This is a genomic window from Phenylobacterium sp. (genome assembly GCF_041913825.1).
Classification (GTDB): Bacteria; Pseudomonadota; Alphaproteobacteria; order Caulobacterales; family Caulobacteraceae; genus Phenylobacterium.
In genome coordinates this window covers 108,922-163,663 of sequence record NZ_JAYSEO010000010.1, presented here as the reverse complement: position 1 = coordinate 163,663, position 54,742 = coordinate 108,922, and the positions used below count along the sequence as shown (strand labels likewise).

At 70.5% G+C, this 54,742-nt stretch carries 55 protein-coding genes and 1 tRNA gene (2 of these 56 running past the window's edge); 42 read left to right on the top strand and 14 right to left on the bottom strand.

The features are described from left to right. Positions 1-261 carry the beginning of a transcriptional regulator GcvA gene (gene gcvA, locus ACE3Q8_RS10545; protein WP_374470238.1) on the bottom strand. The gene continues 696 nt to the left of window position 1, outside the view, so only the first 261 of its 957 coding nucleotides appear in the window; its start codon is at positions 259-261; its stop codon lies off the left edge, out of view. 176 nt (positions 262-437) lie between these two features. Between gcvA and cobA the strand changes: the two genes are divergently transcribed. From cobA to ACE3Q8_RS10515, 6 genes are read left to right on the top strand one after another with little or no spacing between them, the layout of a single operon-like run. After that, a complete protein-coding gene (cobA, locus tag ACE3Q8_RS10540; RefSeq protein ID WP_374470237.1) occupies positions 438-1,268 on the top strand; it encodes a uroporphyrinogen-III C-methyltransferase in 831 nt (276 codons plus the stop codon). Then, positions 1,265-1,624 carry a DUF2849 domain-containing protein gene (locus ACE3Q8_RS10535; protein WP_374470236.1) on the top strand — a complete coding sequence of 120 codons (360 nt, stop codon included), beginning with the start codon at positions 1,265-1,267 and terminating at the stop codon, positions 1,622-1,624. Before cobA ends, ACE3Q8_RS10535 begins: the two co-directional genes overlap by 4 nt. 10 nt (positions 1,625-1,634) lie before the next feature. After that, positions 1,635-3,290, top strand: a complete 1,656-nt coding sequence (locus ACE3Q8_RS10530; RefSeq protein ID WP_374470235.1) for a nitrite/sulfite reductase — start codon at positions 1,635-1,637, stop codon at positions 3,288-3,290. After that, the gene (locus ACE3Q8_RS10525; protein ID WP_374470234.1) at positions 3,274-3,777 is read left to right on the top strand and encodes a DUF934 domain-containing protein; all 504 of its coding nucleotides are present in this window, start codon (positions 3,274-3,276) and stop codon (positions 3,775-3,777) included. The genes ACE3Q8_RS10530 and ACE3Q8_RS10525 overlap by 17 nt, the downstream gene beginning before the upstream one ends. Then, a complete protein-coding gene (locus ACE3Q8_RS10520; RefSeq protein ID WP_374470233.1) occupies positions 3,777-4,523 on the top strand; it encodes a phosphoadenylyl-sulfate reductase in 747 nt (248 codons plus the stop codon). Before ACE3Q8_RS10525 ends, ACE3Q8_RS10520 begins: the two co-directional genes overlap by 1 nt. A gap of 28 nt (positions 4,524-4,551) precedes the next feature. Next, positions 4,552-5,370, top strand: a complete 819-nt coding sequence (locus ACE3Q8_RS10515) for a ferredoxin--NADP reductase (RefSeq protein ID WP_374470232.1) — start codon at positions 4,552-4,554, stop codon at positions 5,368-5,370. On the opposite strand, the gene ACE3Q8_RS10510 is transcribed toward ACE3Q8_RS10515, so the two are convergent. Together ACE3Q8_RS10510 and ACE3Q8_RS10505 are read right to left on the bottom strand one after the other, a co-directional pair. Next, complete coding sequence (locus ACE3Q8_RS10510) at positions 5,371-5,847, bottom strand: AAA family ATPase (RefSeq protein ID WP_374470268.1); 477 nt, start codon at positions 5,845-5,847, stop codon at positions 5,371-5,373. 52 nt (positions 5,848-5,899) lie between these two features. Next, the gene (locus ACE3Q8_RS10505; RefSeq protein ID WP_374470231.1) at positions 5,900-6,379 is read right to left on the bottom strand and encodes a 3D domain-containing protein; all 480 of its coding nucleotides are present in this window, start codon (positions 6,377-6,379) and stop codon (positions 5,900-5,902) included. A 186-nt stretch (positions 6,380-6,565) separates the two neighbouring features. Between ACE3Q8_RS10505 and ACE3Q8_RS10500 the strand changes: the two genes are divergently transcribed. From ACE3Q8_RS10500 to folD, 4 genes are read left to right on the top strand one after another with little or no spacing between them, the layout of a single operon-like run. Further along, complete coding sequence (locus tag ACE3Q8_RS10500) at positions 6,566-7,162, top strand: glutathione S-transferase family protein (RefSeq protein WP_374470230.1); 597 nt, start codon at positions 6,566-6,568, stop codon at positions 7,160-7,162. 39 nt (positions 7,163-7,201) lie between these two features. After that, a complete protein-coding gene (locus ACE3Q8_RS10495) occupies positions 7,202-8,209 on the top strand; it encodes a S1/P1 Nuclease (protein WP_374470229.1) in 1,008 nt (335 codons plus the stop codon). Continuing rightward, positions 8,209-8,685, top strand: coding sequence for an NUDIX domain-containing protein (locus tag ACE3Q8_RS10490; RefSeq protein WP_374470228.1), 477 nt, complete (start codon positions 8,209-8,211; stop codon positions 8,683-8,685). Before ACE3Q8_RS10495 ends, ACE3Q8_RS10490 begins: the two co-directional genes overlap by 1 nt. 26 nt (positions 8,686-8,711) lie before the next feature. Continuing rightward, the gene (gene folD, locus ACE3Q8_RS10485; RefSeq protein WP_374470227.1) at positions 8,712-9,611 is read left to right on the top strand and encodes a bifunctional methylenetetrahydrofolate dehydrogenase/methenyltetrahydrofolate cyclohydrolase FolD; all 900 of its coding nucleotides are present in this window, start codon (positions 8,712-8,714) and stop codon (positions 9,609-9,611) included. Here the strand turns inward: folD and ACE3Q8_RS10480 are convergent. The 4 genes from ACE3Q8_RS10480 to ACE3Q8_RS10465 are packed head-to-tail and all read right to left on the bottom strand — an operon-like array spanning position 9,608 to position 13,138. Next, complete coding sequence (locus ACE3Q8_RS10480) at positions 9,608-10,243, bottom strand: ABC-type transport auxiliary lipoprotein family protein (RefSeq protein ID WP_374470226.1); 636 nt, start codon at positions 10,241-10,243, stop codon at positions 9,608-9,610. The two genes, folD and ACE3Q8_RS10480, sit on opposite strands and share 4 nt — an antisense overlap. Then, entirely contained in the window at positions 10,240-11,178 is a 939-nt protein-coding gene (locus ACE3Q8_RS10475) for an MlaD family protein (protein WP_374470225.1), read from the bottom strand. The genes ACE3Q8_RS10480 and ACE3Q8_RS10475 overlap by 4 nt, the downstream gene beginning before the upstream one ends. Further along, positions 11,178-12,005, bottom strand: a complete 828-nt coding sequence (locus ACE3Q8_RS10470; RefSeq protein ID WP_374470267.1) for an ABC transporter ATP-binding protein — start codon at positions 12,003-12,005, stop codon at positions 11,178-11,180. Before ACE3Q8_RS10470 ends, ACE3Q8_RS10475 begins: the two co-directional genes overlap by 1 nt. A gap of 5 nt (positions 12,006-12,010) precedes the next feature. Next, on the bottom strand, positions 12,011-13,138 hold the full coding sequence (locus ACE3Q8_RS10465; protein WP_374470224.1) for an MlaE family lipid ABC transporter permease subunit: 1,128 nt from the start codon (positions 13,136-13,138) through the stop codon (positions 12,011-12,013). A 239-nt stretch (positions 13,139-13,377) separates the two neighbouring features. On the opposite strand from ACE3Q8_RS10465, the gene ACE3Q8_RS10460 reads away from it, so the two are divergent. Genes ACE3Q8_RS10460 through ACE3Q8_RS10435 form a run of 6 tightly spaced genes read left to right on the top strand, consistent with a single transcriptional unit; the run spans position 13,378 to position 16,796 of the window. After that, positions 13,378-13,701, top strand: coding sequence for a hypothetical protein (locus ACE3Q8_RS10460; protein WP_374470223.1), 324 nt, complete (start codon positions 13,378-13,380; stop codon positions 13,699-13,701). 40 nt (positions 13,702-13,741) lie between these two features. Next, complete coding sequence (locus tag ACE3Q8_RS10455) at positions 13,742-14,263, top strand: YdcF family protein (protein WP_374470222.1); 522 nt, start codon at positions 13,742-13,744, stop codon at positions 14,261-14,263. Next, a complete protein-coding gene (locus ACE3Q8_RS10450) occupies positions 14,260-14,982 on the top strand; it encodes a DUF72 domain-containing protein (protein ID WP_374470221.1) in 723 nt (240 codons plus the stop codon). The genes ACE3Q8_RS10455 and ACE3Q8_RS10450 overlap by 4 nt, the downstream gene beginning before the upstream one ends. Before the next feature lie 58 nt (positions 14,983-15,040). Further along, the gene (locus ACE3Q8_RS10445) at positions 15,041-15,604 is read left to right on the top strand and encodes a MotA/TolQ/ExbB proton channel family protein (protein ID WP_374470220.1); all 564 of its coding nucleotides are present in this window, start codon (positions 15,041-15,043) and stop codon (positions 15,602-15,604) included. A gap of 9 nt (positions 15,605-15,613) precedes the next feature. Further along, positions 15,614-15,985 (top strand): BlaI/MecI/CopY family transcriptional regulator, encoded by a 372-nt coding sequence (locus ACE3Q8_RS10440; protein WP_374470219.1) that lies wholly within the window; start codon positions 15,614-15,616, stop codon positions 15,983-15,985. Then, entirely contained in the window at positions 15,978-16,796 is an 819-nt protein-coding gene (locus ACE3Q8_RS10435; RefSeq protein WP_374470218.1) for a M56 family metallopeptidase, read from the top strand. The genes ACE3Q8_RS10440 and ACE3Q8_RS10435 overlap by 8 nt, the downstream gene beginning before the upstream one ends. Positions 16,797-16,800: 4 nt before the next feature. On the opposite strand, the gene ACE3Q8_RS10430 is transcribed toward ACE3Q8_RS10435, so the two are convergent. Then, positions 16,801-17,946 carry a mechanosensitive ion channel family protein gene (locus ACE3Q8_RS10430; RefSeq protein ID WP_374470217.1) on the bottom strand — a complete coding sequence of 382 codons (1,146 nt, stop codon included), beginning with the start codon at positions 17,944-17,946 and terminating at the stop codon, positions 16,801-16,803. A 168-nt stretch (positions 17,947-18,114) separates the two neighbouring features. Here ACE3Q8_RS10430 and ACE3Q8_RS10425 point away from each other — a divergent pair, with 168 nt between their 5' ends. Beyond that, on the top strand, positions 18,115-18,591 hold the full coding sequence (locus tag ACE3Q8_RS10425; RefSeq protein ID WP_374470216.1) for a hypothetical protein: 477 nt from the start codon (positions 18,115-18,117) through the stop codon (positions 18,589-18,591). Between the two features lie 6 nt (positions 18,592-18,597). On the opposite strand, the gene ACE3Q8_RS10420 is transcribed toward ACE3Q8_RS10425, so the two are convergent. After that, positions 18,598-19,302: a helix-turn-helix domain-containing protein gene (locus ACE3Q8_RS10420; RefSeq protein WP_374470215.1), complete on the bottom strand. Its 705-nt coding sequence runs from the start codon at positions 19,300-19,302 to the stop codon at positions 18,598-18,600. Between the two features lie 268 nt (positions 19,303-19,570). Between ACE3Q8_RS10420 and ACE3Q8_RS10415 the strand changes: the two genes are divergently transcribed. The 10 genes from ACE3Q8_RS10415 to ACE3Q8_RS10370 all read left to right on the top strand — a co-directional run bounded on the left by ACE3Q8_RS10415 (position 19,571) and on the right by ACE3Q8_RS10370 (position 36,596). Next, entirely contained in the window at positions 19,571-21,601 is a 2,031-nt protein-coding gene (locus tag ACE3Q8_RS10415) for a serine hydrolase (protein ID WP_374470214.1), read from the top strand. Between the two features lie 78 nt (positions 21,602-21,679). After that, on the top strand, positions 21,680-22,690 hold the full coding sequence (locus tag ACE3Q8_RS10410) for a dipeptide epimerase (RefSeq protein WP_374470213.1): 1,011 nt from the start codon (positions 21,680-21,682) through the stop codon (positions 22,688-22,690). Next, the gene (locus tag ACE3Q8_RS10405; RefSeq protein WP_374470212.1) at positions 22,687-23,997 is read left to right on the top strand and encodes a peptide MFS transporter; all 1,311 of its coding nucleotides are present in this window, start codon (positions 22,687-22,689) and stop codon (positions 23,995-23,997) included. Before ACE3Q8_RS10410 ends, ACE3Q8_RS10405 begins: the two co-directional genes overlap by 4 nt. Before the next feature lie 179 nt (positions 23,998-24,176). After that, entirely contained in the window at positions 24,177-26,408 is a 2,232-nt protein-coding gene (locus ACE3Q8_RS10400; RefSeq protein ID WP_374470211.1) for a TonB-dependent receptor, read from the top strand. Positions 26,409-26,529: 121 nt separating this feature from the next. After that, entirely contained in the window at positions 26,530-27,573 is a 1,044-nt protein-coding gene (locus ACE3Q8_RS10395) for a DUF1611 domain-containing protein (RefSeq protein WP_374470210.1), read from the top strand. Beyond that, positions 27,570-28,685, top strand: a complete 1,116-nt coding sequence (locus ACE3Q8_RS10390) for a hypothetical protein (RefSeq protein WP_374470209.1) — start codon at positions 27,570-27,572, stop codon at positions 28,683-28,685. The genes ACE3Q8_RS10395 and ACE3Q8_RS10390 overlap by 4 nt, the downstream gene beginning before the upstream one ends. A gap of 14 nt (positions 28,686-28,699) precedes the next feature. Next, a complete protein-coding gene (locus tag ACE3Q8_RS10385) occupies positions 28,700-30,274 on the top strand; it encodes a serine hydrolase (RefSeq protein ID WP_374470208.1) in 1,575 nt (524 codons plus the stop codon). 224 nt (positions 30,275-30,498) lie between these two features. Continuing rightward, positions 30,499-31,992: a phosphoesterase gene (locus ACE3Q8_RS10380; RefSeq protein ID WP_374470207.1), complete on the top strand. Its 1,494-nt coding sequence runs from the start codon at positions 30,499-30,501 to the stop codon at positions 31,990-31,992. A gap of 138 nt (positions 31,993-32,130) precedes the next feature. Then, on the top strand, positions 32,131-33,405 hold the full coding sequence (locus ACE3Q8_RS10375) for an acyl-CoA dehydrogenase family protein (RefSeq protein ID WP_374470206.1): 1,275 nt from the start codon (positions 32,131-32,133) through the stop codon (positions 33,403-33,405). 152 nt (positions 33,406-33,557) lie between these two features. Further along, complete coding sequence (locus tag ACE3Q8_RS10370) at positions 33,558-36,596, top strand: TonB-dependent receptor domain-containing protein (RefSeq protein ID WP_374470205.1); 3,039 nt, start codon at positions 33,558-33,560, stop codon at positions 36,594-36,596. Positions 36,597-36,663: 67 nt separating this feature from the next. On the opposite strand, the gene ACE3Q8_RS10365 is transcribed toward ACE3Q8_RS10370, so the two are convergent. Then, positions 36,664-37,506 carry a hypothetical protein gene (locus ACE3Q8_RS10365; protein ID WP_374470204.1) on the bottom strand — a complete coding sequence of 281 codons (843 nt, stop codon included), beginning with the start codon at positions 37,504-37,506 and terminating at the stop codon, positions 36,664-36,666. After that, positions 37,493-37,744, bottom strand: a complete 252-nt coding sequence (locus tag ACE3Q8_RS10360; protein ID WP_374470203.1) for a hypothetical protein — start codon at positions 37,742-37,744, stop codon at positions 37,493-37,495. The genes ACE3Q8_RS10365 and ACE3Q8_RS10360 overlap by 14 nt, the downstream gene beginning before the upstream one ends. Positions 37,745-38,006: 262 nt before the next feature. On the opposite strand from ACE3Q8_RS10360, the gene ACE3Q8_RS10355 reads away from it, so the two are divergent. From ACE3Q8_RS10355 to ACE3Q8_RS10345, 3 genes are read left to right on the top strand one after another with little or no spacing between them, the layout of a single operon-like run. Next, the gene (locus ACE3Q8_RS10355) at positions 38,007-39,653 is read left to right on the top strand and encodes a GMC family oxidoreductase (RefSeq protein ID WP_374470202.1); all 1,647 of its coding nucleotides are present in this window, start codon (positions 38,007-38,009) and stop codon (positions 39,651-39,653) included. Beyond that, on the top strand, positions 39,650-40,288 hold the full coding sequence (locus tag ACE3Q8_RS10350; RefSeq protein WP_374470201.1) for a gluconate 2-dehydrogenase subunit 3 family protein: 639 nt from the start codon (positions 39,650-39,652) through the stop codon (positions 40,286-40,288). Before ACE3Q8_RS10355 ends, ACE3Q8_RS10350 begins: the two co-directional genes overlap by 4 nt. Before the next feature lie 11 nt (positions 40,289-40,299). Then, complete coding sequence (locus ACE3Q8_RS10345; protein WP_374470200.1) at positions 40,300-40,986, top strand: DUF1080 domain-containing protein; 687 nt, start codon at positions 40,300-40,302, stop codon at positions 40,984-40,986. Here ACE3Q8_RS10345 and ACE3Q8_RS10340 read toward each other — a convergent pair. Further along, positions 40,964-41,989 carry a LacI family DNA-binding transcriptional regulator gene (locus ACE3Q8_RS10340; protein WP_374470199.1) on the bottom strand — a complete coding sequence of 342 codons (1,026 nt, stop codon included), beginning with the start codon at positions 41,987-41,989 and terminating at the stop codon, positions 40,964-40,966. The two genes, ACE3Q8_RS10345 and ACE3Q8_RS10340, sit on opposite strands and share 23 nt — an antisense overlap. An 85-nt stretch (positions 41,990-42,074) precedes the next feature. Between ACE3Q8_RS10340 and ACE3Q8_RS10335 the strand changes: the two genes are divergently transcribed. From ACE3Q8_RS10335 to ACE3Q8_RS10300, 8 genes are all read left to right on the top strand, one after another. Continuing rightward, positions 42,075-43,301, top strand: a complete 1,227-nt coding sequence (locus ACE3Q8_RS10335) for an MFS transporter (protein ID WP_374470198.1) — start codon at positions 42,075-42,077, stop codon at positions 43,299-43,301. A gap of 31 nt (positions 43,302-43,332) precedes the next feature. Next, complete coding sequence (locus tag ACE3Q8_RS10330) at positions 43,333-44,277, top strand: sugar phosphate isomerase/epimerase family protein (RefSeq protein ID WP_374470197.1); 945 nt, start codon at positions 43,333-43,335, stop codon at positions 44,275-44,277. Continuing rightward, positions 44,274-45,401, top strand: a complete 1,128-nt coding sequence (locus ACE3Q8_RS10325; protein ID WP_374470196.1) for a Gfo/Idh/MocA family protein — start codon at positions 44,274-44,276, stop codon at positions 45,399-45,401. Before ACE3Q8_RS10330 ends, ACE3Q8_RS10325 begins: the two co-directional genes overlap by 4 nt. Next, positions 45,398-46,459 carry a sugar phosphate isomerase/epimerase family protein gene (locus ACE3Q8_RS10320; RefSeq protein WP_374470195.1) on the top strand — a complete coding sequence of 354 codons (1,062 nt, stop codon included), beginning with the start codon at positions 45,398-45,400 and terminating at the stop codon, positions 46,457-46,459. The genes ACE3Q8_RS10325 and ACE3Q8_RS10320 overlap by 4 nt, the downstream gene beginning before the upstream one ends. Position 46,460: 1 nt before the next feature. Next, complete coding sequence (locus ACE3Q8_RS10315; RefSeq protein ID WP_374470194.1) at positions 46,461-48,188, top strand: GMC oxidoreductase; 1,728 nt, start codon at positions 46,461-46,463, stop codon at positions 48,186-48,188. Beyond that, positions 48,188-48,754: a gluconate 2-dehydrogenase subunit 3 family protein gene (locus ACE3Q8_RS10310; RefSeq protein WP_374470193.1), complete on the top strand. Its 567-nt coding sequence runs from the start codon at positions 48,188-48,190 to the stop codon at positions 48,752-48,754. Before ACE3Q8_RS10315 ends, ACE3Q8_RS10310 begins: the two co-directional genes overlap by 1 nt. Beyond that, entirely contained in the window at positions 48,742-49,530 is a 789-nt protein-coding gene (locus tag ACE3Q8_RS10305; protein WP_374470192.1) for a DUF1080 domain-containing protein, read from the top strand. Before ACE3Q8_RS10310 ends, ACE3Q8_RS10305 begins: the two co-directional genes overlap by 13 nt. 166 nt (positions 49,531-49,696) lie before the next feature. Next, positions 49,697-50,092 (top strand): nuclear transport factor 2 family protein, encoded by a 396-nt coding sequence (locus ACE3Q8_RS10300; protein ID WP_374470191.1) that lies wholly within the window; start codon positions 49,697-49,699, stop codon positions 50,090-50,092. A gap of 221 nt (positions 50,093-50,313) precedes the next feature. On the opposite strand, the gene ACE3Q8_RS10295 is transcribed toward ACE3Q8_RS10300, so the two are convergent. After that, a tRNA-Val gene (locus ACE3Q8_RS10295) sits at positions 50,314-50,388 on the bottom strand. 61 nt (positions 50,389-50,449) lie between these two features. Next, complete coding sequence (gene gph, locus ACE3Q8_RS10290; protein ID WP_374470190.1) at positions 50,450-51,154, bottom strand: phosphoglycolate phosphatase; 705 nt, start codon at positions 51,152-51,154, stop codon at positions 50,450-50,452. Between the two features lie 115 nt (positions 51,155-51,269). Between gph and glmU the strand changes: the two genes are divergently transcribed. The 4 genes in view from glmU to ACE3Q8_RS10270 are tightly spaced (at most 13 nt apart) and all read left to right on the top strand, a layout consistent with a single transcriptional unit that may run on beyond the window. Continuing rightward, complete coding sequence (gene glmU, locus ACE3Q8_RS10285; protein WP_374470189.1) at positions 51,270-52,625, top strand: bifunctional UDP-N-acetylglucosamine diphosphorylase/glucosamine-1-phosphate N-acetyltransferase GlmU; 1,356 nt, start codon at positions 51,270-51,272, stop codon at positions 52,623-52,625. Next, positions 52,625-53,311: a ribose-5-phosphate isomerase RpiA gene (gene rpiA, locus ACE3Q8_RS10280; RefSeq protein ID WP_374470188.1), complete on the top strand. Its 687-nt coding sequence runs from the start codon at positions 52,625-52,627 to the stop codon at positions 53,309-53,311. The genes glmU and rpiA overlap by 1 nt, the downstream gene beginning before the upstream one ends. A gap of 13 nt (positions 53,312-53,324) precedes the next feature. Next, on the top strand, positions 53,325-54,710 hold the full coding sequence (gene gor / locus ACE3Q8_RS10275) for a glutathione-disulfide reductase (RefSeq protein WP_374470187.1): 1,386 nt from the start codon (positions 53,325-53,327) through the stop codon (positions 54,708-54,710). Further along, a protein-coding gene (locus ACE3Q8_RS10270) for an O-antigen ligase family protein (protein ID WP_374470186.1) crosses the window boundary here: on the top strand, positions 54,707-54,742 show its 5' portion. The gene runs 1,212 nt beyond the window's last position; 36 of the gene's 1,248 nt are visible here — the first part of the coding sequence; it begins with the start codon at positions 54,707-54,709; its stop codon lies beyond the right edge, outside the window. Before gor ends, ACE3Q8_RS10270 begins: the two co-directional genes overlap by 4 nt.

The following is a 54,742-nucleotide window of genomic DNA, read 5'->3' as shown; positions in this document are numbered from 1 at the left end:
CTCGGCCAGGCGGTCGAACGCCTCGCGCAGCGCGGGCAGGGCGGTCTGGGCCGCATCGGTGAGCAGCAGGCCCTTGGGCGTGCGCTTGAACAGCGCCGCCCCCACATAGTCCTCGAGGTTCTGGATCTGCTGGGACACCGCGCCCGGGGTCACCGACAGCTCGTCGGCGGCGCGGCTGAAGTTGAGATGCCGGGCCGCGGCTTCGAACGCGCGCAGGGCGTTCAAAGGCGGCAGGCGCCGGCGCTCGTGCGGTCGTTCCATGAGAATCTCTGACAGCCCCGACAGAAGTCTTTCGGTTGCGAATTGGCGTCTGCGACACCTATTTGCAAGCGTCCGCCGGTGTATCGGCCCTTTTCACCGGCGGGCGAAGCGGCGGGGCGGGCCTTGGTCCGCCCCGTCCTGATTTGAAGCCGAAGGCGTTTAGAGAAGCTAATTTCATGCGGCATTTCCCCGACAGGCCTGGACGCGCCGACCGGCTGGTCGTCCTCGGCGGCAAGCCGCAGCGGACGCCGGGCGCGGTCTGGCTGGTGGGCGCGGGTCCCGGCGACCCCGAGCTCCTGACGATCAAGGCCCTGAAGGCGCTGGAGCGGGCGGAGGTGGTGGTCCACGACGGCCTGGTGTCCGACGAGATTCTGCGGCTGGCGCCCGAGGGCGCGCGCCGGATCTCGGTGGCCAAGCGCAAGTCGCGCCACTCCTACAGCCAGGACGAGATCAACCGCATGCTTGTGGCCTTCGCCCTCGAGGGACTGACGGTCGTGCGGCTGAAGGGCGGCGATCCGTTCATCTTCGGCCGCGGCGGCGAGGAGCTGGAGGCCTGCCGCGAGGCGGGCGTGGTGTGCCACGTGGTTCCCGGCGTCACCGCGGCGCTGGCCGCGGGCGCGTCGGCCGGAGCCCCGCTGACCCATCGCGGCTCGGCCCAGGCGGTCACCTTCGTCACCGGCCATGCAGCCCAGGGCGCCGAGCCCGACCTCGACTGGCAGGGCCTGGCCAAGGCCAACCACACGGTCGTCGTCTACATGGGCCTGTCCATGGCCGCGCCGATCGCCGCCCGGCTGATGGCGGCCGGGCGTGATCCGTCGACGCCGGCGCTGATCGTCGAGAACGCCAGCCGCGCCGACGAACGCCGGGTGGTCACCACGCTCGCCGGGCTGGCCGAAGCGGCCGCGTCCCTGGCGGGGCCGGCCCTGCTGGTGGTTGGTGAAGCCATGGCGCTGGCCCAGGCGGGCGGCGCGGAATTGCAAACCCTGCTGAAGGAGGCGCGGGCATGAGGGCGCTGACCGCAAACCGCCTCGTGGACGGCGAGGTCGTGTTCTGGCGCGAAGGCCAGTGGGTCGAGCGGTTCGCCGACGCGCAGCTCTTCCAGGATGGCGATGCGGCGGCGGAAGCCGCGGAGGCGCACGGCAAGAACCAGCCCACCGTCGTGGTCGAGCCCTACCTGATCGACCTCATGGAGGCCGAGGGGATCTGGGCGCCGGTCAGCTACCGGGAGCGCATCCGCGCGCTCGGGCCGACCAACCTGGCGCACGGCAAGCAGGAGGAGGGCGGCGCCATGGTCGAAGCCCTGCTCAACACCCAAGGCGCGGCCCGGTCCTCGGGCCGCGTCAATCTGATCAAGCGCAAGTAGAGGCGCGCCCATGTACCAGTACGACGCCATCGACCGGGATATGCTGGCGGACCGCACCGCGGAGTTCCGCGAGCAGGTCGGCCGCCGCCTCGCCGGCGAACTCACCGAGGACCAGTTCAAACCGCTGCGGCTTCGCAACGGCCTCTATCTGCAGCTCCACGCCTACATGCTGCGGATCGCGATCCCCTACGGCTCGCTGAACCCGACGCAGCTCCGCAAGCTCGCCTGGATCGCGCGCACCTACGACAAGGGCTACGGCCACTTCACGACCCGCACGAACCTGCAGTTCCACTGGATCAAGCTGAAGGACGCGCCGGACATCATGGACCACCTGGCCGAGGTGGACATGCACGCCATCCAAACCAGCGGCAACTGCGTGCGGAACGTGACCGCCGACCCCTACGCGGGGGCGACCGCCGAGGAGATCGACGACCCGCGCGTGTGGGCCGAGTCCATCCGCCAGTGGTCGACGGTGCACCCGGAATTCAACTGGCTGCCCCGCAAGTTCAAGATCGCCATCACCGCTGCGCCGAAGGACCGGACGGCGGCCAAGACCCACGACATCGGACTGGTGCTGCGCCGCGCGCGCGACGGCTCGCTGGGCTTCGAGGTGATGGTCGGCGGCGGCCTCGGCCGGCTGCCGCACATCGCGCCCACCATCCGCGAGTTCCTGCCGGCCAACCGGCTGTTCTCGTACCTGGAGGCGATCCTGCGGGTCTACAACCGCTACGGACGGCGCGACAACATCCACAAGGCGCGGATCAAGATCCTGGTGGCCTCCATGGGCCGCGAGGAGTTCGCCCGCCAAGTGGAAGCCGAGTGGGAGAAGATCGGCGCGGGCGTCGACCTGCCCGACACCGAGCTCGCGCGCATCCGCGGCGCCTTTGCGCCCAAGGCGTTCGACACCTTCCCGAACCGCTCGGAAGCCTACGAGGAGGCCAAGGCGTCGAACCCGGCCTTCGCGCGGTTCGCCCGCAACAACGTCAAGCCGCACAAGATTCCCGGCTACGGCATCGTCGAGATCTCGCTGAAGGCCATCGGTCAGACGCCGGGCGATGCGACCGCCGAGCAGATGGAGGTCGTGGCCGACCTCGCGGAGCGCTACGGCCAGAACGACATCCGGGTGACGCACGAGCAGAACCTGGTGCTGCCGCACGTCCGCCTCGACGACGTGCCCGCGGTCTGGGCGGCGCTGGCGCCGGCCGGCCTCGCCACGCCGAACATGAACCTGGTGAGCGACATCATCGCCTGCCCGGGGCTGGACTACTGCGCGCTAGCCAACGCCCGGGCGATCCCCGTGGCGCAGAACATCGCCCGCAAGTTCGACGACCAGGACCGCGCCGAGCGCGTGGGCGAGCTGAAGATCAAGATCAGCGGCTGCATCAACGCCTGCGGCCACCACCACGTGGGCCACATCGGCATTCTCGGCGTCGATAAGAAGGGCGAGGAGTTCTACCAGCTCACGCTCGGCGGCTCGGGGGCCGAGGACGCCTCGGTCGGCCAGATTCTCGGTCCGGCGCTGCCCTACGAGCGCGTGGCCGACGCCGTGGATATCCTGGTGGACGTCTACCTGCGCGAGCGCCGGGACGGCGAGCGGTTCCTCGACACCTTCCGGCGCACCGGCGTCGCCCCGTTCAAGGAGGCCGTCTATGCCGACGCGCATTAAGCTCACCGCCGACGGCCGCTTCGAGCTGGTCGAGGATCCGTTCACCACGGTCACCGACGACTGGGCGATCCCGAAGGGCGACGTGATCATCTCGCTCACCCGCTTCCAGGCGGAAGGCGACCGGCTGCTCTCGGAGGGCCGGAAGGTGGGCGTGAAGCTGGAGTCGTCCGAGGAGGTCGAGGCGCTCGCCTACGACCTGCCCAGGATCGCGGTCGTGGCGCTGAACTTCCCGAAGTTCGGCGATGGCCGCGCCTTCACCAACGCCCGCCTGCTGCGCGATCGCTACGGCTACGCCGGCGAGGTGAGGGCGGTGGGCGATGTCCTTCGCGAGCTGGCGGGCCAGATGGCCCGGTGCGGCTTCGACGCCTTCGAGCCGGCGGACGGCTCCAGCGCGGAAGCGTGGGCAAGGGCCGTCCACCGCTTCCGCCACGTCTACCAGCGCGCCGCCGATGCGCGGCCGCCCGCCTATGTGGAGCGGGGAGAGTGATGGCCTACGACAACGCATCCGCCGCCAGGGCGCCGACCCTGGCCGAGCGTCTTGACGCGGAGCTTCGGGACGCCCATCCGATCGAGATCCTCAAGGCCGCGGTCGCCCACTACGGGGGCAGCCTGGCGCTGGTGTCGTCCTTCGGGGCGGAGTCGGCGGTGCTGCTGCACATGCTGTCGCAGGTGAAGCCGGACCTGCCGGTGATCTTCCTGGATACCGGCCACCTGTTCGGCCAGACCCTTGACTACCGCAGGCAGCTCGCCGAGCGGCTCGGGCTCACCGGCATCCGTGACATCCGCCCGCTCTACCAGGATCTCGCCACCGAGGACCCGCAGGCGAAGCTCTGGCAGACCGACACCGACGCCTGCTGCCGGATCCGGAAGGTGCTGCCGCTGGACCGCGCCCTGGTGGAGTTCGACGCCTGGGTCACCGGGCGCAAGCGCTTCCACGGCGGCGACCGCCTGCGCCTTCGCGTGGTCGAGGAAGCCGACGGCAAGGTGAAGTTCAACCCGCTGGCAAACTGGACCAAGACGGAGCTCGACGCCTACGCCGCCGAGCACGACCTGCCGGCGCACCCGCTGGTGGCCCAGGGGTTCCCATCGATCGGCTGCTGGCCCTGCACGCAGCCGGTGGAAGACGGCGAGGACGTCCGCGCCGGCCGCTGGAAAGGGTTGGACAAAACCGAGTGCGGCATACATGTGGCCCGCGCTCCGGGCGCCGTGACCAACATGGGCGGCGACATCTGACGGCGCCGAGACACGAGACGAATTGGACATGAACGACGTTGCCGCCGCGGCCGCCCCGGCCCTCAAGCCTTCGGGCGCCTTCTATGTGGAGACGGTGACCTGGGTCCAGCACTGGACCGAGAGCCTGTTCTCGTTCCGGACGACGCGGGATCCGGGCCTGCGCTTCTCCAGCGGCCAGTTCGTCATGGTCGGGCTGATGAAGGAGGACGGCAAGCCGCTGGTCCGCGCCTATTCCATCGCATCGCCGTCCTGGCACGAGGAGCTGGAGTTCTACTCGATCAAGGTGCCGGACGGCCCGCTGACCTCGCGCCTGCAGAACATCAAGGTGGGCGACCAGGTGCTGATCGGCCGCAAGCCCACCGGCACCCTGGTGCTGGACGGCCTGAAGCCGGGCAAGCGCCTCTATATGCTGGGCACCGGCACGGGCCTGGCGCCGTGGCTGTCGCTGGCCCGCGACCCGGAGGTCTACGAGCGCTTCGACGAGGTGATCGTCACCCACACGGTGCGCCAGGTGAAGGACCTGAACTACCGGGAGCTCTTCGAGGCGGAGCTGCCGAAGGACGAGATCCTCGCCGAGGTGATCGGGGACAAGCTCAAGTACTACCCGACGGTCACCCGCGAGGAGTTCCGCACGAAGGGCCGGATCACCGACCTGATCGAGAGCGGTCAGTTGTTCCGCGACCTCAGCACGCCGCCCTGGGACCCGGCGGTGGACCGGGTGATGCTTTGCGGCGGCCCGTCGGTGCTGGTGGACCTGAAGCAGCAGCTCCTCGACCGCGGCTTCGTGGAGGGCTCGATCGCCAATCCCGGCGACTTCGTCCTCGAGAAGGCCTTCGTCGAGACGTGATCAGGCGTGGAGGCCGATGGCCTCCATGACGAACGCCGCCCGTTCGTCGGGCGCGGCGCGGGGGAGCTCTAGGAGCCGATATCCGGCCTCATCGTAGGCGCGGACGCAGAGCTCGTGGCTCGCCACCGCCTCCGCCCACGTCTGGTCGCGCTGGGCGTCCTGCACATAGATCTGGCGCCAGGGCGGCGCGACGAAGGCGACGGCGTTGAAGCGGTGCGCGCGCATCGCCTGCGCGCCTGCCTCGGTGCGGAAGGTGGCCCAGGCGTCGACCAGCGTGCGGTCGAAGAGCGCTGGGCCGGTCTCGGCCTGGAAGTGAGCCAGGTCGCGTTCCAGCATCAGCGCGGCGAAGCGGGGCAGGGGCGGCCGACCGCCGTGTTCCGTGATGATCGCCCGCGCGCTCTCCGGAATGCAGCGCAGGCCGCGCCTCTCAAGGGCGCGCACGAGTGTGGTCTTGCCGGCGCCGGGGCCGCCGGTCAGGGCGTAGAGATCAGGCTTGTGGATCAGGCGTCGCTCCGCGGCGCCCGCAAGGTCACGCCGGCGGGCAGCCCTTGAATTCGCCGACCTTCACCGCCGAGAGGGTGGAGAGGTTCAGCTTCTTGACCGGGGTCATCGAGGCGGAACCGCGGCCGGTATAGAGATCGATGCGCTGGCCCTTGATCGCGCCGCCGACGTCGGAAGCGTACCAGTAGCCGTCGTGCAGCTTGCCGTCGGGCATCTTCAGGCCGACGGTTTCCTTGATGAACAGGACGCTGCGGCGCGGGATGACGTTCTTGTCCACGGCGACCGTCCGCATGGCGACGACCTTGCAGCCGAGGGAGTCCAGGGCGCCAACGCCCTTGGCGCCGGCATGGTAGAGGGTGGCCTTCACGTTCCAGCCCGGCGCATTGGGAATGCTGCCGGTAATCACGGACATGATCAGATCGCCGACGGGATCTTTGGGCGCGGCTTGCGCGTTTGAGGCCACAGCAATCAGGGAGAAAGCGGCCAGGGCGGCGAGGCGGCGTCGCATGACGGCGTCTCCTTCGTCGTTGTACTGGTGGCGGGAGTCGTAGCCGGACTCCGCTCGCGGGGCAACCCGCAGCGGGTGCGGCGTTCATGCCTGTTAGAGGCGCTAACAGCGCCGTCGAGGCATCGTCGCTTGCTTTCCTTAAGAAATTCTCGCCTCTGGCTGCGGTGAAGCTCGGGGGCAGAGACCATGAAAATTTACGGCGATTCCATCTCCGGCAACTGCCTGAAGGTCAAATGGACCGCGGACTTTCTCGGGATTCCCTATGACTGGGTCGAGACGGACGTGGTCAGGGCGGAGACCCGGACGCCGGAATTCCTGGCGCTGAACCCGGCCGGGCAGGTGCCTGCGGTGGTGCTCGACGATGGGCGCCCGCTCGCCCAGTCCAACGCGATCATGCTGCACCTGGCCGAAGGTTCGCGCTTGATCCCGGAGGACGCCTACGACCGCGCCCGCATGTTCGAATGGCTGTTCTGGGAGCAGTACAGCCATGAGCCGTACGTCGCCGTCGCCCGCTTCCAGGTGAAGTACCTGGGCCGGCCTGCGGCCGAACTCGAGCCGAAGATCGTCGACCGGGGCCGCGCCGCCCTTCAGCGGCTCGAGGATGCGCTCGCCGAGAAACCGTTCCTGGTGGGCGAGGCCCCGACGCTGGCGGACGTTGCGCTCGTCGCCTACACGCGGGTGGCGGACGAAGGCGGCTTCGACCTTGCGGCCTACCCCGCGCTGCAGGCGTGGATCGATCGGGTGGAGCGGGCGCTCGGAATCGCGGCCGCAGAGGCCGCCTGACGCTTGCGTTCGGGCGGGGGAGTGCGCAAAGGGGCGCTCATGCAGCGTACCCTCTCCGCCCTCCTCGTCGCCGCCGCCATCGTGGCCCCCACTCAGGCGCTGGCCTGGGGCAACGCCGGTCACCGCATCGTCGGCGAAGCCGCGGCCCGGGCGCTGCCCACCGAGACGCCGGCCTTCCTGCGGACCCGCTCGGCGGTGACCCACATCGGTGAGCTGTCCCGCGAGCCCGACCGTTCCAAGGGCGCCGGAAAGGTGCATGACCACGACCGCGACGCGGCCCACTTCGTCGACCTGGATGAGGAGGGGAAGATCCTCGGCGGCCCGCCGATGCTGCCCTTCCAGGCGACCAAGGCTGACTACGAGACCGCACTCCGCGCCGCTGGCCTCGACATGTGGAAGGCCGGCTACCTGCAATTCTCGATCATCGATCGGCGCCAGCAGCTCACCAGCGATTTCGCCTACTGGCGGATCCTCAAGGCGGCCGAAGCCAACCCGAAGTGGCGCAAGCACCGCGCCTGGTTCAAGGCTGATCGCATCCGCCGTGAAGGCCTGATCCTGCGCACGATCGGCGAACTGTCGCACTTCGTGGGCGACGGCAGCCAGCCGCTCCACGTGAGCGTCCACTACAACGGCTGGGGCGACTACCCGAACCCGCAGGGCTACTCCACCGCGCGCCTGCATGGGCCGTTCGAGAGCGAGCTCGTGAAGACGCGCGTGCGCGCGTCCGAGGTCGAGGCGAAGGTCGCCCCGCTGCGGGTCTGCGACTGCAGCCTGGAGCAGCGCACGGCGGACTACCTCGTCGCCACGGGCAAGCTGGTGATCCCGTTCTACGAGCTTGAGAAGGCGGGCGGCCTCGCTGAGACCGATCCGCGCGGACCGGCGTTCGCCACCCAGCAGCTCGCCGTCGGCGCGTCCGAGCTGCGCGACGTCATCGTCGAGAGCTGGCGCGCCAGCGCCAACAGCAAGGTCGGCTGGCGTCCCGTGGCCGTGGCCGACGTGGTCGCGGGCAAGGTCGACCCCTATCCGAACCTTTACGGCATCGACTGATGCGGGCGGTCCCGCAGTTCGGCGTGCGCGAGGCGGGCCAGGACTACCCGGATCGGCCGACGGCCTTCGCCCTCATCGTGCGTGACGGGCAGCTCGGGGTGGTGCAGGTCGAAAGCCGGCAGAGGGGCCGGGTCATCGACCTGCCGGGCGGCGGCGTCGATCCCGGCGAAAGCGCAGCGCAGGGCGTGGCGCGGGAATGCGGCGAGGAGGCGGGGCTGAGGGTCACGGTCGAGGCGGAGCCGTTCGCCCGCGCCGACCAGTTCTTCGTCAACGACGACGGCTGGGCCCACAACTCCCGCGGCCAGTTCTTCGAGGCCCGCGTCGCCGCCGAGGCGCCGGAGCTGAAGGTCGAGGACGACCACACGCTGGTCTGGATGCCGCCGCAGGCCGCGCTGGTCGCTCTGGACCGCGAAGCCCATGCCTGGGCCGTGGCGGCATGGCTCAGGCGCCTTGAGCGGACGCGCCCGAACGGCTAACCCACGGGCCTTCTGCGGGAGCGCCCATGTCCGAGCCAACGGCCAAGATCATCGACGGCAAGGTCTATGCGGAGCGCGTCCGCAACCGCGTGGCCGAGGAAGTGGCGAGGCTTCGCGCCGACTACAACCTGCAGCCGGGCCTGGCGGTGGTGCTGGTCGGCGACGATCCGGCCAGCCAGATCTACGTCCGCTCCAAGGGCGAGCACTCCCTGGCGGTGGGCATGCACTCGGTGACCCACCGGCTTCCCGCCGACGCCAGCCAGCACGAACTGCTGCGGCTGGTGGGCGAGCTGAACGCCGATCCGGCGATCCACGGCATCCTCGTGCAGCTTCCGCTGCCCAAGCACCTGGACGAGCAGGCGGTGATCGCCGCCATCAGTCCCGACAAGGATGTGGACGGTCTCCATGTGGTCAACGCCGGGCGGCTGGCGAACGGCGTGCCGGCGCTGACGCCCTGCACCCCCCTGGGCTCGATGATCCTGCTGCGCGAGACGGTGGGCGACCTTGCCGGCAAGCGGGCCGTGGTCGTCGGCCGCTCCGTCCTGGTCGGGCGGCCGATGGCCCAGCTCCTGCTGCAGGCGGACTGCACGGTGACCATCGCTCATTCCCGCACCCAGGACCTGCCGGCCGTCTGCCGGGAGGCCGACATCCTGGTGGCCGCCGTGGGACGGCCGCGGATGATCCGGGGCGACTGGATCAAGCCGGGCGCCGCGGTCATCGACGTGGGCATCAACCGGGTCCCGTTCGACGATCCGGTGAAGGCGGCCGCCGGCCGCACGAAGGTGGTGGGCGACGTCAATTTCAAGGAGGCCGCCCAGGTGGCCGGCTGGATCACGCCTGCGCCGGGCGGCGTCGGCCTGATGACGGTGGCGGTCCTGCTCCAGAACACCCTCACCGCCGCCAAGCGGATCGCCGGGATCGGCTAGGCGAGGGGCGTCGCCTCGGCCTCCAACCAGCGGGCCAGCTGGCCCAGGACGTCGGCCGTCGCGCGGTCATACCCGCCCACGATGGCGCTGACCCGGTTGCCGGCGGCCGGGACGCGGGCCTCGAAGATCTGCTCGCGGGCGAAGGCGCGGTCGCGCGGACGCGTCAGAGCTGCACGCACCCGGACCAGCACCGTGGGCGCGGCGTCGGGGCCGTTCTCGTAGCGCGTCTCGAAACTGCGCACGTCCAGCCGGAGCACGTAGTCCGCGCGGGCCAGCTCGCCGCGCGAGACCAGCCGCACGCGCCCGGGCGCGGCGTCGAAGGCGGTCAGCACCGCTTGGTCCCAGAGCACCGAGGCGGGCGCCACCCAGCGGGAATCCGCGATGTACGAGGCCTCGTCGCCGGTGATCGCGAGCAGGCGGTCCCCGGAGGCCTCGCTCTGGAAGACGCTGCCGGCGCGGAAGACGGCGACGCTGCCGGCCGGCGGAGCGGTCGCGGTCGTGGACACCGGCGTCTGACCGAAGCGGTAGAGCTGGGCCGGGTCGCTCTTCGGGAAGAGCGAGATGCAGCCGCCGAGCGCCAGGGCGGCGATGGCGGCCACTGTGAGCCTTAGGAGGGCGTTCGATTTGATCAAGGCTCGACCTCCAGTTCCTTGGCGCGCGGCTTGGTGATGGCGCCCGCGCCGCCGCGCTGCACCTCGTTGACCAGCCGCTCGAGGCTCTCCGCAGCGCTCTGAAGCTGGATCACCGCGGCGGTGATCTGCGGCAGTCCGTTGGTGGCGAAGTCGGCCGTGGGCGCCTGGAGCGAGCTGATCATGGCGCGCGCGTCGCGGGCGGCGACCTTCGCTTCCTCGGCGGCGTCGGCCACATTGGCCAACGTGCGGCGACCGTCGCCGTTGATCAGCGTCCGGCTGTCCTGGAGCAGGAGCGTCAGCTCCGCACCCGCCTGGTCGATCCGCTGGAGGGCGCTCTGGGCGTCGGCGATGATCGCCTTGCGTTCCCGCAGTTCGGCGGTGACCGCCTGGGCGTCCGAGACGGCAGCCGAGAAGTTCTTGATGTTCTGATCGGACAGGACCCGGTTCACCCGGTCCAGCGCCTCGATGGTGCGCGTCAGCACCGTGCCGCCGCCTTCGAGCAGGTCGGAGAGGGTGCTGCGCTGGCTGCGCAGGATGGGGATCTTGTCGTCGGGCACGGTGTCCTTGAGCAGGGGGCGCGAGGGCGTGCCGGCGGTGATCTGAATGTAGTTCACGCCGGTAATGCCCTGCGGCTCGAGGGTGGCGTAGGAGTCGACCCGGATCGGCACGTCCGAGGTCACGCGGGCGCGGGCGATAACCCGGCTGGGGTTCGTCCGGTCAAGCGCGATGCGGGTGACCTCGCCCACCTTGATGCCGTTGAAGTGGACCTCGCCCCCCTGGTTCAGGCCGCGCACGGGGCCCTGGAAGAGGATGTCGTACAGGTCGTTCTCCTGGCGGAACTGCCAGCGGGCGAGCCAGACGATGAAGATGACCAGCCCGATCGACAGGATCAGGGCGGACAACCCCACCATGGCGTAGTTGGCGTTCTTCTCCATCAGGCCTCCGTCCTCGCCCGGTCGGCCGCGGCCTTGGCGGCGCGCCCCCTGGGCCCGAGGAAATATTCGCGGATCCATGGGTGATCCGACGTCTCAAGCTCCTGCACCGGCGCGCAGGCCACGACCCTCTTGTCGGCGAGCACCGCCACCCGGTCGGTGATCTCATACAGGGTATCGAGGTCGTGGGTGATCATGAACACCGTCAGCCCGAGGCTGTCGGAAAGATCCTTGATCAGTTCGTCGAAGGCTGCGGCGCCGATCGGGTCGAGCCCCGCCGTGGGTTCGTCGAGGAACAGCAGTTCGGGGTCGAGCGCCAGCGCCCGGGCGAGGCCGGCGCGCTTGCGCATGCCGCCTGACAGCTCCGCCGGCTTCAGCACCCCGGCGTCCGGACGCAGGCCCACAAGCGCGATCTTCAGCTCCGCCAGCTCGTAGATCTCGGCGCGGCTGAGGTTGGTGTGCTCGAACATCGGCGCGGCGACGTTCTCCTTGACCGTCAGGTTGGAGAACAAGGCCCCGCTCTGGAACAGCACGCCCCAGCTCCGGTTGATGGCGTCCCAGCGCCGCCGCGAGGCGGTCTCGATGTCGTTGCCGAACACCCGGATCGTCCCGCCCTGGGGGCTGCGCAGGCCGATGATCGAGTTCATAAGCACCGACTTGCCCGCGCCCGAGCCGCCGACCACGCCCAACACCTCGCCGCGCTTCACTGTGAGGTCCAGCCGGTCGTGGACCACGTGATCGCCGAAGGCGTTGACGAGGCCGCGCACCTCGACGGCGGGGCCGTCCTGGTCCAGCAGCTCCTCGTCCGAGAGCGCCCGCTCGTCCCGCACCTCGGTCAAATGTCCAGCTCCATGTAGAGCAGGGCGAAGGCCGCATCGATCATGATGATGGCGAAGATGGCGTGCACCACGGCGGCGGTCACGCGGCGCCCGAGGGATTCCACGTCGCCGCCCACCAGCAGCCCCTGGCGGCAGCCGATGCCGGCGATCACCGCCGCCATCACGGGCGCCTTGGACAGACCGATCCAGAACTGGGTGGCGCCCACGTTGTCGACGATCCGCTGCAGGAAGAAGGCGGGGCCGAGGTCGAGCGCCGACCACGTCACCACCATCCCGCCGAAGAGGCCGGCGAGCGTCGCGACGAAGGTGAGGAGCGGGATGGTCAGCAAGAGGGCCGCGAACCTCGGCAAGACAAGGGCGTCGAACGGATCAACGCCCAGGACCCGCATGGCGTCGACTTCCTGGTTCATCTTCATCGAGCCGATTTCGGCCGCGAAGGACGAGGCCGAGCGGCCGGCCAGCAGGACCGCCGTGATGATGATGTTGAACTCGCGCAGCACGGCGATGCCGATCAGCTCGACGGCGAACACCTCGGCCCCGAACTGCCGCAGCATGTTAGCGCCGAGCAGGCCCACCACCGCGCCGATGAAGAAGGAGGTGATGGCCACGATCGGGATGGCGTCGAGGCCCGCCCGTTCCATCAGCGAGACGACCGCCGCCCAGCGGATCTTTTGCGGCGCGATGAAAAGGTTGACCAGGGTCCGCCCGAGCACCACCAGCAGGTGGCCGAGGAAGCCCATGGTCTCGAGGAACTCGTGGCCGAGGTCCACCACGCCCTTGCCGATCCGGATGGTCAGGTCGTGGAAGCCCTTGGGCTCGCGGCGCACCACCGGCTTGCGCGTCACCGCCTCGGCGACCAAGGCCAGCAGCCGGCGGGTCTCGGGCCGAGCCCGGGTCTGCTCGATGTCGAAATCGTGGCCCGCGGCGCGGATCACCGCATAGGCGCCGGCCGTGTCCATCCGGCGCACCTGCATCAGGTCCAGGGCTGCGCCAGCCTGGCCGTCGAGCGTCGCCGCCAGATTGCGGCCGGCGTCGCCGAGCTGGCTCGCGGTCCAGTCGCCGCTGAGGCTGACGGTGGGGCGATCCGCCGCGGTTCTGACGGTGAAGTCGGCGGGTCTCTCCATCCGGCGGCGGTCTCGAAAGCTCCCTGGCAGTATGGGCGCAGGCATCAGCGCCGAGTCATCTCGGCGCGCTTACCCCGACCCTAGCAGAGCCTGCCCTAAGGCCCGAACGCCTTATGGCGCAGCCCGTTCCGCGTTTCTACGGCCAAGCTGCGGCCCATTTTCGCCCCACTCGGCCCGGTAATCGTCACCTCTCGGATTCGCCCGGCGAATCCCCGTGAGACGCAAGGCTGGAGAGTGCGTTGACCCGCCAGATCGAACTCGCCGGGAAATCCGGCGCCCGCTACCGCTACACCGCGCTCGAGGAGGACCGGTTCATCACGCCGGCCGGGGCGAACTACGTCATCGCCGAGGTGACGGAGGAGGGCGCCCGGGTGGTCTATGCCGGTGAGACGGACAACCTCGCGAACCTGACCTGGCGCAAGGCCCTCGAGGCCGCCCGTCAGCAATACGCCGACCCCAAGGTGCTGACGCGCTTGAACGTGACGCGCGCGGTGCGCGAGGCCGAGCGGGCCGACCTCATCGAGCAGTACCATCCGCCGATGAATCAGGAGAACCGGGCCTAGGCCGCTGGCGGAGCCGGCCCGGCTTCGCCAATCTCCGGGCGTGGAGAGTCCCGCCGCCATCGTCATCTTCGGCGCCGCCGTCCGCGCGGACGGTCGACCGTCCCCCTCGCTCGCCCGACGGATCGGCTACGGGCTGCAGGCGGCGCTCCGCGATCCGAGTTCCGTGGTGCTGTGCTCGGGAGCGGTCGGGCGGCACCCGCCGTCGGAAGCCGCGGTCATGGCCGCCGCGCTGAGGGCGGGCGGCGTGCCGGACACGCGGATCGTCCTTGACGAGGAGAGCCGCGACACCCTGCAAAGCGTTCTCGCTACGGTCCGCTTCCTGAGGGCGAGGGGGCTATCGTGCTGCATCGTCTGTAGCGACCGCTATCACATCCTGCGGATCCGCCTTCTGCTCGGCGCCCTCGGCGTGCGGACCAAGGTCGGTCCGCTGCTGCCGGGACGGGGCGGCGCGCCTCGCCGCCACTGGCTGCGCATGCGACTGCGCGAGGCGCTGGCGATTCCCTACGACCTCGCCATCGTGCTGACGCGCCGGCGGAGCCTGCTGTCGGAGATCCGGCGATGAGCCGGATCCGCGTCGCCACCGCGGGTTGGGCGGTTCCGCGGGCGGTCCGGGAGGCGTTTCCCGAGGCCGGCAGCGGGCTCGTGCGCTACGCCGGACGATTGAGCGCCGCGGAGATCAACTCCAGCTTCTACCGCTCGCATCGGCCGGGCACCTGGCGGCGATGGGCGGAGGAGACGCCGGAGGGCTTCGCCTTCGCCGTGAAGGTCCCCCGGAGTCTCACCCACGAGCGCCGGCTCGCCGACCCGGGCGAGCTGCTCGACGCCTTCCTCGATGAGGCGCGCCTCTTGGGGCCCAAGCTGGGTCCCATCCTCGTGCAGTTGCCGCCGAGCTTGGCGTTCGATTCCGTTGTGGCCGGCGGCTTCTTCGGCGAGCTCCGGGCGCGCCATGCCGGACCCGTAGCCTGCGAGCCGCGCCACGCGACCTGGTTCGAGCCCTCCGCCGAGGCGCTGCTGACCGAGGTGCGCGTCGCCCGGGTGGCCGCCGACCCGATGCGCCACCCGGCGGCGGGGACGCCGGGCGGATGGCCCGGCCTGGCCTACTGGCGGCTGCACGGCTCGCCCCGGATGTACTGGTCGGCCTACGACGAGGGCATGCTCGCCACGCTGGCCGCGCAGCTCCGCAGCGAAGAGGCCGAGGCGGTGTGGTGCGTCTTCGACAACACGAGCTCGGGCGCGGCGGCCGCCAACGCCCTGCGCCTGCGGGAGCTGCTCGGAGATTGACTCTCGGGTTTACGAGCGTAGTTTCATAAAACTACAAACATAAATCGGAGAGACGCTCATGCTTCGTCACGTCACCTGGAGCGCCGGCGCGCTCACCTTCCTCCTCGGCGTCAATGCGGCGGCCCAGCCCACCGCCCCGGCCGATCCGCCGCTGGCCGTGGTTCCCGCCGCCGAGCGGCTGACGCTGGGCGGGGTGTTCGCCGACGCCGATCCCATCATGAAGCTGGTGATGTCGGGGCTCGCGCTCGCCGCGCTGGCCGCCCTGGCGGTCTGGATCCTGCACGCGACGCGTCGCGATGTGGGCCGCGGGGCGGGCGGCGCCCTGGCCTACCTGTCGGCGCTCGGCGCGGCCGGACCGCTGGTGGGCTTCTTCGGAGCGGCCTACTGCCTGCTCCACAGCTTCATCGGGCTCTCCAACGTTCGGCCGACGCCGTCCCTCGCCATCATGGCCCCGGGCTTCGCCGAAGCGCTGATGGCGGCGATGCTGGGCCTGCTGGCGGCGGCGATCGCCGTGATGGGCGACCGTCACCTGAAAGCCAAGATCCATGCCGCGGCGTCCGCCGCGCGCTCGACGGAAGAGTCCTTGCAATCTCCCGCTCGCCAGTCGCGTTTAACCGCGTAAACTGGCCGCATGACGAAGATCTCGGCCGCGGAAAGCCACGTCATGGAAGCGCTCTGGGCCGGCGAGCCGCTCAGCGCCGACGAGATCGTGGCCCAGGTCGGTCCGGCCCAGAACTGGGGCGAGGCCACCGTGAAGACACTGATCAACCGCCTCCTCAAGAAGAAGGCGCTGGTCTCTGAGCGGGCCGGCGGGCGCACCCGCTACCGGCCGCTGGTCAGCCGGGCGGACTATGTCACCGGCGAGAGCCAGGGGCTGCTCGACCGCCTGTTCGGGGGCGAGCTTGCGCCCCTGGTCGCCCACTACGCCAAGCACCGGGCGCTGACGCCGGACGAGGTGAACCGCCTCAAGCGGCTGATCGAGGATCTCGACGAGGATGACTGAAGCGCTCGTCACCATCCTCGGCGGCGACATCCTCGCCGGGCTCGCCGCCCTCGTGCTCTACGTCAACGCCGCGACCGCGCTGGCCGTCCTGTGGGTGCTCGGCAGCCGTATCCCGGTCCGCGGCCTGCTCGGCCCCCAGTCGGCCTACGCGCTGTGGTTCCTGCCGCCGGCCGCCGCCGCCCTGGCCCTGGTCTTCTTCCTTGTGCTCCCGCCCGAGCGGCGGCTGACCGTGCCGGCCCCCTCCGAGGCGGTGTTCGCCGCCTGGGCGGCCGGCGCGGCGCTGATGGCGACGGCCTTCGCGATCGGCCAGGCGCGCTTCGCCGTGCAACTGAGGCGAGGGCTCACCGGGCCCGCGGTGGTCGGCCTGATCTCGCCACGCATCGTCATGCCTGCCGACGACGGGCACTACACGGCCGAGGAACGGGCGCTGATCCGCGCCCACGAGCGCCAGCACATCGCGCGCAAGGACACCCGCGCCGTGGCGCTGCTGGCGCTCGTCCGCTGTCTCTTCTGGTTCAACCCCTTCGTCCATCTCGCCGCCGGTTTCCTGCGGCTGGACCAGGAGCTGGCCTGTGACGCCGCCGTGGTGATGAACCGGCCGCGCGCGCGCTCGGCCTACGCCCGGGCGCTGCTGAAGACCCAGCTCGCGGCCACTCCGCTGCCGCTCGGCTGCTACTGGCCGTCGCGCGGCCGCCATCCCCTCGAGGTGCGCGTGGCCCATCTAAAACGGCGCGAGACGCCGCGCGAGGTCGGGGGCGGCGGCCGGGCCGGGCGCACGCTGACGGGGCCGGTGGACGCCATCCGCCCCTAGGCAGCTACTGCGGACGCGGCGGCTCGGGGGCGGACGCGCCCCTCGGCCGCGCCTCCTCCTCACGACCCCAGTCCTCGCCCCGGTGCAGCACCTGGCGCTCCCGGGGTAGGGCGTAGGGATGCTCGGCCTGCAGCCAGGCGATCATCTTCTCCCGCACCTCGCAGCGCAGGTCGAAGAGCGGCCCGGAGGCCGCGGCGCTGACGAGGCAGCGCAGCTCCATGGTGCGCTCCTTGAGGTCGGTGAGCTGGACGACGCCCACCCGGCCGTCCCAGTGCGGTGACGCGCGCAGGATCTCCTCCAGCTTGCGGCGCACCGGCTCCACCGCCAGGGCGTAGTCCACGTAGAGCATGGCCGTGCCCATGAGCTGGGCCGACTCGCGGGTCCAGTTCTGGAACGGCTTCTGGAGGAAGTAGGTGAGGGGCAGCACCATGCGCCGCTCGTCCCACAGCCGCACGACCACATAGGTGGTGGTGATCTCCTCGACGTTGCCCCACTCGTTCTCGACGATGACGGCGTCGTCGATGCGGATTGGCTGGGTCACGGCGATCTGGATGCCGGCGAAGATGTTGGACAGCAGGGGCTGCAGCGCGAGGCCCACGAGGATGGACGCCGCGCCGCCGGCCGCGAGCAGGCTCACGCCCCACTGCCGCACCCCGCTGATGGTCATCAACGCCAGGCCGACGCTCACCACCATGACGAGGACGGCGACGGCGCGGCGCAGGATCTTCACCTGCGTCAGGTGCTTCCGGGCGATCAGGTTGTCGCTCACGTCGACCCGGTAGCGGCGCATGTAAAGCGCGGCGCCGATGTCGAGCGCAGTCATCGTGATCCAGCCCATCACCAGGATGAAGGCGATCAGCATGACGTGCTGGAAGAGGGCGGTCGCTCCCGGGCTGAGCGGCGCAGCCGGGGCCACGGCGCCCAGGACGATCAGCACGGTCAGCATGCGCGCCGGGCGGCGGGTGCGGACGAGCAGGGCGCGCCAGAACTCGTCCCGGCGCCGGAGCGCGCCGCGCACGAGCCGCACCACCACCACGTGGGCCATCAGCGCGGCGGCGACAGCCAGTCCGAACACGATGAGGGTGGCGAGCCAAGGCGGCGCCCAATCCACGCTTTCGCGCAGGCGGACCACGAAGGTTGGAGGGGTCATGGTGCTAGAGAACCGCGGCGGCGGCGAACGGTTCACGGGGAGCCGGGGCACGAACCCGCCGCCAGGGACCGGGTCTAGGGCAACGCATTTCTCCGATCCGACTTATACTGTCCCAATCAGGATTGAATATCCCGACAACGCTGTGCACGCTTCCACCAGGAGGCGACGATGGGCGCATCGGGGTACAGGTCGTATGGCCGGCGGGACCGGGCGTTGCTGGAGGCGCTGTCGAGCCGGCGGGAGGGGCGGGTCACGGAGCTGCCGGAGCTTACCGGCCTGGAGCTTGAGGTGGTGCGCCAGCGGCTCTCGGTGATGCGCCACGACGGCTCGGCGCGCTGGAGCGACGTCTTCGTGCCCGCCCGGGCCGGGCGCCCGCTGGAGGCGCTCACCTACGTCAAGCTGAAGGAGCTCTCCAAGGCGCAGCTCTCCGCCTTCGAAGGCTACTGCCGGTCGGATCCGGCTGTGGCCGCCGCGGTGCTGCTGGCCGGCGGCTACGACTATGCGCTCACCGGCTACTTTCGGGACCATGGCGCGGCCCGGGAGTGGGCGCGGCAGCTCGGGCTCAGGCCGGACGTCGGGCGGGTGGACCAGAAGATCGTCCAGACCCGGTTCGGCCACCCGCTGGGCGGGGTGCCCTGGGCCTGAACGAAATCAGCGCCGGGCGCGCTGGCGCTTAGGTGTCGCGGCGGCCTCGAGCCGGCGGGGTGGGGCCCGCACCACCGTGGGGGCCGGCTCCTCGTGGTGCAGGGTCATGAGGGATTCCATCAGGTCCTCCTCGGCGCTGGAGCACACCCCGAGGACCACGGCCTCCTCGATCCCCTCCGGCACGATGTAGGCGTGGCCCATGGTGCTGTCGATGTAGATGGACTCGCCGGTCTGCAGGGTGACGGGTTCGTAGAACTCGGTGTGGATCTCCACCGGGCCCTCGATGACATAGATGTACTCCTCCCCCGGGTGGCGGACGAGCTCACCGAACTCCTGGACGCTGTGGGCGCGGATGCGCGTGACGGTGGGCACCATGCGCTTCCGGCGCAGCTCGGGGCAGAGGTAGTAGTAGTCGTAGTTCGGGGTCTGGACGCGAATCGCCTCTTCCAGCCGCCCGATGGACCGGCGCGCGGTGATCGCGCCGCCGGCCGAGGCCGTTTCCGGTTCGGCGAACAGTTCGGACATCCGCAGGTTCAGCCGCTGGCTGAGCTGCAGGAGCTTGTCGTAGGTCAGCGTCAGGCGGTCGTGCTCGACCTTGGACAGCGTCGACAGCGGGATCCCCGTCCGCTCGCTCATCTCCTTCAGCGTCCAGTTGTTCCGGGCCCTGAGGCCGCGGAGCAGGCTGCCGAGCGTCGGCTGGCGTGACGTCAAGATCGTTCCTCTCATCCCGGGCCGCCCGGCGCGTCCTGATCAGGACAAGCCTCGGCGGGTACGGCGGGGCCGCGCCGCCAGCATATTCCTCGCGCGGGCCGCCGCAAGTGAAGCCGAGGCCCGCTGCGGCAGCCTAACCCGGGACCGTTGACAATTTTCCGACTGGGATCACTATCGCCCTATCAGGATGGTTTCTCCGCGGCGAGGCCTGCCCGGCCTGGCGCTGGAGGACCGAGTGGCCGGCCCGGCGCCGCGCCAGGGGGAACACATGGGACGTCTCAGAACTGCCGCGGCCCTGCTCGCCGCGGGCCTCCTCTCAGCTCTGGGCGCGCAGGCGGCGCCCAAGTTTGGTCCGGCTCCGTCCGTCACGCCCTCCGCGCCGACGCCGCTGTCCTCGCCGCCCGTGGCGCCCGCGCCGCTGGGTGTCGGAGGCGACGTCGCGCGGCCGCTCACCGCGCCGGACCTAGAGGCCTGGCTGGACGGCTTCATGCCCTATGCCCTGGAAAGCGGCGACGTGGCTGGCGCGGTGGTGGTGGTGGTCAAGGACGGCCAAACCCTGCTGCAGAAGGGCTACGGCTATTCGGACGTTGCGAAGCGGACGCCCGTGGATCCGGCGACCACCCTGTTCCGGCCCGGCTCCACCTCGAAGCTGTTCACATGGACGGCCGTGATGCAGCAGGTGGAGCGCGGAAAGGTCAATCTCGACGCCGACATCAACACCTACCTCGACTTCAAGATGCCGCCGGGTCCGGGCGGCAAGCCGATTACCATGCGGGACGTGATGACCCACACCGCGGGCTTTGAGGAGGCCGTGAAGGGGCTCATCGACGACGATCCGACCCGGCTGAAGACGCTGGAGCAGGCGCTGAAGAGCTGGACGCCCACCCGGATCTATCCGGCGGGCACGACCCCGGCCTACTCCAACTACGCCACGGCGCTCGCCGGCTACGTGGTGCAGCGTGTCTCCGGGCAGGACTTCGACAGCTACATCGAGCAGAACATCTTCCGCCCGTTGGGGATGACGCACGCCACGTTCCGCCAGCCGCTGCCGGCGAACCTCGTCCCCTTCATGTCCAAGGGCTACAACCGCGCGTCCTCGGGCGAGGCCAAGCCGTTCGAGCTGATCCCGCTCGCTCCGGCCGGCGCCATGTCGGCCTCGGGCCAGGACATGGCGGCCTTCATGATCGCCCACCTGCAGGACGGCGAGTACCGCGGTCAGCGGATCCTCGCGCCCGAGACGGCGCGGATGATGCACGACACGACCCGGACCCTGCTGCCGCCGCTGAACCGTATGGCGCTCGGCTTCTACGAGCAGAACGTCAACGGACGCCGGGTGATCTCCCACGGGGGCGACACCCAGTGGTTCCACACCGAGCTCTACCTCTACCTCGACGACAACGTCGGCCTGTACGTCTCGGTGAACAGCGAGGGCCGTGAAGGCGCGGCGGGGCCGATCCGGATGGCGCTCTTCCGCGAGTTCAGCAACCGCTACCTGCCCGGCCCCAACCCGACGGCCCAGGTCGACGCGAAGACCGCGGCCGAGCACGCGAAGATGATCGCCGGCACGTACGACAACTCCCGTCGCGTGGAGACCAGCCTGGTCAGCCTGGCGAATCTGCTGGGCGCGACCAAGATCGTCCCGAACAAGGACGGGACGATCTCGGTGTCGATCTGGCGTAACGGCAGTGGCGCGCTGCGCAAGTACCGCGAGATCACGCCCTTCCTCTGGTACGAGGTTGGCGGCGACAGCCGACTGGGCGCCGTGGTCGAGGGGGGCAAGGTCGTCCGCTGGTCGATCGACGAGTTCTCGCCCTTCATGGTGTTCACGCCGGAACATCCGGCCAAGGCCTCGAGCTGGCTCGTGCCGGCGGTGGGCGCCAGCCTGGCGATCCTGCTGCTCACGCTCGTGCTGTGGCCGGTGACCGCCATCGTGCGGTGGCGGATGGGCGCGCCGTTCCCGCTGGCGGGCCAGGAGCGCCGGGCCTATCGCCTCGTCCGTATCGCCGCGCTCGCCTCGGCCGGTACGATCCTGGCTTGGTTCGGCACGGTGATGGCCATGTTCGCCGACCTGACCCTGCTGAACGGCGGCCTCGATCCGGTGCTCTGGCTCCTGCACATCGTCGGCTCCATAGCGGTGCTGGGCGCGGTGCTGGTCGCCGGCTGGAACGTGTGGGTCGTCTGGCGCGGTCAGCGGAGCTGGTTCGCGAAGCTCTGGAGCGCGCTGATCCTGATCTCGACAGTGATCCTCGCCTACCTGGCCGTCGCCTACCACCTGGTCGGCTGGGGCGTGAACTTCTGATCCCCTGAGGGCGAGGCGTCCGGCTCCGCCCGGGCGCCTCCTCCGACCTTGGCTTTCCCGCACTTTCCCGGAGGTCGCATGACCGCCCTGCGCCCGCGCCTTGCGCTCAGCGTCGCCGAGGAGCCCGTCGCCCTCGCCGAACCGTTCAAGATCACCGGCTACGTCTTCACGGACATGCCTGTCGTCGTCGCCCGGCTGAGGAACGGTGCGGCGGAAGGGCAGGGGGAGGCCTCGGGCGTCTACTACCTGGGCGACGACGTGCCCGCGATGGTGGCCGCCATCGAGGCGGCGCGCGAGGCGATCGAGGGCGGCGTCGACCGCGAGGGGCTGCGCCGGGCGATGCCGCCCTGCGGCGGCCGCAACGCCGTCGACGCCGCGCTCTGGGATCTGGAGGCGAAGCTCGGCGGACGGCCCGCCTGGGCCATCGCCGGCCTCGAGCGCCCGCGGCCGCTGGTCACCACCTTCACCGTAGGCGCGGCCGAGCCGGAGATCATGGCGCGCAAGGCAATGGGCTACACCCATGCCCGCGCCCTCAAGCTGAAGCTGACCGGGGAGGCCGACCTGGACGCCGCGCGCGTGCAGGCCGTGCGCGGCGCCCGCCCCGACGCCTGGCTGGCGGTGGATGCCAACCAGGGGTTCGTGCCGGACACCCTGGAGCGGCTGATGCCGGCGCTGGTGGACGCGAAGGTCCGACTTCTGGAGCAGCCGTTCGCCCGCGGCCGCGAGGCGGACATGGAGGGACTGGGCAGCTCCATCCCGGTCGCGGCGGACGAGAGCCTGCAGAGCCTCGCCGACCTGGAATCCATGGTCGGCCGCTTCGACGTGGTGAACATCAAGCTCGACAAGTGCGGCGGCCTGACCGAGGGCCTGGAGATCGCCCGCCAGGCCAAGCGCCTGGGGCTCGGCGTCATGGTCGGCAACATGGTGGGCACGAGCCTGGCGATGGGGCCCGCCTTCCTGCTCGGCCAACTCTGCGAGGTGGTGGACCTCGACGGACCGATCTTCATCACCAGGGACCGCGAGCCCGCGGTCACCTACGCCGACGGGCTGATCTCTTATCCGGAGCACGGGTGGGGAGCGCCGTCGTGACCGTCGCCGCCGCGCCGACCGAGCGGAGCTGGTTCGGCCAGCCGCCGGGCCTGACGGTCCTCTTCCTCACCGAGATGTGGGAGAAGTTCTCGTTCTTCGGCATGCGCGCGCTGCTGGTCTACTACATGACCAAGCAGCTCCTGATGCCCCAGGCCCAGGCCTCGATGGTCTACGGGCTCTACGCCGCCTTCGTCTATTTCACGCCGATCGTCGGCGGGGTCCTGTCGGACCGCTGGCTCGGTCGGCGGCGGGCAGTGATCCTCGGCGGCTCGATCATGGCGGTCGGTCACTTCATGATGGCGTTCGAGCCGCTGCTGTACGGGGCGCTGGCCTGCATCGCGCTCGGCAACGGCCTGTTCCTCCCGAGCCTGCCCAGCCAGATCGGGGCGCTCTACAAGCCGGACGATCCGCGGCGGGGCCGCGCCTACAACGTCTATTACGTGGGCATCAACCTCGGCGCATTCCTGGCCCCGCTGGTCTGCGGGACCCTGGGGGAGGTCTACGGCTGGCACTATGGGTTCGGCGCGGCGGGCCTCGGCATGCTTGCCGGCCTGTCGCTCTACATCGCCGGCGGGCGGCACCTTCCGCCGGAACCGCCGCGCGCCGCGCGCCAGGTCCGTTCTGAGCGCGGGCGGACGGGCGGCGCGGCCGTCCTGATCCTGCTGGGCGTCGGCCTCGCCGTGGTGGTGTTCCGCGGCGCCTACGAGCAGGTCGGAAACACCGTGGCGCTCTGGGCCGACCAGGGCGTCGACCGGCGCGTGGGGGAGGCCTTCTCCATCCCCATGACCTGGTTCCAGTCGCTGAACCCGCTTCTGGTGTTCACCCTGACGCCGCTGTTCCTGGCCTTTTGGTCGCGGCAGGCGGAGCGCGGGCGCGAGCCCTCCGCCGGAGTGAAGATGGCGCTGGGCGCCTTCGGCGTGGCGGCGAGCTACCTGCTGCTGGCCGCGGCGTCGTCGCTGGGTGTCCAGGCGAGCTGGATCTGGCTGGCCGCCTTCTTCGCCGTCTTCACCGCCGCCGAGCTCTACATCCTGCCCGTCGGCCTTGGTCTCTTCGCCCGCGCCGCCCCCGCCGGCATGGCGGCCACGGCCGTGGCGGCGTGGTTCTTCGCCTCCTTCGCCGGCAACCTCCTGGCGGGCGTGCTGGGCGCCCTCTGGAGCCGGCTCTCGCCAGCGCCCTTCTTCGCGCTGATGGCCGCGGTGGCGGGCCTCTCGGCGCTGGGCCTGCTGGCGCTGTCGCCGCTGACCCGCCGGGTGGAGGCGCAGGGGGCGGCGGACGCGCCGGCCCCGGCCGGCGTCGGCCAGGTGTGATCGGAGAAGTGCAGAAACGAGGCGGCTAGTCCTGAATAGGCTGGATCAGTTGACAATTCTCCAATCAGGATCACTGTCGCCACATCAGGACCAATAAGAGCCGCTTTGGCGGCAGACCCCGGGCGGCTCTGGGCGCCGTGCGGGGCGAGGGAACGAGCAGAGAGAGAAGGGGGTCGACCATGAGACTTGATTGCCGGCGGGCCGTGCTTGCCGCCTCGGCTGCGGCGGCGGCCCTGCTGACCGCGAACGCGGCCATGGCCCAGAGCTCCAGCGTCGCCGTGGAGGAGGTGGTGGTCACCGCACAGAAGCGGGAGCAGGCGCTCATCGACGTGCCGCAGTCCATCTCCGTGGTGTCGGGCGCGGCCCTCGAGAACCTCCAGGCCGTCACCTTCTCGGACTATCTGAAGCTGGTCCCCGGCCTGCAGGCCGTGCAGACCACGCCCGGCAACGCCCGCCTGGTGATCCGGGGCGTCAACACCGGCGGCGTGGCGTCGACGGTGGCCGTCTACATGGACGAGACGCCGTTCGGCTCCAGCACCGGCCTCGCGAACGGCGCCATCCTGGCCGGCGATTTCGACACCTTCGACGTGGGACGGGTCGAGGTTCTGCGGGGCCCGCAGGGGACCTTCTACGGCGCCAACGCGCTGGGCGGGGTCCTGAAGTTCGTCACCAACGAGCCCCGGTTCGACCGCTACGAGTTCCGGGTCCGCGGCAACGCCGAGGGGGTGAAGGGCGGCGAGGCGTCCTACGGCGCGGCGGCGGTCGTGAACGTGCCGCTCGGCGACACGCTCGCCTTCCGGGCGTCCGGCTCCTATCGCCAGAACGGCGGCTTCATCGACTCGATCGGGACCGCCGGCTCGGACCTCGCCAAGGACATCAACGACTCGCGCAGCTACGGCGGCCGCGCGTCGCTGCTGTTCGAGCCCAACGACCGGCTGTCGCTGCGCTTGTCCGCGGTGGTCCAGAACATCGAGGCCGACGCCCCGACCGTCGTCGAGGCCGACCCGACGACGCTGGAGCCGCTGTACGGACGCTATTCCCAGTCGCAGTTCATCCCGCAGTTCCGCGACACCCGCTACCGCGTCTACAACGCGACCGCCGGCTACGACCTCGGCTTCGCCGACCTGCTCTCGTCGACGAGCTACAGCACCCAGAAGCAGCACTTCCGGGACGATCTGACGTTCAACCTGAGCGGCCTCGTGGAGGCGATCTTCGGGACGCCGAACGAGTTCCTGCAGATGCAGGACACGAACCTCGAGAAGTTCACCCAGGAAGTGCGCCTCTCCTCGAAGGAGACCGGCCCCTTCGAATGGCTGGTCGGGGTCTACTACAACAAGGAAGACGGCCTCATCGATCAGCAGTTCGTCGCTGTGCAGCCGGGGACCTTCACGGAGGTTAGCGGGCTGCCGCTGCTCGGCGTCGCGCGGCTGCCGTCGGACTACGAGGAGATCGCCGGCTTCGCCAACGTTACGTTGCACCTGGGCGACCGGCTGCACGTGGACGTCGGCGGCCGCTACAGCCGCAACGAGCAGAGCGCCACCCAGACCGCCGACGGGGTCCTCGCGGGCGGGGCGATGACCTTCTCCTCGTCCTCGTCGGAGAAGGTGTTCACCTATTCGGTGGCGCCTCGCCTGGACCTGACCGACAACGCCTCCCTGTACGCCCGCGTGGCCAAGGGCTTCCGGCCCGGCGGCCCCAACGTCGTGCCGCCGAACGCGCCGCCCAGTGTGCCGCGCTCTTACGACTCCGACTCGGTGATGAGCTACGAGGTCGGCCTTAAGGCGCAGACCGCCGACCGGCGCGCCAGCCTCGACGTGGCCCTGTTCCACATCGACTGGAAGGACATCCAGCTCTTCGCCTCGGTCAACGGCTTCGGCGTCAACGTCAACGGCGGCGGCGCGACCAGCCAGGGCGCGGAGTTCAACGCCACAGTCCGTCCGCTGGAGGGGCTGACGGTGGCGCTCAACGGCGCCTACACCAAAGCCCAGCTCGAGGACGACACCGACCCGCTGGTGGGCGGCCTGGACGGCGACAGCCTGCCGTTCACGCCTGAGTTCAGCGTCGGGCTGAACGTCGACTACGAGTGGGCGCTGAGCAGCACCATGGACGCCTTCGTGGGCGCCTCCGCCCGCCACCTGTCCTCGCAATCGGCGGCGTTCGACTCGGCCTTCCGGACAGCGTTCGGACGGCAGCGGCGGATCGACGCCTACGAGGTGATCGACCTGCGCGTCGGCGTCGACCTCGGCCGGGTGGTGGTCGAGGCCTACGCCAAGAACATCGGAGACGCGGAGGGGTTGGTCTCCTCGGACTCGCCGACGGCCAACGGCCTTCCGGTCTATCCGGCCAGCGCCGTCGGGGTCGGTGTGATCCGGCCGCGCACCATCGGCGTGTCGGTGACCGCGGAGTTCTGACGACCTCGCCGCCGCTGGGCTCGTGCCCGGCGGCGGCCTCCCATCGCCTGTGACGGCGCCGGAGCGCGCCATAAGGACCCTGTATGCGTCTCGACCACGATCCCGCAGCGGCAGGCCGCGCATGAGCGCCGTGACCGCGCGCATCGACGCGCCCGACTTGCGTCTGCCGCAGCCGTACCTGCTTTTCCTGGGCGACGTCACCGAGCCGGGCTACGCCAAGACCGCCATGGGCCTGCGCGACTGGGCGCCGGAGCGGTGCGTCGGCGAGTTCGCGAGTTCGCCCGACGCGCTCACCACCGGCTTGCCGCGGCTGACGCCCACCGAGGCCTATCTGAAGGGCGCCCGCGCCCTGGTGATCGGAGTCGCCAATCCCGGCGGGGTCATCAAGCCGAGCTGGATGGCGAGCCTGCTGGCCGCGCTCGATGCGGGGCTCGACCTGATCTCGGGGATGCACGGCAAGCTCGAGGACAGCCGCGAGCTGCGGGCCGCGGCCGAGCGCCTCGGACGGCGGTTGATCGACATCCGTCGGCCTCCGGAGAACATCCCGGTCGCTACAGGCCGGAAGCGCAGCGGGCGCCGCCTGCTGACCGTCGGCACCGACTGTGCGCTCGGCAAGAAGTACACCGCGCTCGCGCTCGCGCGGGCGTTCGCCGCGCGCGGCCTCGACGCCGACTTCCGGGCCAGCGGCCAGACCGGGATCATGATCGCCGGCGGCGGCATGCCCATGGACGCGGTGGTCTCGGATTTCGAGGCCGGCGCCGCGGAGCTGCTCAGTCCCGACGCCGCGCCGGACCACTGGGACGTGATCGAGGGCCAGGGCTCGCTGTTCCACCCCGCCTATGCCGCCGTCTCGCTCGGCCTGCTGCACGGCAGCCAGCCGGATGTGGTGGTGCTCTGCCATGAACCCGGGCGCACCCGGCTGCTGGGGTATCCCGACTACCCGGTCCCGACGCTGGCGGCGGCTATCGAGACCAATCTGGCGCTGGGTCGCCTGACGAACACCGCCATTCGCTGCGCCGGCGTGAGCTTCAACACCGGCGGGCTGGACCCGGCCGCCGCCGAGGCGGCCATGGCGGAGGCGTCGGCGGCGTTGGGCCTTCCCGTTGCGGATCCGATCCGCGGCGGCGCCCGGTTCGAGGCCCTCGTCGAGGCCTGCCTGGCGTGACGGACCGCCCCACCTGGTTCCAGCGGTTCCTGCTGCCCGGCTTCGCCTTCAAGGCGGTGGTGATCGGCGGCGGCTACGCCACGGGCCGGGAGCTCGCGGAGTTCTTCCTGCCGAGCGGGCCGTGGGGCGGTCTGCTGGCCATGGGCTTGGCGACGGTGATCTGGAGTGTCGTCTGTGTGGCGACCTTCCTGTTCGCCCGCGCCACCGACAGCGAGGACTACCGGACCTTCTTCCGCAACCTGCTGGGACCCGCCTGGCCCGCCTTCGAGATCGCCTACGTCCTGTTCATCGTCCTGATCCTGGCGGTGTTCGGCGCCGCCGCGGGGGCGATCGGCGAAGCAATGTTCGGCTGGCCGCCGATCGTCGGCGCGCTCGCCCTGGTCCTCGGGATCGCGGGCTTCGTCACCTTCGGCAACACCGCGGTTGAAAGGCTTTTCAAGTACGTCTCGATCTTCCTCTACGCGGTCTATGCCATCTTCGTGGTGCTGGCGTTCGCCCGCTTCGGCGAGCGCATCGGAACCGGCTTCTCCACGCCGGCGCCCGCGGACGGCTGGGCGATGGGCGGCCTGACCTACGCCAGCTACAACATCATCGGGGCGGTGGTGATCCTGCCCGTGGTCCGGCACATGACCAGCCGCCGCGACGCCGTTGTCGCCGGCCTGCTGGCGGGGCCGCTGGCGATGATCCCGGCGGCGCTCTTCTTCACCTGCATGGTGGCCTACTACCCGCAGATCGGGGCCGAGGCTCTGCCGTCCGACTTCCTGCTCCGGCAGCTCGGCGCGCCCGCCTTCCACCTGGCTTTCCAGGCGATGATCTTCCTCGCCCTGCTGGAGAGCGGCACGGGCGGCGTCCACGCGGTGAACGAGCGGATCGCCCACGTCTGGAGCCTGCGGCGGCGCGAGGACTTCCCGCAGGCCCTGCGCCTGCTGGTCGCGGCCGTCGTGCTGGTCGGCTCGATCTTCGTCGCCGACCGGTTTGGGCTCGTGGCCCTGATCGCCAAGGGCTACCGGCTGCTCGCCTGGATCTTCCTCGCCGTCTACGTCCTGCCGCTGATGACCTACGGGGTCTGGCGGCTGCGGACCGGGCGCGCCGCACGCGCCGCCATTCCCTGAGAAAGGACCTTCCGATGCGCAAGCTTATCCTCGCGCTCCTGATCCTAGCCCCCGCGGCGGCCGAAGCGGCCCCGCCGCGGGGCTTCGACGCCCGGGTCGAGGCGGTTCGCCGGCAGGTCGGGGCGCCGGGCGTGGCGGTGGCCATCGTGGAGAACGGCAAGGTCACCCTGGCGCGCGGCTACGGGGCGAAGACGCTATCGGGGGGCGATCGCGTGGACAGCGACACGCTGTTCCAGATCGGCTCGGTGACGAAGGGGTTCACGACGGCGGCCCTGGCGACGCTGGTGGATGAGGGCAAGCTCGGGTGGGACGACAAGGTGATCGATCACCTGCCGTCGTTCCGCATGTACGACCCGTGGGTGACGCGCGAGATGACGGTGCGCGACCTGCTGGTCCACCGCAGCGGCCTCGGGCCGGGGCAGGGCGACCTGATGCTGGTGCCGGCGACCAACCTCAGCCGGGCCGAGACGGTGCGACGGCTGAGGTTCCTGAAGCCCGCGACCAGCTTCCGCTCCGCCTACGCCTACGACAACGTGCTCTACATCGTCGCCGGCGAACTGATCGAGGCGGTGACCGGCCAGCCGTGGGAGATCTATGTCCGCGACCGGCTGTTCCAGCCTGCGGGCATGGCCAACAGCGTGACCAACGACCTCGACCGCTTCGCGGCCGCCAACCGGGCGTTGCCGCACGGCCGCACCGCGGGCGAGCTGCGCGGCATGGGCCCGCAGGCCGCGCTTGACGAGAAGGCGGTGGCGATCAGCCCCAACGCCGGCCCGGCTGGCTCCATCGCCTCGACAGCCGAGGACATGGGGCGCTGGCTCGCGGTGCAACTCGCCGCCGGGCAGGCGCCAGGGGGCGCGCGCGTCTTCTCGGCGGCCAGCGGCGCGGAGATGTGGAAGCCGGTGGTGCCGGTGCCGATCATCACCTTCTCCGGCGCGCTGCCGCCGGCCACGCCCAGCTTCCGCAACTACGGGCTAGGGTGGACCATCCAGGACTACCGCGGCCACCGGATCGTCCAGCATGGCGGCGCGACGCTCGGCTTCCGCGCGACCATGATGATGATCCCCGAGAAGAACGTCGGCTTCGTGGTGATGACCAATTCCGAGGAGACCGCGCTGATCCAGGGGCTGCAGTACGAGCTCGCCGACCACTACCTCGGCCTGCCGCGGCGCGACTGGGCCGCGGCCTTTGGCGGATGGCTCGACAAGCGCAACGCCGAGGCCGTCGCCGCCGTGCAGGCCGCGTCCCGGGTCCGGCCGCCGGCGTCGAAGCCGTCCCTCGCGCCTTCCGGGTACGCTGGCCGCTACGAGGATCCCTGGTACGGCCCGATCGCCGTGCGGCAGGACGGCGACGGCCTGGTCGTCGACTTCCTGCAGAGCCCGGGCATGACCGGTCGTCTGGAGCACTGGGCCTATGACACCTTCGTGGCGCGCTGGCGCGACCCGACCACCGAGCCGGCGTTCGTCACCTTCTCGCTCAGCCCGGACGGCAAGCCCGAGCGCGTCACGATGAAGGCGGTCTCGCCGGTGGCGGACTTCAGCTACGACTACCAGGACCTGCTGTTCACGCCCGTCGCCTCCGGCAGGTGACCGGCGGGGGGCGGCCGGCGCGCAGCGGCCGCGACGATGGGCCTCGGTGTGTCACCCACCCGTCGTGAAGCCGTCGCCGCGGCGCAATCGACCACCGCTAGAGCCTCCCCCATTTTTGGAGAGGCGCGGATATGCGTGTGGGATTACGCGGTCCTGGCGACCGGGGGCGCTGCAAGACCAGCGGCCGGCGCTTCATCAGCGCCTCGCAGACATCCTGGGCGTTCATGGCCGCGACCGCCGCCCTGTTCAGTGGCGGCGGCGCGCTCGCCCACGATGGGCGCCATCCCGGCCGGCTCGTGGCGGTCGGCGCCCCGCACGCCGTCGGCCGCTCCGCGCCCGCCAAGCCTGCGGAGCGGCGCTGGCTGGCCGGCGACCACCACGTCCACAGCGAATTCAGCGTCAGCTACAAGGAGGGGCCGGACAAAGACGCCCCGCCGACGCCCGTCATCGCCGGCGACGCGCGCAATCCGATTCCGGTGAACGCGCGCATGGCGGTCAAGCACGGCCTCGCCTGGATGGTCTCCACCGACCACGGCGGACCGAACCACTCAGCGCTTAACCGGGCCCAGGCGTACCCCGAACTGCTGAAGGCGCGGCGCGAGGCGCCTGGGCTGATCCTGTTCTTCGGCATGGAGCTGAACGCGCCGGGCGCCGACCACGCCAGCCTGATCATCCCGCACACGCCGGCCGAGCGCGAGGTGCTGTTCGACATCGAGCGGCGCTTCGACAAGCGTGAGCCCTGGCCGGAGAACTCGGCGCGCGACGCCGAGCCCTTGATGCTGGACGCCCTGAAGCACATGCGGACGCTGCCCGCGCCGCCGGTGGTCATCGCCAACCATCCCTCCCGGTCCGCCACCGCGATGGGCGTTTATGGCCTCGACACCCCCGCCGAACTGCGCGGCTGGAACGACACCGCGCCGACGGTGGCGGTGGGCATGGAGGGCGCCCCGGGCCACCAGGCCAGCACGCTGAAGAAGGACGGCTCCAGGGACCCCAATGGCTTCCGCGGCGGCTATTCCAAGGCGCCGACGCTGGGCGGGTTCGACCAGATGACCGCCCTTCTTGGGGGCTTCTGGGACTCCATGCTCGGGGAGGGCCGCCGCTGGTGGGTGACCTCCACGTCCGACTCCCATCGCCACTACACCGACGGCGGCAACGACTTCTGGCCGGGCGAGTACTCCAAGACCTATGTGAAGGCGGCGAAGACCCACGCCGACATCCTGGACGGGCTGCGCAACGGCCGGGTGTTCGTCACCACCGGGGACCTGGTGTCGTCGGTGGACGTGACCGCCCGGCTCGTGGGTCGCGCCGCGCCCCTCGCCGAGATCGGCGGCAAGCTCAGCGTGCCGAAGGGCGCCGACGTGCAGGTGGTGATCCGCGTGCGCGACCCGGCCGGCGCGAACTATGCCGACCATACGCCCGAGGTGGCGCGCGTGGACCTCATCCGCGGCGAGGTCGCCGGCCCGGCGGCCGACCCAGGCGTCGACCGCAATCCGACCACCCGGGTGGAGGCGCGCTTCACCCCGGGGAGTTGGGCGCGCGACGGCGAGGTGCTGAGCATGGCCTACGTTCTCCGCAACGTCACCGCGGACGGCTACGTGCGGGTGCGGGGCGCCAGCAACGGCGCGGAACTGGAGCCCGCCATCGATACGGCGGGCGAGGACCCCTGGTCGGACCTCTGGTTCTACGCAAACCCGATCTTCCTCGACGTGGACTAGGCGCCTCAGGCGTCCGCCTGCGCCGGATCCGAGCGCAGGCGGAGGGCGTCCATTGACGCAGCTCAACGCTGCGCCGCCTTGGCCGGCGCAGGCTTGGACCTGGCGCGCGGCGCGCCGGCAGTAGACGGACCCTTCGCCATGGATTTCAGCCCTTCGGCCACCCAGCTCGCCTGGCGCGACAGGGTGCGCCGGTTCATGCTCGATCACATCCATCCGGCGATCCCCGCCTACGAGGCGCAGACGCGGCGCGAGGGGGCGGCCCGCTGGGCCGAGATCCCGGTCATCGAGCAGCTCAAGGGACGGGCCTATTCGGAGGGGCTGTGGAACCTGTTCCTGCCGCCGTCGGAGCACGATGAGGACGCGTATCGCGGCGCCGGAGTGAGCAACCTCGAATACGCGCTCTGCGCCGAAGAGATGGGCCGGGTGGGCTTCGCCTCCGAGGTGTTCAACTGCTCCGCGCCAGACACCGGCAACATGGAGGTGCTGCACCGCTACGGCTCGGCCGAGCAGAAGGCCCGCTGGCTGCGCCCGCTGCTCGACGGCGAAATCCGCTCGGCCTTCCTCATGACCGAGCCGGACACCGCCTCGTCCGACGCCACCAACATCCAGACCTCGATCCGTCGCGACGGCGACCACTACGTGATCAACGGCCGCAAGTGGTGGTCCTCCGGGGTCGGCGATCCGCGCTGCAAGGTGGCGATCGTGATGGGCAAGACCGACCCGGACGGCCCCCGTCACGCTCAGCAGAGCCAGGTGCTCGTGCCCATGGACACACCGGGGATCGAGGTCGTGCGCATGCTGCCGGTGTTCGGCTACGACGACGCGCCCCACGGGCACGCCGAGGTGGTGCTGCGCGATGTCCGCGTGCCGGTGGAGAACGTCATCCTGGGCGAGGGCAGGGGGTTCGAAATCGCCCAGGGGCGGCTGGGGCCCGGGCGCATCCACCATTGCATGCGCACTATCGGCATGGCCGAGGTCGCCCTGGAGAAGATGGTGGACCGGCTGCTCTCCCGTGTCGCCTTCGGCAAGCGGCTCGCCGACCAGTCCGTCTGGGAGCAGCGGATTGGCGAGGCGCGCCTGGACATCGAGATGACCCGGCTGCTGTGCCTGAAAGCGGCCGACATGATGGACAAGGCCGGGAACAAGGCGGCCCGGTTGGAGATCGCGATGATCAAGGTGGCGGCGCCACGCACTGCCCTGAAGGTGATCGACGACGCCATCCAGGCGCACGGCGGGGGCGGGGTGTCTGACGACTTTGGCCTGGCCCGCGCCTACGCCGGCGTGCGGTCCCTGCGCCTCGCCGACGGGCCGGACGAGGTGCACCTGCGCGCGATCGCCCGCCTCGAGTTCGGCCGTCACCCAGAGCGGATGGCGGCGTGGCGCGCCCGGCCGGGACAGACTCTGCCCGCCTGAGGCGAGCCGCAGAGATCTCGTTCCCGCCCGCTTGGCGGCCACGGCCAAGTTTTCCTCTCACGTCCGTGAATATCGTTTGACGAACGTCGATCTTGGATCGACATTCACTCACACAAGAGTGAGTCAAAAGGCTCCGTGACAGGGAGGGATGCATGAAGCCCGTGTTTTGCGGCGCGTCGGCCGCGGCGATTCTCATCAGTCTGGCGAGCAGCCCGGCCTGGGCGCAGGCGGCCCGTGCGGGCGCCGGCGCAGAGGTCGAGGAGGTGGTGGTCACCGGCTCTCACATCCGTGGCACGCCCGAGGACGCGGCCCTGCCGGTGGAGGTCTTCAGCCAGGAGGACCTGCAGGATCGCGGCGCGCCCACCGCGCTCGAGTTCGCCAAGACCCTGACGATCGCCGGCCCGACGACCGGGGAGTCCTATTACTTCGGCGGTCCTGAACTGACCGGCTCGGTCAACTACAACCTCCGCGGCCTTGGCAGAGACAAGACGCTGGTCCTGCTCAACGGCCGGCGGATGGATCCGAACACCTCGAACATCCCGTCCATCGCGCTCGCGCGCACCGAGATCCTGAAGGACGGCGCCGCCGTGATCTACGGCGCCGACGCCACGGGCGGCGTGGTCAACTTCATCACCCGCGAACGGTTCGTCGGCCTCGAGGTGGATGCGCAGTACAAGTACATCGACGGGTCCAAGGGTGACTATTCCGTCGGCGTCATGGGCGGGATCGGCAGCGGGGACGTGAACTTCCTCTGGTCGGCCGAGTACGAGCACCGGTCCCGACTGCACGCGCTCGAGCGCGACTTCGTACGGGACTCTCTCGACCCCACGCGGCCCGGCTACAACCCTGCGCCCTGGTCGACACTGTCGAACCTGGCGGGCTGGCAGCCGCGCGGCGCGCTGCCCGCCATCCCCAGCGCCACGGCCAACGGCGAGTTCGGCCTGCCCGTGGGCGGCATCGTCTCGGACTTCTCGCCGGCGAGCTGCGCGGCCGTCGGCGGCCGCTACGACAACAATTTCACCTGCGCCTACAACTACATCCCCTACTACAACCTGGTCGAGAACACCGACACCTACAGGGCCTACGCCCAGCTCAACGCCCGTGTCACCGAGGACATGGAGTTCCACGCCGACGTGTCCTACGGCCAGGTGACGGTGCCGCAGGTGTTCGGCTCGCCGGCGCAGCCGATGGTCCGCGGCCCGGCCATGGCCACGGGGTCGACCTTCCAGTTCTACGTGCCGATCACCAACCCCCACGCGGCCGCCTTCGCGGCCCGGAACGGGATCGCCGGCGCCCAGGGCTTCACGCCGGTGACCTGGCGCCTGCTGGCCCACGGCGGGAACCCGGTGCTCGGGGAGGGCGAAGGCTTCGGCGTGCCCGACAAGATCGACAACCAGGTGTGGCGCATCTCGGCCGGTCTGAACGGCGAGCTCGGCGACTGGGCTGGGTTCGCCAAGGGGATCGGCTACGATTTCGCCGTCACCTACAACCAGTCCACCGCCTTCTTCACCCATCCCGACACCCTGGGCTTCCGGGTGCAGGAGGCGCTGAACGGATTCGGCGGGCCCAACTGCCGGGCGGTCGACCTCGATCCGGCGCGTTTCGGCACCCAGAACCCGGCGGCCGCCGGCCAGAACGGCTGCATGTGGTGGAACCCGTTCTCCACCGGCTTCGCCGAGCAGCCGATCCGCGGGCTGGCCAACCCGAACCACGTGGCGGGTACGGAGAATTCGCCCGAGCTCGTCCGCTGGATGTTCGATCCGCGCGCACAGGAAACGGTGAACCAGAGCATCACCGCCGACCTGGTGTTCGACGGGCGGGCGGGCATCCGCCTGCCCGGCGGGGAGATCGGCTGGGCGGTCGGCGCGCAACTTCGCGCCTTCGAGAGCCGCGAGCGCGTGCCGAGCCCGTTCTTCAACGGCTCCACCCCTTGCGAATGGCCGGCCGGCACGACGAGCGCCAACGGTCCGGGCTCGCCCAACCTGGGCGCCAACCCGCTGCCCACGACCGACCCCAACTTCCGCGGCTGCACGCCGGACAATCCCGGGCCCTACGTGCTTTTCGCGCCGAACCCGCCGGACTATGCCGACCGCCAGCAGCACTCGTTCTTCGCCGAGCTCGAGTTGCCGCTGCTGGACAACGTGAACCTTCAGGCCGCTGTGCGGCGCGAGGAGTTCTCCGGCGGCCTTGGCGCCACCGTCTACAAGGTCGCGGGCAAGTGGGAGGTCTGGGGACCGCTGTCGGTCCGCGGCTCCTACGGCACCAACTACCAGACGCCGCCGCTGGGCGTCATTCCGGGGCAGGTCACCTTCGCCGCGCGGAACTACACCATCGCCGGCAGCAACTGGCTGGCCGCCCAGTTCATCACCGACGAGAGCCTGAAGCCGGAGACGGCGAAGGCCTGGAACGTCGGCGCGATCTGGCAGAGCCGGGGCATCGCCGACGACCATCGCTTCCGGCTGATCGTCGACTACTTCGACATCGAGACCAAGGACCAGATCGGGCAGATCGCCGACCCGAACCAGATCGCCAACCTGGTGTTCAATGGCCCCGGCGGAACGGTCACAACCTGCGACCCGAACGTCCAGCCGCTCCTGCGACGGGTCACGTTCAACGGGACCTGCACCGTGGGCATGAGCGCGGTGGGCGCCTTCTCGTCCATCTCCACCCGCTACGGCAATGGCCCGGGGCAGAGCACCAACGGCTTCGACGTGCAGGCCGACTACGACATGACCCTCGGGCCCGGTGACCTGCGGCTCAGCCTTACGGCCACCCGCGTCACCGAGCTGAAGACTGGGCCGACGGAACTCGACGGGGTGGTGGTCTCCACCGGCGACAACCGGCTCGGCACGCTGAACTTCGCCACCTTCGCCCAGGCCGCGCCGAAGCTTCGCGCGAACCTGGCGGCCAACTATGCGCTCGACCGGCAGAACTTCCGCCTTGGCCTGAACTATGTCTCGGCGGTGCGGGACGAGCGGGCCGGGGTCCAGTACGGGGAGGAGGGCGAGGAGTGGGTGACCGTCGACTTCACCTATCGCCTCGAGCTGAACGACGACCTCGCCTTCACGGCCACCGTGGCCAACATCCTCGATCGCGACCCGCCGCCGGCGCAGGAGGAGTTCGGCTACGACCCGTGGACCGGCAACCCGATCGGCCGAACGATCGAAGTCGGTGTCCGCAAGACCTTCTAGAGCTCCCCTCGACTCCGCAGGCGGCTTCGGCCGCCTGCTTCCTTTTCTGCCGGCCAGTAGGGAAGCGTCAGTAGCAATCGTAGCCGTTGTCGGCCCAGTCCTGGACGACCGTGGCCTTGCCGTCGCGGACCATGCACCGCGCGGTGAAGCGCATCGGGCCGCATTTGGAACTGTCCATGCGGACGAGTTCGTCGATGCTGACCAGATAGCCGCCGTCACGAGGCTCGGCCTCGGAGTCGCCGATGTGCACGCCCGGGCCGGATCCCGCGGCCTCGCGGCAGAGCGAGATCGCCGCGTCGCTGGGGCTGGCGGCGGCCTCCGGCGTCTCGCCTGGCGTCGCGCGGCCCTCCAGCCGGTCCGCCACCGAGTTCAGGGCGACAAAGGTGAAGAAGCCCACGAACGCCAGGATCCGCCATCCGCCGCCGCGATACAGCGCCCCGATCGAGGCGAAGGTGATCAGGGCCGCCAGCACCCGGAGCAGGAAACCGGCGAAGATCACGACCAGGGCGGCGGACGCGGCGATCGCGAGGCCGACGCCCACAATCATGGGCCAGGACAGGGTCGCCCCCTCGTCGGCCGGGGCGCGGGGCGGGCGTCCCTCCGCCGGCGGGGCCGCAAGGACCTGCGCCGCCCGTTCCGACCCCAGCACGCGGGACAGGTCGCGCATGAGCAGTGGCGTCAGTCCTGCGCCGGTGAGCAGGTCGATCATCTCGGCGCCGCCGTAGACGGTCTGCAGCTTGTGCCGGAGGTACCGGTCGGAGAGGTCGGGGACGGCGGGGCTCTCACCGCCCTGCCGGTCGGCCCATCGTTCGAACGGGCCCCGGCCGTCGTCCGCCAGCAGTTTCAGGAGGTCCCGGAGTTTGCCCTTGAGCCCGATGTCTGCAACGGCCGCGGCGCTAGCCACCGTCATCCTCCGACGCCGCCTCGCTCGCCCCCACGGAGGCCGCGTTCGACTGGGTCGACTTGTGCCCCTCGAAATAGGGCACGAAGCTGCCGAGCACGGCGAGCACCATCACGACGCTCAGGATTTCCTTCCAGTAGCTCGCGATCCAGAAGAACAGGCCGATCCGGCCGGCATCTCGACTGTTCGCCCCCGCCATTCGCGCGCCCAGGTAGGCGCCGATGAACCTGTAGTGCCGATCGGACATGCCACGCTCCCCATTCCGGGTAACCGCGCGGGACTTACGGCGCCGTTAAGCTACCTGGCGGAAGCGCTCTCTCGACGGAGTAAAATCGCGAGAAGGGCGGTGGCCGCGGGGGAGGCGCAGGGCCGTGGGCCGCGATCGGCCCTTGGCCGCACGCGCTGGCTGAGCCAACCTGCGGTGGCAGACTGTCTTGCGCACGGGGGGACGCGTGGCCGGGGCTGAGCCTTATGATGTGATCGTCGTCGGCTCCGGGGCCGGGGGCGGGATGAGCGCCTACCACCTGACGCGCTCTGGCCTGAAGGTGCTGATGCTGGAGGCGGGCCGCGACTACGACCCCGTCGCCGAGACGCCCATGTACAACACCAACGCAGAGGCGCCCCTGCGCGGCTCGGCGACCCCGGACAAGCCCTTCGGCTTCTACGACGCCACCGTCGACGGCGGGTGGGAGGTGCCGAACGAGCCCTACACGGTGGCGGAAGGCTCGGAGCCGTTCATCTGGTGGCGGCCGCGGATGCTCGGCGGGCGCACCAACCACTGGGGCCGTATCTCGCTGCGCTTTGGTCCGCTCGACTTCAAGCCGAAGAGCCGGGACGGGCTGGGTCACGACTGGCCGATCACCTACGACGACCTCGCCCCCTGGTACGACCGCACGGAGAAGCTGATCGGCGTCACCGGCGCCGCGCCGCCCCGCGGCCTGACCAACACGCCGGACTCCCCGCCGGGCTGCCTGATGGAGAGCCCGCCGCCACGGGCCTTCGAACTGTTCTACGCCCGCGGGTTCGAGGCCATGGGCATTCCCGTCGTGCCGATGCATGGGGCGGTGGTGACCCAGCCCATGGAGGGCCGCAACACCTGCGTCTTCGCCACCCCATGCGGCCGCGGCTGCGCGATTGGGGCGAACTTCCAGTCGACCACGGTGCTGATCCCGCCAGCCCTGGCGACCGGAAACCTGACCGTGCGCACCAACGCCCTGGTCTACCAGGTGGACCTCGACGCCGCCGGCAAGGCGAAGGGGGTCACCTTCGTGGACCGCCGAACCGGAGAGCACCATTCGGCGACGGCGCGCGCGGTTGTGCTGGCCGCCGGCTCGGGCGAGACCGCCCGCATCCTCCTGAACTCCAAGAGCCCACGGTTCCCCGACGGCCTCTGCAACACTCACGGCATGGTCGGCCGCTACCTGATGGACAGCGTGGGCGTGAACGTCACCGGTCGGTTCCCGGCCTTGGAAGGCCTGCCGCCCACCAACGACGACGGCATGAGCGTGTCGCACACCTACGTGCCCTGGTGGGGATACGACCGGCACCAGGAGCTGGGCTTCCCGCGGGGCTATCACATCGAAATCGGCGGCGGCCGGCAGATGCCGTCGATGAGCGTGGCGCGCCTGCTGGACGAGGACGAGCCCGCTGTGGGCGACGAGCTGCGGGCCCGGCTGCGCCAGCGCTACGGCAGCGTGATCAGCTTCAACGGCCGCGGCGAGATGATCCCCAACGACGACTGCTACTGCGAGCTCGATCCCGTCACCAAGGACAAGTGGGGCATTCCGGTGCTGCGGTTCCACTGGAAGTGGGGCGAGGCCGAGACGCGGCAGGCGGCCCACATGGTCACCACCTTCCTGGAGGTCATCGACCGGCTGGGCGGTGTCCCTCTGGGCCAGGTGGAGCGCGACGGCCGCAAAGCGATCTCCAAGGGGGGCGAGATGATCCACGAGGTCGGCACCGTCCGCATGGGCGCGTCCGAAGGCGACTCAGTGGTGAACCAGTACGGCCAGGCCTGGGCGGTCCCCAACCTGTTCGTCACCGACGGCGCGGTGCTGGTCTCGAGCCCTGACAAGAACCCGACGCTGTCGATCCTGGCGCTCGCCTGGCGATCGAGCGACCACCTCGCCCAACTGGCCAAGCGGGGCGAGCTGTGAGCGACGGCGCCCCCAAGCCCTACCAACGCAAGGTCGACCGCCGCACCGCCCTGATCTGGGTGGGCGCGGTGGGCGCCGCGACCGCCGTCGGCGCCGGCGTCGTCGTCTATCGAGAGGCGGTGCAGGGGCCGGAGGTCCAGCCGGCCGGCTACGGCACGGACCCGAAGCTGAATCCGCCGGTGAAGCCGCCCTGGCCGCGGCTGCTCACCGACGACGAACTGCAGGCGGCCGCCGTGCTGGCGGACTTCATCCTGCCGGCGTCCGGGGCCGCCGCGGCCGCGAGCGCACTGGGGATCCCCGACTTCATCGACGAGTGGGTGAGCGCGCCCTATCCCGACCAGGTCGACGACCGCCTCCTCATCCGCGGCGGGCTGAAGGCTCTGGCGCCGCAGGTGCTGCGCGGCGACCGCGCCCGGCGCACCGCGGCCCTGGCGGCGCTGCCGCGGGCGAGCGACGCGGATACCCAGGCGTTCTTCCGCCGGTTCCGGGCGCTCACCGTGGGCGCCTACTACACGACCGAGGCCGGGTTCCGGGACATCGGCTACATCGGCAATGAGGCGCGCGCCACGGACCCGGGGCCGTCGGCCGAGGTGAAGGCGATGGTGGAACAGCGCCTGATGGCGCTGGGACTGTGAGGGGAGAGGCGATGAAGACGGCGATGGCGGCCCTTGCGCTGGCGGCGGCCCTGTTTGGACAAGCGGCCTCGGCCGCCGAGAACACCCTCACCGCCGCGGAGAGGGCGGCGGGCTGGAAGCTCCTGTTCGACGGCCGGTCCACGGAAGGCTGGCGCGGATTCAAGACGATCGCGCCCGACGACGGCTGGACCGTGAAGGACGGTCTGCTCGGGCCTGACCCGAAGCGGTCGCAGGACATCATGACCAAGGAGCAGTTCGGAGATTTCGAGCTCGTCTTCGACTGGAAGCTCGGGCCCAAGGGCAACTCCGGCGTGATGTTCCACGTCACCCAGGCCGGCGAGCAGACCTATCAGAGCGGGCCGGAGTACCAGGTGGTGGACAACGCCCGGGGCGAGCCCATCGTGGAGCAGGCGGGCGCGCTCTACGGTCTCTACGCCCCCAGCACGGACGCGACCCGACCGGTGGGCGAGTTCAACCACAGCCGGCTGGTGATCCGCGGCGGCAAGGGCGAGCACTGGCTAAACGGGGTGAAGGTGGTCGAGTACGACCTGAACTCCGCCGAGTTCAAGGCCAAGGTGGCGGCGACCAAGTTCCGAGCCTGGCCGCAGTTCGCCGCCTCGCCCACGGGTCATATCGCCCTGCAGAACCACGGCGATCCCGTGTTCTACCGCAACATCAAGATCCGGCCGCTGAAGTAGCGCCAGCCGGCGCGGCGGTGCTCGCGCGGACCACCAGCTTGTGGGCGAGGGTGACGTGCCGCACCGTATCGACGCGGTCGGCGAGCACGTCGAGCAACAGCCGGACCACCTCGTGGCCGATCGCCGCCTTCGGCTGGCTGACGGTGGTCAGCGGTGGGTCGAGGTGGCGGGCGTAACGGATGTCGTCGAATCCCACGAGCGAGACGTCGGCGGGGCAGGCGAGGCCGCGCCGGCGCAGCGCCTCCAGCGCGCCCATGGCCATCTCGTCACTGAAGCAGAAGATCGCCGTGGGCCGCGGCTCGGCGTCGAGGAGCGCCAGGGTCTGCTCGAGCCCTGACTCTATCGAGAAGTCGCCCTGAACGACATTCAGCCCCCACGCGCTCCGGCGTGCGGCGGCGGCCTGCACACCGCTCAGGCGGTCGCGGCTCAAGGGGCTCGCGAGAGGGCCGGTGATCACGCCCACGCGCCGGTGGCCCAGCGCGTAGAGGTGCTCCATGGCCTCTGTCGCCGCGCGGGCGTTGTCGATGTGGGCGCTGGGCACGCCCAGTTCCGGGCTGAATTCGCAGCCGTTCACGATGGGCGCCTTCGCGCCCTGCGCCGCCACGAGCTCAGCCAGGGCGGGGGGGAGCCTGTGACCCAGGAAGATAAGGCCGTCGGCTTCCCGCCGCCGCAGCAGCAGGGCGTACTGGTCCTCGCGCTCCTCCTCGTGGCGGGTGTCGCCGAGCAGGACCGCATAGCCGGCGGCGGTGGCGGCTTCTTCGACCCCGCGGATCACCTGCGAGAAGAACGGGTTCGAGATGTCCGGAACGGTCACCAGGATCTTGCCGGTCTTCAGCGTCCGCAGGCTCTTGGCCGCCACGTTGGGCGCGTAGCCGAGGGCGTCCACCGAGGCCAGCACGCGGGCGCGGGTCGGCTCCGCGACCCGCTCCGGCGCGCTGAGCACCCGCGAGACGGTGGCGGTTGAAACCCCCGCGTGGCGGGCGACATCCTGGATCGTGGCCACCGCTTGCACCCGTAGGCTGAACGTGTAATCGATTACATCGCGCGAGCGGAGCCGTCAAAGAGCCCTGCCGCGGGGGAGGCGAGACATGGGCGCCAAGGCGCGGCTTTTCCTCATGATGGTGCTCCAGCTCGCAGTCTGGGGCGCCTGGGCGCCGAAGCTCTTTCCGTACATGGGCATGCTCGGCTTCGCGCCTTGGCAGCAGTCGCTGGTCGGCAGCTCGTGGGGCGTCGCCGCCCTGCTCGGGATCTTCTTCTCCAACCAGTTCGCCGACCGGAACTTCGCCGCCGAGCGGTTCCTCGCCGCGAGCCACCTGCTGGGCGGTCTGGCCCTGTTGTTCACCGCCTTCCAGACCACCTTCTGGCCATTCTTTGCGGGTTACCTCGTCTACAGCCTGCTCTACGTGCCGACGCTGTCGGTCTCCAACTCCATCGCCTTCGCCAACCTCAGCGATCCCGCCAAGGACTTCGGCGCCGTCCGCATGGGCGGCACCGTCGGCTGGATGCTGGTGAGCTGGCCGTTCGTCTTCCTGCTGGGCGCGAAGGCCGGGCCGGAGCAGGTGCGCTCGATCTTCGTCGTGGCCGCGGTCGTGTCGTTCGCGCTGGCCGCCTACAGCCTGACCCTGCCGCACACCCCGCCCAAGCGTGGCGGGGAGGCGGCCGACCCGCTCGCCTGGCGCGAGGCGTTCAAGCTGCTGGCCGTGCCGTTCGTCGGCGTGCTGTTCGTCGTCACCTTCATCGATAGCGTGATCCACAACGGCTACTTCGTCATGGCCGACGCCTTCCTGACCCAGCGGGTGGGGATCGCGGGCAACCTGTCCATGGTGGTGCTGAGCCTCGGCCAGCTCGCCGAGATCGTCACCATGTTCGTGCTGGGCGGGGTGCTGATCCGGCTCGGCTGGAAGGCCACCATGGTCATCGGGGTGCTCGGCCACGCCGCGCGCTTCCTGGTGTTCGCCTTCCTGCCCGACAGCATCCCGGCCATCGTCGCGGTGCAGCTCCTGCACGGGGTGGCCTACGCCTTCTTCTTCGCCACCGTGTACATCTTCGTGGACGCCGCCTTTCCGAAGGACGTCCGCTCGAGCGCCCAGGGGCTGTTCAACCTGCTGATCCTCGGCGTCGGCAACGTGGGGGCGAGCTTCCTCTTCCCGCACCTCATGGGTCGGCTCACCCAGCCGGCGCCCGGCGGCGGGACCGCCGTCGACTACCAGGCGCTGTTCCTGGTCCCCACCGGCATGGCCGTCGTCGCCGTGGTGCTGCTCGCGCTGTTCTTCCGGCCGCCCGAGAAGGGGCCGGCCGGCCCGGTCACCGCATGACCTGCCTCATCGACCTTCAGGGAGACGCCCGATGCGACCGATTCCCGACCTCAGCCGGCGGAGCTTCCTGGCGGCCGGCGCCGCGGGCCTCGGCCTGAGCGTGGCGGGGGAGGCGGCGGCCGCGCCGTTCTTCGCCCGCACCGGACTGCCGATCGGCATCCAGCTCTACACCTTCGGCCCCGAAGGCATGAAGGACCTCGACACCACCCTCGCGGCGGTCCGCCGGATGGGCTACCGGGCCGTGGAAATCCCGGGCTTCATGGGGCGCTCGGCCGCCGAGCTGAAGGCGTCCCTGGACCGCGCCGGGCTCGCTTGCCCGAGCGCCCACGTGCAGGGCCGCGGCGGGTTCGACGGCGACCTCGCGAAGCTTTCCGACGACCTCTCCCTGCTCGGCGTGAAGCACGCGGTGATGCCCAGCCCCTATGTGCCCGACCAGGTGCTTGCGGCGATGCAGGGCGTGCCCGGCGCCGAGCTCTACCGGCGCACCAACGCCGCGCTCACGGCCGACGACTGGAAGATGAACGCCGAGTTCCTGAACACGAAGGGCGCGGCGCTGAAGAAGGCCGGGATCTCCGTCGGTTATCACAACCACAACTTCGAGTTCGCCCCGAAGAGCGGCAGCACGGGCCTCGACATCCTGTTGGCCGAGACCGACCCGGCGCTGGTCACCTTCCAGGCCGACGTGGGCTGGATGGCCGCGGCCGGGGTCGATCCCGCGGCCTATCTCCAGGCGCACAAGGGGCGCTTCACGCTCATGCACGTGAAGGACGTGAAGGCCTCGACGCAGCCGAACTTCGAGCTCCGCATGGACCCCACCGAGGTGGGCTCCGGCCGCCTCGACTGGAAGCGCCTGCTGCCGGCCGCCCACGCCGCCGGCGTGCGCGGCTTCTACGTCGAGCAGGAGCCGCCGTTCGAACGGCCGCGGGTCGAAGCCGCGAAGATCTCCCACGACTACCTAGCGGGCCTGCAGGCATGAGGCCCGTCCGGCTCGCCATGGTCGGCGGTGGTCCCGGCGCCTTCATCGGCCCGGTGCACCGCATGGCCGCCGAGCTGGACGGACGGATGCGCCTGGTGGCGGGCGCCTTCAGCCGGGACCCAGCCCGAAGCGCCGCGGCCGCCGAGGCCTGGGGCGTCCGCGGCTACGCCGACTGGTCAGAGATGATCGCCGCCGAAGCGGCCCGCGAGGACGGAGCTCAGGTCGTGGCGGTGGTGACGCCGAACCACTTGCACCTGGCGGTCTCCCGCGCCGCGCTGCAGGCGGGGCTGCACGTGATGAGCGACAAGCCCGCCACCCGCGACCTCGCCGAGGCGCGGGCGCTGGCGCAGACCGTCGCGGCCAGCGGCCGGCTGTATGGGCTGACCTACACCTACACGGGATATCCCATGATCCGAGAAGCCCGGGAGATCGTCCGGCGCGGCGACCTCGGCGCGGTGCGCAAGATCGTCGTGGAATACCCGCAGGGCTGGCTTTCGCGCCCTATCGAGCGGGAGGGCGCCAAGCAGGCGGAATGGCGCGTGGACCCGGCCCTGGCCGGCGCCGGCTGCATAGGCGACATCGGCGTGCACGCCTTTAACCTGGCGGAGTTCGTGGGCGGGCTGCGCGTCGAGCGGCTCTGCGCCGACGTCTCGACGCTCGTGCCCGGGCGACAGCTCGACGACGACTGCAACGTGCTCCTGCGGTTCGAAGGCGGGGCGAGGGGCGTGCTGATCGCCTCCCAGATCTCGGCGGGCGCGCGGAACGGTCTGAAGCTGCAGGTCTACGGCGAGAAGGGCGGGCTGACGTGGTCGCACGAGCGGCCGGCCGAGCTGACGATCGACTGGCTGGACGGGCCCAGCCACACCCTCCACGCCGGCGGCGGCTACCTGTCGGCGCCGGCCCAGGCCGCCTCGCGCATCCCGACTGGCCACCCGGAAGGCTTCATCGAGGCCTTCGCCAACCTCTACCGCGACTTCGCCGCCGCCGTCGCCGAGCGGCGGACCGACGCCGGCCTCGTGCCGCACATCGCGGAAGGCGTGCGGAGCATGGCCTTCGTGGAAACGGCGGTCGCCGCCAGCCGGGATGGGATCGGGTGGGTCACGCTCGACGGGAGCATCGCATGAAGACGCTGAAGGGACCGGGCATCTTCCTCGCCCAGTTCGTGGGGCCGGAACCGCCGTTCGACCGGCTCGAGACCCTCGCCGACTGGGCCGCGGGTTTGGGCTACGTGGGCCTGCAGCTACCCACCGGCGTGGGGGGTCTGTTCGACGTGGCGCAAGGGGCCGAGAGCCAGGCCTACTGCGACGACGTCAAGGGCATGCTGGCCGACAAGGGCCTGGCCATCACGGAGCTTTCCACCCACCTGCAGGGCCAACTGGTCGCCGTCCACCCGGCCTACGACGAACTGTTCGACGGCTTCGCCCCGCCGGAGGTGCGCGGCAGGCCGCAGGCCCGTCAGGCCTGGGCGGTCGGGCAGGTGAAGGCCGCCGCCCGCGCCAGTCAGCGCCTGGGCCTCACTGCCCACGCGACCTTCTCGGGCGCGCTCGCCTGGCCCTATCTCTATCCATGGCCGCAGCGGCCGGCCGGCCTTGTCGAGGAGGCGTTCGCCGAGCTCGGTCGGCGATGGAAGCCGATCCTCGACGTGTTCGACGACTGCGGCGTCGACGCCTGCTACGAGATCCATCCCGGCGAGGACCTGCACGACGGCGCGACCTACGAGCGCTTCCTGGACGAGGTGCAGGGCCACCCCCGGGCCTGCCTGCTCTTCGACCCCAGCCACTTCGTGCTGCAGCAGCTCGACTACCTCGACTACATCGACCGCTACCACGAGCGGATCCGCGCCTTCCACGTGAAGGACGCCGAGTTCCGCCCCACCGGCCGCGCCGGCGCCTACGGCGGCTACCTCGGCTGGACGGAGCGGCCCGGCCGTTTCCGGTCGCTCGGCGACGGCCAGGTCGATTTCGGCGCGGTCTTCTCCAAGCTCGCCCAATACGGCTACCCAGGGTGGGCCGTGCTGGAGTGGGAGTGCGCGCTGAAGCATCCCGAGGACGGGGCGCGCGAAGGCGCCCCCTTCATCCGCGACCACATCATCCGCGTCACGGAGCGGGCCTTCGACGACTTCGCCGGCGCCGGGACCGACGCCGCCGCCAACCGCCGGCTGCTCGGCCTGCAGGACAACTGAGATGGCGAACCTCAACACCCGCGCGCGTCAGGAGCGGACCTACGACGCCATCGTGGTCGGCAGCGGCATCACAGGCGGCTGGGCCGCCAAGGAGCTGACCGAGCGCGGCCTGAAGACCCTGGTGCTCGAACGCGGCGGGCCCGTACGGCACATCCTCGACTACCCCACCGCCACGACCGACCCCTGGCAGGTGCGCTATCCGCGCGGGCGCCTGCCGGCAGAAGAACTGAAGGCCCGCTACCCCGTCCAGCAGCGCACCGGCTACACCCTGACGGAGTACACCCGCCACTTCTTCGTCCGCGACGACGAACACCCGTACGCGGAGACGAACCGGTTCGACTGGATCCGCGGCCATCACGTGGGCGGCCGCTCGCTCACGTGGGGCCGGCAGAGCTACCGCTGGTCCGACCTCGACTTCACCGCGAACGCCCGCGACGGCGTGGGGGTCGACTGGCCGATTCGCTACGCGGACCTGGCGCCCTGGTACGACCACGTGGAGCGGTTCATCGGCGTGTCCGGCCAGGCGGAGGGCCTGCCGCAACTGCCGGACGGCGTCTTCCAGCCGCCCATGGAGATGAACTGCGTCGAGAAGGCCTTCAAGCAGAGGTCCGAGGCGCGGTTCCCCGACAGGCGGATCACCATCGGCCGCGCCGCACACCTCACGTCGCCCACGGAGGAGCAGATCGCGCTCGGCCGCGGCAAATGCGAGTACCGCAACCTGTGCATCCGCGGCTGCCCGTTCGGCGCCTATTTCAGCTCCAACTCCGCCACCCTGGTGGCCGCGGAGCGCACCGGCAACCTGCAGCTCCGGCCGAACTCCGTCGTCACGACCCTGATCTACGACAACCGCCGCAAACGGGCCTCGGGCGTCAGGATCCTCGACGCCGAGACGGGACAGGAGGAGGAGTTCTACGCCGGCGTCATCTTCCTCTGCGCCTCGGCGGTGGCGAGCGCGTGGATCCTGCTCAACTCCACCAGCAGACGGTTCCCCAATGGCTTCGGCAATGGCTCGGACCAGGTCGGCCGCAACCTCATGGACCACCACCTGGGCGTCGGCGCGAGCGCCGAGGCCGAGGGGTTCGACGACATGTACTACTCGGGGCGTCGGCCGAACGGGCTCTACGTCCCCCGCTTCCGGAACCTGGACGACCCCGCGACACGACGGGCGGACTATCTCCGCGGCTTCGGGTACCAGGGCGGCGCTGGGCGTCCGACCTGGGATCGGCCGCTCGGCGGCTTCGGGGCGGCCCGCAAGCAGGCGCTCACCCAGCCCGGGCCTTGGATGATCCGGTTGGGCGGATTCGGCGAGATCCTGCCCTACGCCGACAACCGCATGACCCTGAACGCGGCGGTCAAGGACAAGCACGGCCTGCCGACGATCACCTTCGACGCTACCATCCGCGACAACGAGCGCGCCATGCGCAAGGACATGGCGTCGGCCGCGGCGGAGATGCTGGACGGCGCCGGCTTCCGGAACGTCCGCCCCTACGAAGGGGACTACGCGCTCGGCCTCGGCATCCACGAGATGGGCGCGGCGCGGATGGGCCGCGATCCGAAGACCTCGGTGCTCAACGCCAACAACCAGATGCACGAGTGCCGAAACGTCTTCGTCACCGACGGCGCGGCGATGACCTCGTCGGCCTGCGTGAACCCGTCCCTGACCTACATGGCGCTGACCGCGCGGGCGGCGGCCTTCGCGGCCGAGGCCGGCCGGAAGGGAGACCTCTGATGACGGCGATGCTCAACCGGCGCGAAGCCTTCGTGGGCGCGCTGGCCGGGCTGTGGACGATCCCGGCGCTGGCCCGCGCGCAGGGCGGCCTGGCGGTCCTCACCTGGCGGCCCCAGGCGCTCACAGTCGAGGAGGCGCAGACCCTGATGGCCGCCTGCGAGCGGATCGTGCCGGCGACGGACACACCCGGCGCCATAGCGGTGGGCGTGCCGCAGTTCGTCGACCGGGCGGTCGCCGAGTGGTGCGAGGCCGACGAGGCCCAGCGGCTGCGGTCCGGGCTCGTCGGGCTCGACGTCCAGGCGCGGGCGCGGTTCGGCGCGGCATTTGCCGCGCTGCCCGCCGAGCGTCAGGACGAGCTGCTGCGGGCCGCCGAGGCCGAGGCGGACGTGTTCGCCACCCAACAGCCGCCGCAGCCGCACTATTTCCTAGCCCTGCGGGAGCTGACCACCGTCGCCTACTTCAGCTCGCAGCCCGGGGCGACGCAGGCGCTCCGCTACGATCCCGTTCCGGGCGAATACCGCGGCTGCGTGCCGCTGAAGGAGATCGGACGGACATGGGCCACCTGAAGCACGCCCTTTCGCTGGCCGTAGGCCTCGCGGCGCTCGCCGTTCCGGCCGCCGCGGGCGAGGTCTGGAAGCCGATCTTCAACGGCCGGGACCTGACCGGCTGGACGCCGAAGATCACTCACCGGCCACTCGGGGAGAACTGGCGCAACACCTTCCGCGCCGAGGATGGCGTGCTGCGGGTCGTCTACGACCAGTACGACACCTTCAAGGACGAGTTCGCCATCCTGATCTACCGCCAGCCGCTCGCGAACTACCGGCTGCGGCTGGAGTACCGGATGATGGGCCCCGGCATGCCCGGCGCGCCGGTCTGGGCGGTGCGCAACAGCGGCGTGATGCTGCACGGCCAGGCTCCGGAGACCATCGCGCTGCATCAGCGCTTCCCGGTGGCGGTGGAGGCGCAGTTCCTCGCCGGCGCGCCGGGCGAGAACCGGCCCACCGGCAATGTCTGCACGCCCGGCGTCACGGTGTCGATCGGCGGCACGCCGATGGCCGAGCACTGCCGCAATTCGAGCTCCAGGACCTTCCCGGAAGGGGAGTGGGTGCGGTTCGAGGCCGAAGTGCGCGGCAGCCGCGTGATGCGCCACTGGGTCAACGGCGAACTGGTCATGGAGTACGCCGACATCCGGCTCGCGCCCGCCGAATTCCCCGAGTTCGCCGCCGATCCCGCCGCTGTTGGCGGCCAGGCCGGCGCGCCGGTGGAGAGCGGCTACATCTCCCTCCAGGGCGAGGGCCATCCGGTGGAGTTCCGTCGCGTGGAGGTGCTCGAGCTCCGGTAAGCCCCGGCCTCCGGGGCGGCCTCACGGCGCGGATCGGGCAGGAACGCCGCGGCCAACGGTTGAAGCTCGGGGCCCTGCCGGAGCGACACCCGGGGAGCGATGAGGTCCCGCGCACCCAGCCCCAGGGGGCGCCGGGGGACGAGAGCTTGGGGCAGGGAGCTGAGCGATGCCTGAGGAGAGCTTCGACCCAGGAGCGGACGACAGGCCGCCCGATTACGACACGCTCCTCCAGGGCAACCTCGCACGCGTGTTCAACGAGCGGTCCGCCGAGGCGCGGGCGGCAGCGCTTGCGGAGCTCTGGGCCGAGGACGGCGAGCTCGTCGAGCCGGATCGGGTGGTCCTAGGCTACGCGGCGATCAGCGAGGCTGTGGCGGCCCTCCATTCCATGCTGCCGCCAGGCGCCGCCTTCGTGCCGACGGGGCCCGTCGCGGGCCATCACGGTGTCGGCCGGTTGAACTGGCGGGCAGTGGGGCCGGACGGAGGGGTGCTCACAACCGGGACGGACGTCGCGATCGTCCGCGGTGGCCGCATCGGCAAGCTCTTCGTGCTGCTCGACGGGTAAGGCCCCTCACGCTCGCGCCGGCGCCTCTGGGCTGGCTGACCCTGTTCATCGTCCTGATGTTCGTCGCGAGCTTCGTCGTGTTGGGCCGGCGCAGGCTGCTCACGCTCTGAACGGCGGGCGCGAGGCGCAGCGCCTCACATGATCGCCCTGCGGGGGGCGACCCGACGGCGAGGCACGCACCAAGCGCCAGTGTGGATGTGAGCGGGTGGGACCGGAAGGAATGGTGGATGCGACAGGGATTGAACCTGTGACCCCCTCGGTGTGAACGAGGTGCTCTCCCGCTGAGCTACGCATCCGCCTCAAGAGCGCGGCGCCGAAGCGGCGCGCCGGGAAGGAGCGGGCGTATAGCCTGAGGCCTCACGCGCCGCAAGGGCCGAGAAGCAGCAAACAGGCATCCGGCAGTTCGTCGAAGTGGTCGATGAGGACATCGGGCGAGAGCTCGGCCGCCGGCGTCTCGGTGTAGCCGAAGGAGACCAGAATCAGGCCGGCGCCCGCAGCGCGCGCCGCGCCGGCGTCGGTGGCGGCGTCGCCCACCAGGATCGCGCGGCCGATCTCGCCGCCGACGGCTTCGACCGCGGTGGTCAGGTGGCGCGGGTCGGGCTTGGCGGCTGGGGCCGCGTCGGCGCCGACCACCGCCTCGAAGTGCCGCGAAAGGTCGAGCGCTTCCAGCAGCGACTGGGAGAGGCCCGTCAGCTTGTTCGTGCAGACCGCCAGTCGCGCGCCCTCGGCCTTCAGACGCTCGAGCGCGGCGACCAGGCCGGGGTAGGGGCGGCTCTCGTCGGCGATGTGCGCATGGTAGCGGTCGATGAAGCGGTCGAAGAGCTCGGGCACCCGCTCGGGCGGGAGCGGCGCGTCAGCGGCGGCGAAACCCCGCTGGATCAGCCACCGCGCCCCCTTGCCGATGAACGGGCGGGCCTCGTCCAGCGGCAGCGGCGCCAGCCCTTCCTCCGCCAGCAGCCAGTTCAGCGTACCGACCAGGTCCGGGGCGGTGTCCACCAGGGTGCCGTCGAGGTCGAAGGCGATCACGGCGCCGGCGAGCGGGGAACGATCGGGCGTGTTCAAGCTTGGTCACTCTGCGGCGGGGCTCGCGGACGCATAGCCGCTTCTCGCGCCCGGCCACAAGGCTTGCTAAGGCTCGCCGCAGAAGTCCTTGAGTCAGCGCCCGGAGACGCCCCTGATGACCGCCCGCGCCGCCGTGATCCTGGCCGCCGGCCAGGGCACGCGCATGAAGTCGCCCATCCCCAAGGTGCTGCACAAGGTGGGCGGGCGGAGCCACCTCGACCGCATGATCGACACCGTCGAGGCGGCCGGATGCGAGCGGGTGGTGGTCGTCGTCGGCAACCACAGTCCGGCGGTGCGCGCCCTGGTGGAGAAGCGCCTGGGGCCGGCGGCCGTGGCCGTGCAGGACCAGCCGCTCGGCACCGCGCACGCAGTGCTGGCTGCGCGCGAGGCCCTGGCCGACTTCGATGGCGACGTGCTCATCACCTACGCAGACGCTCCGCTGCTCACCGCCGGCGACCTGGAGCCGCTGTTCGAGATGCGCGCCCAGGGGGTCGACCTCGCCATGCTCACCTTCGAGCCGGCCGATCCCTTGCTCTACGGCCGGGTCATCAAGGGCGCTGACGGCCACGTGATCCGCATCGTCGAGGCCCGTGACGCCACGCCCGAGGAGAAGGCGGTGAGGTGCTGCAACGCCGGCATGATGTGCGCCGACCGCGGCCGGCTGTTCGGCTGGCTCTCCCGCGTCGGAAACGCCAACGCCAAGGGCGAGTACTACCTGACCGACATCGTGGGCATCGCGGTGGCCGAGGAGGCGCTGGTCCGCGGCCACTCCGCCCCGGAAGCCGCGGTGATGGGCTGCGACACGCCGGCCCAGCTCGCCCAGGCCGAGGCCATCTTCCAGCAGCGCCAGCGCCACCACTTTCTGGCCGAAGGGGTGACCATGCTTGCCCCGGACACCGTGCACTTCTCCTGGGACACCAGGGTCGCGCCGGGCGCGGTCATCGAACAGTTCGTGGTGTTCGGCACAGGCGTGACGGTGGAGGAGGGCGCCCAGATCCGCGCCTTCAGCCACCTTGAGGGCGCGGTGGTCCGCGCCGGCGCCCTCGTCGGCCCTTACGCCCGCCTGCGCCCGGGCGCCGACATCGGCCGCGACGCCCACATCGGCAATTTCGTCGAGGTGAAGAACGTCAAGGTGGGCGACGGCGCCAAGGCCAATCACCTGAGCTACCTTGGCGACGGCTCGGTCGGCGCGAAGGCGAACATCGGCGCCGGCACGATCTTCTGCAACTACGACGGCTTCTTCAAATACGAGACCCATGTGGGCGAGGGCGCCTTCATCGGCTCGAACACCGCGCTGGTGGCGCCCGTCAGCGTCGGCGCCGGCGGGATGACGGGCTCGGGCTCGGTGATCACCCAGGACGTGCCGGGCGACGCCCTGGCGCTGGAGCGCGGCGGCCAGACCAACCGGCCGGGCTGGGCGGCGGAGTTCCGCGCCCGCAAGGCGGCGGAGAAGGCGGCGAAGGCGAAGTGATGCGCGACGCGGACCAGCAGAAGAAGGCCGCCGGCGAGGCGGCCGCGAAGCTCGTCGAGAACGGCATGGTGGTGGGCCTGGGCACCGGCTCCACGGCCGCCTGGTTCGTCCGGGCCCTGGCCGAACGGCGGCTGGACGTGACCTGCGTGGCGACGTCCACGGCCACCGAACAGCTTGCGGGCGAGCTCGGCCTGAAGCTCGCTCAGCTTGGCGAGACCCGCGAGATCGACCTTACTGTGGACGGCGCCGACGAGATCGGCCCAGGGCTTTCGCTGATCAAGGGCGGCGGCGCGGCCCTGCTGCGCGAGAAGCTGGTGTGGGAGGCTTCGCGGCGCTGCGTCGTGATCGCCGACGCCGCGAAGGTCGTGCCGACGCTCGGCAGGTTCGCCCTGCCCATCGAGGTCGTCGCCTTCGGCCACAAGACCACGGCGGCTCGGATCTGCGACGTGCTCGCGGAATTCGAGATCGGCATGGCGCCGCGGCTGCGGGCAAAGGACGGCCAGCCCGTGAGAACCGACGGCGGCAACCTTATCTATGACGCAGCCTGCGGGCGGATCGAGGAGCCGGCTGCCCTGGCGGCCGCGCTGAAGAGCCTGACCGGGGTCGTGGACCACGGCCTCTTCCTCGACCTCGCAGAGCAGGCGTTGGTCGGCGGGCCGGACGGCGTGTCGACGCTCGAACCGTAAGAAGGAGCCGGCCTTGGCCAAGTACGACTACGACCTCTTCGTCATCGGCGCGGGCTCCGGTGGCGTGCGCGCCGCGCGCCTCGCGGCCCTGTCCGGCGCCAAGGTGGCGGTGGCCGAGGAGCACCGGGTCGGCGGCACCTGCGTGATCCGCGGCTGCGTGCCCAAGAAGTTCATGGTCTATGCATCCGAGTTCGCGCACCACTTCAAGACCGCCGAGGGCTACGGCTGGACGGTGGAGGGCGCGAGCTTCGACTGGAAGCGCTTCATCACCGAGAAGGACAAGGAGATCGCCCGGCTGTCGGGGATCTACGTCCGCAACCTGCAAAACGCCGGCGCCGAGCTGGTCCATAGCCGCGTCACTGTGGTCGACCCGCACACCGTCGAGAGCCCGGAGAAGGGCCGGGCCACCGCCGAGAGGATCCTGATCGCCACCGGGGGCCGCCCCTGGATGCCCAAGGAGGTGCCGGGCATCGAGCATGCGATCACGTCCAACGAGGCGTTCCACCTGCCGAAGCTGCCGAAGAGCATCGTCATCGCCGGCGGCGGCTACATCGCGGTCGAGTTCGCGGGCATCTTCAACGGCCTGGGTGTGGAGACCACCCTCGTGCACCGCGGCCCAAACCTGCTCCGCGGCTTCGACGACGACGTGCGCTCGCACATCGCCGACGAGATGGAGAAGCGCGGCATCAAGGTGATCCTCGGCTGTCAGCACAAGGCGATCGAGAAGCTCGGCGACGGCCGCTTCGTGAGCCGCTTCACCAACGGCCACCACTGCGAGAGCGAGGTGGTGATGTTCGCCGTCGGCCGTGAGCCCTACACCGAGGGACTCGGCCTGGAGAACGCCGGCGTCAAGCTGGCCGAGAACGGGGCCGTCATGGTCGACGCCTATTCGAAGACCAACGTCGACTCGATCTGGGCGGTGGGCGACGTCACCGACCGGATCAACCTGACCCCCGTGGCCATCCGCGAGGGCCATGCCTTCGCCGACACCGAGTTCTATGGCCGGCCCACCAGCTTCGACCACGAGATGGTGGCGTCCGCCGTCTTCTCCCAGCCGCCGATCGGCTCCGTGGGACTCTCGGAGGCCGAGGCGCGGCACAAGTACGGCAAGGTCGACGTCTATCTGGCGCGGCTGCGGCCCATGAAATACGCCTTCACCGGGGCGGATGAGCGCTCGCTGCTGAAGCTGGTGGTCGACCAGGCCACCGACCGGGTGGTGGGGTGCCACGTCGTCGGTCCCGATGCGCCGGAGATGATCCAGATGGCGGCCATCGCCATGAAGATTGGCTCCACCAAGGCCCAGTGGGACGCCACCTGCGCCGTCCACCCGACGCTGGCGGAGGAACTGGTCACGCTTCGCGAGAAGTACACGCCGCCGGGCCTGGGCCAGGCCGCATGACCGCGGTTCCGGGGGGCGCGGCGGCGCGCAGC

Bases quoted from the DNA above. Each gene is read 5' to 3' on its own strand.
- cobA (WP_374470237.1), top strand. From the start codon at position 438: ATGCGGCATTTCCCCGACAGGCCTGGACGCGCCGACCGGCTGGTCGTC.
- ACE3Q8_RS10535 (WP_374470236.1), top strand. From the start codon at position 1,265: ATGAGGGCGCTGACCGCAAACCGCCTCGTGGACGGCGAGGTCGTGTTC.
- ACE3Q8_RS10530 (WP_374470235.1), top strand. From the start codon at position 1,635: ATGTACCAGTACGACGCCATCGACCGGGATATGCTGGCGGACCGCACC.
- ACE3Q8_RS10525 (WP_374470234.1), top strand. From the start codon at position 3,274: ATGCCGACGCGCATTAAGCTCACCGCCGACGGCCGCTTCGAGCTGGTC.
- ACE3Q8_RS10520 (WP_374470233.1), top strand. From the start codon at position 3,777: ATGGCCTACGACAACGCATCCGCCGCCAGGGCGCCGACCCTGGCCGAG.
- ACE3Q8_RS10515 (WP_374470232.1), top strand. From the start codon at position 4,552: ATGAACGACGTTGCCGCCGCGGCCGCCCCGGCCCTCAAGCCTTCGGGC.
- ACE3Q8_RS10505 (WP_374470231.1), bottom strand. From the start codon at position 6,379: ATGCGACGCCGCCTCGCCGCCCTGGCCGCTTTCTCCCTGATTGCTGTG.
- ACE3Q8_RS10500 (WP_374470230.1), top strand. From the start codon at position 6,566: ATGAAAATTTACGGCGATTCCATCTCCGGCAACTGCCTGAAGGTCAAA.
- ACE3Q8_RS10495 (WP_374470229.1), top strand. From the start codon at position 7,202: ATGCAGCGTACCCTCTCCGCCCTCCTCGTCGCCGCCGCCATCGTGGCC.
- ACE3Q8_RS10490 (WP_374470228.1), top strand. From the start codon at position 8,209: ATGCGGGCGGTCCCGCAGTTCGGCGTGCGCGAGGCGGGCCAGGACTAC.
- folD (WP_374470227.1), top strand. From the start codon at position 8,712: ATGTCCGAGCCAACGGCCAAGATCATCGACGGCAAGGTCTATGCGGAG.
- ACE3Q8_RS10475 (WP_374470225.1), bottom strand. From the start codon at position 11,178: ATGGAGAAGAACGCCAACTACGCCATGGTGGGGTTGTCCGCCCTGATC.
- ACE3Q8_RS10465 (WP_374470224.1), bottom strand. From the start codon at position 13,138: ATGGAGAGACCCGCCGACTTCACCGTCAGAACCGCGGCGGATCGCCCC.
- ACE3Q8_RS10450 (WP_374470221.1), top strand. From the start codon at position 14,260: ATGAGCCGGATCCGCGTCGCCACCGCGGGTTGGGCGGTTCCGCGGGCG.
- ACE3Q8_RS10445 (WP_374470220.1), top strand. From the start codon at position 15,041: ATGCTTCGTCACGTCACCTGGAGCGCCGGCGCGCTCACCTTCCTCCTC.
- ACE3Q8_RS10440 (WP_374470219.1), top strand. From the start codon at position 15,614: ATGACGAAGATCTCGGCCGCGGAAAGCCACGTCATGGAAGCGCTCTGG.
- ACE3Q8_RS10435 (WP_374470218.1), top strand. From the start codon at position 15,978: ATGACTGAAGCGCTCGTCACCATCCTCGGCGGCGACATCCTCGCCGGG.
- ACE3Q8_RS10430 (WP_374470217.1), bottom strand. From the start codon at position 17,946: ATGACCCCTCCAACCTTCGTGGTCCGCCTGCGCGAAAGCGTGGATTGG.
- ACE3Q8_RS10425 (WP_374470216.1), top strand. From the start codon at position 18,115: ATGGGCGCATCGGGGTACAGGTCGTATGGCCGGCGGGACCGGGCGTTG.
- ACE3Q8_RS10415 (WP_374470214.1), top strand. From the start codon at position 19,571: ATGGGACGTCTCAGAACTGCCGCGGCCCTGCTCGCCGCGGGCCTCCTC.
- ACE3Q8_RS10410 (WP_374470213.1), top strand. From the start codon at position 21,680: ATGACCGCCCTGCGCCCGCGCCTTGCGCTCAGCGTCGCCGAGGAGCCC.
- ACE3Q8_RS10400 (WP_374470211.1), top strand. From the start codon at position 24,177: ATGAGACTTGATTGCCGGCGGGCCGTGCTTGCCGCCTCGGCTGCGGCG.
- ACE3Q8_RS10395 (WP_374470210.1), top strand. From the start codon at position 26,530: ATGAGCGCCGTGACCGCGCGCATCGACGCGCCCGACTTGCGTCTGCCG.
- ACE3Q8_RS10385 (WP_374470208.1), top strand. From the start codon at position 28,700: ATGCGCAAGCTTATCCTCGCGCTCCTGATCCTAGCCCCCGCGGCGGCC.
- ACE3Q8_RS10380 (WP_374470207.1), top strand. From the start codon at position 30,499: ATGGCCGCGACCGCCGCCCTGTTCAGTGGCGGCGGCGCGCTCGCCCAC.
- ACE3Q8_RS10375 (WP_374470206.1), top strand. From the start codon at position 32,131: ATGGATTTCAGCCCTTCGGCCACCCAGCTCGCCTGGCGCGACAGGGTG.
- ACE3Q8_RS10370 (WP_374470205.1), top strand. From the start codon at position 33,558: ATGAAGCCCGTGTTTTGCGGCGCGTCGGCCGCGGCGATTCTCATCAGT.
- ACE3Q8_RS10365 (WP_374470204.1), bottom strand. From the start codon at position 37,506: ATGACGGTGGCTAGCGCCGCGGCCGTTGCAGACATCGGGCTCAAGGGC.
- ACE3Q8_RS10360 (WP_374470203.1), bottom strand. From the start codon at position 37,744: ATGTCCGATCGGCACTACAGGTTCATCGGCGCCTACCTGGGCGCGCGA.
- ACE3Q8_RS10355 (WP_374470202.1), top strand. From the start codon at position 38,007: ATGAGCGCCTACCACCTGACGCGCTCTGGCCTGAAGGTGCTGATGCTG.
- ACE3Q8_RS10345 (WP_374470200.1), top strand. From the start codon at position 40,300: ATGAAGACGGCGATGGCGGCCCTTGCGCTGGCGGCGGCCCTGTTTGGA.
- ACE3Q8_RS10335 (WP_374470198.1), top strand. From the start codon at position 42,075: ATGGGCGCCAAGGCGCGGCTTTTCCTCATGATGGTGCTCCAGCTCGCA.
- ACE3Q8_RS10330 (WP_374470197.1), top strand. From the start codon at position 43,333: ATGCGACCGATTCCCGACCTCAGCCGGCGGAGCTTCCTGGCGGCCGGC.
- ACE3Q8_RS10325 (WP_374470196.1), top strand. From the start codon at position 44,274: ATGAGGCCCGTCCGGCTCGCCATGGTCGGCGGTGGTCCCGGCGCCTTC.
- ACE3Q8_RS10320 (WP_374470195.1), top strand. From the start codon at position 45,398: ATGAAGACGCTGAAGGGACCGGGCATCTTCCTCGCCCAGTTCGTGGGG.
- ACE3Q8_RS10315 (WP_374470194.1), top strand. From the start codon at position 46,461: ATGGCGAACCTCAACACCCGCGCGCGTCAGGAGCGGACCTACGACGCC.
- ACE3Q8_RS10310 (WP_374470193.1), top strand. From the start codon at position 48,188: ATGACGGCGATGCTCAACCGGCGCGAAGCCTTCGTGGGCGCGCTGGCC.
- ACE3Q8_RS10305 (WP_374470192.1), top strand. From the start codon at position 48,742: ATGGGCCACCTGAAGCACGCCCTTTCGCTGGCCGTAGGCCTCGCGGCG.
- ACE3Q8_RS10300 (WP_374470191.1), top strand. From the start codon at position 49,697: ATGCCTGAGGAGAGCTTCGACCCAGGAGCGGACGACAGGCCGCCCGAT.
- glmU (WP_374470189.1), top strand. From the start codon at position 51,270: ATGACCGCCCGCGCCGCCGTGATCCTGGCCGCCGGCCAGGGCACGCGC.
- rpiA (WP_374470188.1), top strand. From the start codon at position 52,625: ATGCGCGACGCGGACCAGCAGAAGAAGGCCGCCGGCGAGGCGGCCGCG.